The organism is Ornithinibacillus californiensis, assembly GCF_001038485.1.
GTDB classification, from domain to species: domain Bacteria; phylum Bacillota; class Bacilli; order Bacillales; family Amphibacillaceae; genus Ornithinibacillus; species Ornithinibacillus californiensis.
On the sequence record NZ_LDUE01000050.1, the window covers coordinates 115,343 to 171,053 of the forward strand.

The 55,711-nt window shown below is 36.1% G+C and carries 57 protein-coding genes, 1 rRNA gene and 1 other annotated feature (1 of these 59 only partly in view); of the genes, 17 read left to right on the forward strand and 41 right to left on the reverse strand.

What is annotated here, in order from left to right; genetic code table 11:
* Both TE34_RS12200 and TE34_RS12205 read right to left on the reverse strand, forming a co-directional pair.
* Window positions 1-104, reverse strand: the beginning of a protein-coding gene (locus TE34_RS12200; RefSeq protein ID WP_047985094.1) for a hypothetical protein. 334 nt of this gene lie to the left of the window's left edge; 104 of the gene's 438 nt are visible here — the first part of the coding sequence; its start codon is at window positions 102-104; its stop codon lies off the left edge, out of view.
* Complete coding sequence (locus tag TE34_RS12205) at window positions 101-514, reverse strand: type II secretion system protein (protein ID WP_047985095.1); 414 nt, start codon at window positions 512-514, stop codon at window positions 101-103. Before TE34_RS12205 ends, TE34_RS12200 begins: the two co-directional genes overlap by 4 nt.
* A 55-nt stretch (window positions 515-569) precedes the next feature.
* On the opposite strand from TE34_RS12205, the gene TE34_RS12210 reads away from it, so the two are divergent.
* Window positions 570-1,538: a prepilin-type N-terminal cleavage/methylation domain-containing protein gene (locus tag TE34_RS12210; RefSeq protein WP_269083174.1), complete on the forward strand. Its 969-nt coding sequence runs from the start codon at window positions 570-572 to the stop codon at window positions 1,536-1,538.
* A gap of 105 nt (window positions 1,539-1,643) precedes the next feature.
* On the opposite strand, the gene TE34_RS12215 is transcribed toward TE34_RS12210, so the two are convergent.
* Together TE34_RS12215 and TE34_RS12220 are read right to left on the reverse strand one after the other, a co-directional pair.
* Complete coding sequence (locus TE34_RS12215; RefSeq protein ID WP_047985097.1) at window positions 1,644-2,324, reverse strand: metal-dependent hydrolase; 681 nt, start codon at window positions 2,322-2,324, stop codon at window positions 1,644-1,646.
* Between the two features lie 109 nt (window positions 2,325-2,433).
* On the reverse strand, window positions 2,434-3,099 hold the full coding sequence (locus TE34_RS12220; protein WP_047985098.1) for a PspA/IM30 family protein: 666 nt from the start codon (window positions 3,097-3,099) through the stop codon (window positions 2,434-2,436).
* A gap of 141 nt (window positions 3,100-3,240) precedes the next feature.
* Here TE34_RS12220 and TE34_RS12225 point away from each other — a divergent pair, with 141 nt between their 5' ends.
* Window positions 3,241-4,338: a M24 family metallopeptidase gene (locus TE34_RS12225; RefSeq protein ID WP_047985099.1), complete on the forward strand. Its 1,098-nt coding sequence runs from the start codon at window positions 3,241-3,243 to the stop codon at window positions 4,336-4,338.
* 43 nt (window positions 4,339-4,381) lie between these two features.
* Here the strand turns inward: TE34_RS12225 and ald are convergent, their stop codons facing one another.
* Together ald and TE34_RS21245 are read right to left on the reverse strand one after the other, a co-directional pair.
* Complete coding sequence (ald, locus tag TE34_RS12230; protein WP_047985100.1) at window positions 4,382-5,497, reverse strand: alanine dehydrogenase; 1,116 nt, start codon at window positions 5,495-5,497, stop codon at window positions 4,382-4,384.
* 140 nt (window positions 5,498-5,637) lie between these two features.
* Window positions 5,638-5,799: a hypothetical protein gene (locus TE34_RS21245; protein ID WP_169749100.1), complete on the reverse strand. Its 162-nt coding sequence runs from the start codon at window positions 5,797-5,799 to the stop codon at window positions 5,638-5,640.
* A gap of 116 nt (window positions 5,800-5,915) precedes the next feature.
* Between TE34_RS21245 and TE34_RS12235 the strand changes: the two genes are divergently transcribed.
* A complete protein-coding gene (locus TE34_RS12235) occupies window positions 5,916-6,350 on the forward strand; it encodes a universal stress protein (protein ID WP_047985101.1) in 435 nt (144 codons plus the stop codon).
* A 52-nt stretch (window positions 6,351-6,402) separates the two neighbouring features.
* On the opposite strand, the gene TE34_RS12240 is transcribed toward TE34_RS12235, so the two are convergent.
* From TE34_RS12240 to refZ, 10 genes are all read right to left on the reverse strand, one after another.
* Complete coding sequence (locus tag TE34_RS12240) at window positions 6,403-7,590, reverse strand: acetate kinase (protein ID WP_047985102.1); 1,188 nt, start codon at window positions 7,588-7,590, stop codon at window positions 6,403-6,405.
* A gap of 32 nt (window positions 7,591-7,622) precedes the next feature.
* A complete protein-coding gene (locus TE34_RS12245; protein ID WP_047985103.1) occupies window positions 7,623-8,612 on the reverse strand; it encodes a class I SAM-dependent methyltransferase in 990 nt (329 codons plus the stop codon).
* A gap of 164 nt (window positions 8,613-8,776) precedes the next feature.
* Entirely contained in the window at window positions 8,777-9,277 is a 501-nt protein-coding gene (gene tpx, locus TE34_RS12250) for a thiol peroxidase (RefSeq protein WP_047985104.1), read from the reverse strand.
* Between the two features lie 81 nt (window positions 9,278-9,358).
* On the reverse strand, window positions 9,359-9,922 hold the full coding sequence (gene ytfJ, locus TE34_RS12255) for a GerW family sporulation protein (protein WP_047985105.1): 564 nt from the start codon (window positions 9,920-9,922) through the stop codon (window positions 9,359-9,361).
* 23 nt (window positions 9,923-9,945) lie between these two features.
* Complete coding sequence (locus tag TE34_RS12260; protein WP_162200024.1) at window positions 9,946-10,386, reverse strand: DUF2953 domain-containing protein; 441 nt, start codon at window positions 10,384-10,386, stop codon at window positions 9,946-9,948.
* A 291-nt stretch (window positions 10,387-10,677) separates the two neighbouring features.
* Window positions 10,678-10,881 carry an alpha/beta-type small acid-soluble spore protein gene (locus TE34_RS12265; protein WP_047985107.1) on the reverse strand — a complete coding sequence of 68 codons (204 nt, stop codon included), beginning with the start codon at window positions 10,879-10,881 and terminating at the stop codon, window positions 10,678-10,680.
* A gap of 96 nt (window positions 10,882-10,977) precedes the next feature.
* Window positions 10,978-12,180, reverse strand: coding sequence for a tRNA uracil 4-sulfurtransferase ThiI (gene thiI, locus TE34_RS12270; protein WP_047985108.1), 1,203 nt, complete (start codon window positions 12,178-12,180; stop codon window positions 10,978-10,980).
* Window positions 12,181-12,186: 6 nt separating this feature from the next.
* The gene (locus tag TE34_RS12275) at window positions 12,187-13,326 is read right to left on the reverse strand and encodes a cysteine desulfurase family protein (RefSeq protein WP_047985109.1); all 1,140 of its coding nucleotides are present in this window, start codon (window positions 13,324-13,326) and stop codon (window positions 12,187-12,189) included.
* Between the two features lie 92 nt (window positions 13,327-13,418).
* On the reverse strand, window positions 13,419-15,110 hold the full coding sequence (ezrA, locus tag TE34_RS12280; RefSeq protein ID WP_047985110.1) for a septation ring formation regulator EzrA: 1,692 nt from the start codon (window positions 15,108-15,110) through the stop codon (window positions 13,419-13,421).
* Window positions 15,111-15,348: 238 nt separating this feature from the next.
* Window positions 15,349-15,954, reverse strand: a complete 606-nt coding sequence (refZ, locus tag TE34_RS12285) for a forespore capture DNA-binding protein RefZ (RefSeq protein ID WP_047985111.1) — start codon at window positions 15,952-15,954, stop codon at window positions 15,349-15,351.
* Between the two features lie 117 nt (window positions 15,955-16,071).
* On the opposite strand from refZ, the gene TE34_RS12290 reads away from it, so the two are divergent.
* On the forward strand, window positions 16,072-16,551 hold the full coding sequence (locus tag TE34_RS12290; protein ID WP_047985112.1) for a GAF domain-containing protein: 480 nt from the start codon (window positions 16,072-16,074) through the stop codon (window positions 16,549-16,551).
* A gap of 37 nt (window positions 16,552-16,588) precedes the next feature.
* On the opposite strand, the gene TE34_RS12295 is transcribed toward TE34_RS12290, so the two are convergent.
* Window positions 16,589-18,472: a sensor domain-containing diguanylate cyclase gene (locus tag TE34_RS12295; protein WP_053075071.1), complete on the reverse strand. Its 1,884-nt coding sequence runs from the start codon at window positions 18,470-18,472 to the stop codon at window positions 16,589-16,591.
* A 336-nt stretch (window positions 18,473-18,808) separates the two neighbouring features.
* Here TE34_RS12295 and rpsD point away from each other — a divergent pair, with 336 nt between their 5' ends.
* From rpsD to TE34_RS12310, 3 genes are all read left to right on the forward strand, one after another.
* Window positions 18,809-19,411, forward strand: coding sequence for a 30S ribosomal protein S4 (gene rpsD / locus TE34_RS12300; protein WP_047985113.1), 603 nt, complete (start codon window positions 18,809-18,811; stop codon window positions 19,409-19,411).
* A gap of 214 nt (window positions 19,412-19,625) precedes the next feature.
* Window positions 19,626-20,162: a DUF6241 domain-containing protein gene (locus TE34_RS20295; RefSeq protein WP_053075072.1), complete on the forward strand. Its 537-nt coding sequence runs from the start codon at window positions 19,626-19,628 to the stop codon at window positions 20,160-20,162.
* A gap of 364 nt (window positions 20,163-20,526) precedes the next feature.
* Entirely contained in the window at window positions 20,527-21,282 is a 756-nt protein-coding gene (locus TE34_RS12310) for an SDR family oxidoreductase (RefSeq protein ID WP_047985114.1), read from the forward strand.
* Between the two features lie 54 nt (window positions 21,283-21,336).
* Here the strand turns inward: TE34_RS12310 and tyrS are convergent, their stop codons facing one another.
* Window positions 21,337-22,608: a tyrosine--tRNA ligase gene (gene tyrS, locus TE34_RS12315; RefSeq protein WP_047985115.1), complete on the reverse strand. Its 1,272-nt coding sequence runs from the start codon at window positions 22,606-22,608 to the stop codon at window positions 21,337-21,339.
* 57 nt (window positions 22,609-22,665) lie between these two features.
* Window positions 22,666-22,884, reverse strand: a binding site (T-box leader).
* A gap of 121 nt (window positions 22,885-23,005) precedes the next feature.
* On the opposite strand from tyrS, the gene TE34_RS12320 reads away from it, so the two are divergent.
* The 4 genes from TE34_RS12320 (at window position 23,006) to TE34_RS12335 (ending at window position 28,532) form a co-directional block, all read left to right on the forward strand.
* A complete protein-coding gene (locus TE34_RS12320; RefSeq protein WP_047985116.1) occupies window positions 23,006-25,972 on the forward strand; it encodes a transglycosylase domain-containing protein in 2,967 nt (988 codons plus the stop codon).
* A gap of 105 nt (window positions 25,973-26,077) precedes the next feature.
* Complete coding sequence (locus TE34_RS12325; RefSeq protein ID WP_047985117.1) at window positions 26,078-26,731, forward strand: GNAT family N-acetyltransferase; 654 nt, start codon at window positions 26,078-26,080, stop codon at window positions 26,729-26,731.
* On the forward strand, window positions 26,731-27,381 hold the full coding sequence (locus TE34_RS12330) for an acetoin utilization AcuB family protein (RefSeq protein WP_047985118.1): 651 nt from the start codon (window positions 26,731-26,733) through the stop codon (window positions 27,379-27,381). Before TE34_RS12325 ends, TE34_RS12330 begins: the two co-directional genes overlap by 1 nt.
* Entirely contained in the window at window positions 27,378-28,532 is a 1,155-nt protein-coding gene (locus TE34_RS12335; RefSeq protein WP_047985119.1) for an acetoin utilization protein AcuC, read from the forward strand. Before TE34_RS12330 ends, TE34_RS12335 begins: the two co-directional genes overlap by 4 nt.
* Before the next feature lie 15 nt (window positions 28,533-28,547).
* Here the strand turns inward: TE34_RS12335 and motS are convergent, their stop codons facing one another.
* The 4 genes from motS to TE34_RS12355 all read right to left on the reverse strand — a co-directional run bounded on the left by motS (window position 28,548) and on the right by TE34_RS12355 (window position 32,413).
* Entirely contained in the window at window positions 28,548-29,339 is a 792-nt protein-coding gene (gene motS / locus TE34_RS12340) for a flagellar motor protein MotS (RefSeq protein ID WP_047985120.1), read from the reverse strand.
* Window positions 29,329-30,153, reverse strand: coding sequence for a flagellar motor protein MotP (gene motP / locus TE34_RS12345; protein ID WP_047985121.1), 825 nt, complete (start codon window positions 30,151-30,153; stop codon window positions 29,329-29,331). Before motP ends, motS begins: the two co-directional genes overlap by 11 nt.
* Window positions 30,154-30,213: 60 nt before the next feature.
* Window positions 30,214-31,209: a catabolite control protein A gene (gene ccpA / locus TE34_RS12350; protein ID WP_047985122.1), complete on the reverse strand. Its 996-nt coding sequence runs from the start codon at window positions 31,207-31,209 to the stop codon at window positions 30,214-30,216.
* Between the two features lie 127 nt (window positions 31,210-31,336).
* Window positions 31,337-32,413 carry a bifunctional 3-deoxy-7-phosphoheptulonate synthase/chorismate mutase gene (locus tag TE34_RS12355; RefSeq protein WP_047985123.1) on the reverse strand — a complete coding sequence of 359 codons (1,077 nt, stop codon included), beginning with the start codon at window positions 32,411-32,413 and terminating at the stop codon, window positions 31,337-31,339.
* A 172-nt stretch (window positions 32,414-32,585) separates the two neighbouring features.
* On the opposite strand from TE34_RS12355, the gene TE34_RS12360 reads away from it, so the two are divergent.
* Entirely contained in the window at window positions 32,586-34,715 is a 2,130-nt protein-coding gene (locus TE34_RS12360) for a cell division protein FtsA (protein ID WP_047985124.1), read from the forward strand.
* A 54-nt stretch (window positions 34,716-34,769) separates the two neighbouring features.
* Here the strand turns inward: TE34_RS12360 and TE34_RS12365 are convergent, their stop codons facing one another.
* The 8 genes from TE34_RS12365 to TE34_RS12400 form a co-directional block, all read right to left on the reverse strand.
* Window positions 34,770-35,150 carry a YtxH domain-containing protein gene (locus TE34_RS12365; RefSeq protein WP_047985125.1) on the reverse strand — a complete coding sequence of 127 codons (381 nt, stop codon included), beginning with the start codon at window positions 35,148-35,150 and terminating at the stop codon, window positions 34,770-34,772.
* Between the two features lie 15 nt (window positions 35,151-35,165).
* The gene (locus tag TE34_RS12370; RefSeq protein ID WP_047985126.1) at window positions 35,166-35,567 is read right to left on the reverse strand and encodes a DUF948 domain-containing protein; all 402 of its coding nucleotides are present in this window, start codon (window positions 35,565-35,567) and stop codon (window positions 35,166-35,168) included.
* Window positions 35,568-35,868: 301 nt separating this feature from the next.
* Complete coding sequence (gene murC / locus TE34_RS12375) at window positions 35,869-37,185, reverse strand: UDP-N-acetylmuramate--L-alanine ligase (RefSeq protein ID WP_047985127.1); 1,317 nt, start codon at window positions 37,183-37,185, stop codon at window positions 35,869-35,871.
* 156 nt (window positions 37,186-37,341) lie between these two features.
* On the reverse strand, window positions 37,342-38,469 hold the full coding sequence (locus TE34_RS12380) for a nicotinate phosphoribosyltransferase (RefSeq protein ID WP_047985128.1): 1,128 nt from the start codon (window positions 38,467-38,469) through the stop codon (window positions 37,342-37,344).
* 81 nt (window positions 38,470-38,550) lie between these two features.
* Window positions 38,551-40,773, reverse strand: a complete 2,223-nt coding sequence (locus TE34_RS12385) for a DNA translocase FtsK (RefSeq protein ID WP_047985129.1) — start codon at window positions 40,771-40,773, stop codon at window positions 38,551-38,553.
* A gap of 180 nt (window positions 40,774-40,953) precedes the next feature.
* On the reverse strand, window positions 40,954-41,565 hold the full coding sequence (ytpR, locus tag TE34_RS12390) for a YtpR family tRNA-binding protein (RefSeq protein ID WP_047985130.1): 612 nt from the start codon (window positions 41,563-41,565) through the stop codon (window positions 40,954-40,956).
* 16 nt (window positions 41,566-41,581) lie between these two features.
* Window positions 41,582-42,394, reverse strand: coding sequence for a DUF1444 domain-containing protein (locus TE34_RS12395; RefSeq protein WP_047985131.1), 813 nt, complete (start codon window positions 42,392-42,394; stop codon window positions 41,582-41,584).
* A gap of 140 nt (window positions 42,395-42,534) precedes the next feature.
* Window positions 42,535-43,047 (reverse strand): hypothetical protein, encoded by a 513-nt coding sequence (locus TE34_RS12400; RefSeq protein WP_047985132.1) that lies wholly within the window; start codon window positions 43,045-43,047, stop codon window positions 42,535-42,537.
* Between the two features lie 155 nt (window positions 43,048-43,202).
* On the opposite strand from TE34_RS12400, the gene TE34_RS12405 reads away from it, so the two are divergent.
* Window positions 43,203-43,643, forward strand: coding sequence for a YtoQ family protein (locus tag TE34_RS12405; protein ID WP_047985133.1), 441 nt, complete (start codon window positions 43,203-43,205; stop codon window positions 43,641-43,643).
* Between the two features lie 19 nt (window positions 43,644-43,662).
* Here TE34_RS12405 and TE34_RS12410 read toward each other — a convergent pair whose 3' ends face one another.
* Together TE34_RS12410 and TE34_RS12415 are read right to left on the reverse strand one after the other, a co-directional pair.
* On the reverse strand, window positions 43,663-44,169 hold the full coding sequence (locus TE34_RS12410; RefSeq protein ID WP_047985134.1) for a DUF84 family protein: 507 nt from the start codon (window positions 44,167-44,169) through the stop codon (window positions 43,663-43,665).
* Between the two features lie 81 nt (window positions 44,170-44,250).
* The gene (locus tag TE34_RS12415; RefSeq protein WP_047985135.1) at window positions 44,251-45,315 is read right to left on the reverse strand and encodes a M42 family metallopeptidase; all 1,065 of its coding nucleotides are present in this window, start codon (window positions 45,313-45,315) and stop codon (window positions 44,251-44,253) included.
* Between the two features lie 167 nt (window positions 45,316-45,482).
* Here TE34_RS12415 and TE34_RS12420 point away from each other — a divergent pair, with 167 nt between their 5' ends.
* Entirely contained in the window at window positions 45,483-45,797 is a 315-nt protein-coding gene (locus TE34_RS12420; RefSeq protein WP_047985136.1) for a PepSY domain-containing protein, read from the forward strand.
* 101 nt (window positions 45,798-45,898) lie between these two features.
* Here TE34_RS12420 and TE34_RS12425 read toward each other — a convergent pair whose 3' ends face one another.
* Both TE34_RS12425 and trmB read right to left on the reverse strand, forming a co-directional pair.
* Window positions 45,899-46,741 (reverse strand): YtnP family quorum-quenching lactonase, encoded by an 843-nt coding sequence (locus TE34_RS12425; protein ID WP_047985137.1) that lies wholly within the window; start codon window positions 46,739-46,741, stop codon window positions 45,899-45,901.
* Window positions 46,742-46,849: 108 nt separating this feature from the next.
* The gene (gene trmB / locus TE34_RS12430; RefSeq protein ID WP_047985138.1) at window positions 46,850-47,494 is read right to left on the reverse strand and encodes a tRNA (guanosine(46)-N7)-methyltransferase TrmB; all 645 of its coding nucleotides are present in this window, start codon (window positions 47,492-47,494) and stop codon (window positions 46,850-46,852) included.
* 75 nt (window positions 47,495-47,569) lie between these two features.
* Between trmB and TE34_RS12435 the strand changes: the two genes are divergently transcribed.
* Entirely contained in the window at window positions 47,570-47,857 is a 288-nt protein-coding gene (locus TE34_RS12435) for a YtzH-like family protein (RefSeq protein ID WP_047985139.1), read from the forward strand.
* Here the strand turns inward: TE34_RS12435 and TE34_RS12440 are convergent.
* The 6 genes from TE34_RS12440 to TE34_RS12465 form a co-directional block, all read right to left on the reverse strand.
* Window positions 47,849-48,655 (reverse strand): phosphotransferase family protein, encoded by an 807-nt coding sequence (locus tag TE34_RS12440; RefSeq protein ID WP_084710701.1) that lies wholly within the window; start codon window positions 48,653-48,655, stop codon window positions 47,849-47,851. The genes TE34_RS12435 and TE34_RS12440 overlap by 9 nt on opposite strands.
* A 102-nt stretch (window positions 48,656-48,757) precedes the next feature.
* Window positions 48,758-49,675: a diacylglycerol/lipid kinase family protein gene (locus TE34_RS12445; protein WP_047985141.1), complete on the reverse strand. Its 918-nt coding sequence runs from the start codon at window positions 49,673-49,675 to the stop codon at window positions 48,758-48,760.
* Window positions 49,676-49,679: 4 nt separating this feature from the next.
* Complete coding sequence (locus tag TE34_RS12450) at window positions 49,680-50,594, reverse strand: hypothetical protein (RefSeq protein WP_047985142.1); 915 nt, start codon at window positions 50,592-50,594, stop codon at window positions 49,680-49,682.
* On the reverse strand, window positions 50,595-51,164 hold the full coding sequence (gene thpR, locus TE34_RS12455) for an RNA 2',3'-cyclic phosphodiesterase (protein WP_047985143.1): 570 nt from the start codon (window positions 51,162-51,164) through the stop codon (window positions 50,595-50,597).
* Window positions 51,165-51,173: 9 nt separating this feature from the next.
* Window positions 51,174-51,887: a pseudouridine synthase gene (locus tag TE34_RS12460; protein ID WP_047985144.1), complete on the reverse strand. Its 714-nt coding sequence runs from the start codon at window positions 51,885-51,887 to the stop codon at window positions 51,174-51,176.
* A 17-nt stretch (window positions 51,888-51,904) separates the two neighbouring features.
* Window positions 51,905-53,533, reverse strand: a complete 1,629-nt coding sequence (locus TE34_RS12465; RefSeq protein WP_047985145.1) for a putative polysaccharide biosynthesis protein — start codon at window positions 53,531-53,533, stop codon at window positions 51,905-51,907.
* Between the two features lie 180 nt (window positions 53,534-53,713).
* Between TE34_RS12465 and TE34_RS12470 the strand changes: the two genes are divergently transcribed.
* Window positions 53,714-54,982, forward strand: coding sequence for a BaiN/RdsA family NAD(P)/FAD-dependent oxidoreductase (locus TE34_RS12470; RefSeq protein WP_047985146.1), 1,269 nt, complete (start codon window positions 53,714-53,716; stop codon window positions 54,980-54,982).
* Between the two features lie 84 nt (window positions 54,983-55,066).
* Window positions 55,067-55,255 (forward strand): hypothetical protein, encoded by a 189-nt coding sequence (locus TE34_RS12475; protein WP_047985147.1) that lies wholly within the window; start codon window positions 55,067-55,069, stop codon window positions 55,253-55,255.
* Window positions 55,256-55,526: 271 nt separating this feature from the next.
* On the opposite strand, the gene rrf is transcribed toward TE34_RS12475, so the two are convergent.
* Window positions 55,527-55,642, reverse strand: a 5S ribosomal RNA gene (gene rrf / locus TE34_RS12480).
* Window positions 55,643-55,711 lie beyond the last annotated feature (69 nt).

Consider the following 55,711-nt stretch of genomic DNA (forward strand, 5'->3'; position numbering starts at 1 on the left):
TTTGTTACTTGTGTAAATAACATGAGGACAAATAATAAAATCAGGGTAATAATCATTACGGTCAATACAAGTGCTGCACCATGTTCATTCCCTATCTTTTTCAATTATCTTCACCTGCTATATATGTATAGGTATCACTATGTTTTTCCTTATAAGTAACATGGATGTTAGTTCGATAGAGCTCTACATCAGCCTCCTTACAAACTTTTAATTGAATTTGATAAGAAGTCTCAAGGAATCTGTCAGCCTCAATATCTACTGTTCCTTCTTCACACAGTGGAGCATCATAAAATTCATTCCAAAATTCTTGCTGATTAATATTCTGAACATCATAGATAGCTTGTCCTAGTAAATTACTAGTAACTAGCTCATCATCCACATTCTCATTCCATGTCAAAATTTGCGGGAAAATAGGTAGTAATATTACAATTACCATACCTAATATCGCAATTGATGCTATAATTTCAATAAGAGTAAACCCGTTGTTATTCATGTTTTTATTTTGATGAAACAAGAAAGTCCACTCCCTATCAGTACTTTTGTCCTATTATACCATTATTTTATTGGATGTGATTACTTTGATTTTTCGACATTTTAGAAACAATAAAGGTGTTACTTTGGTGGAGCTCCTAGCAGCCTTAAGTTTGTTTGCTATAGTAATGGTACTTGTATCTACTACTATCTTTCAATCATTTAAAGGAGAAGATCAAACTAGTAATCAGATTGAAGCAACTCAACTTGCAAATATTGCATTGCAGGATTTGAAAAGTCAATATCAAAACAAAAAAGAGACTATTTGTATTCAGCAGAGTGAATTAACTATCGAAATCAGCGATGTTTCAAATGGAGTAGTAAAAGATAATTGCATTGAAGAAATTACACCAGAAGAACCTATTCGAATTACTGTTACCACATTTCCACAAAACGGAGAACCGAATACTATTCAGACTGCTTGGGCGAATAAATCTAATCAAGATTTAACTGTTACTATTGTTGAAACACCAGATGAAGAAGACAATGTTATCATCGATGAAGAGTATATTAAAAAGAATGGTTGTTACTTAAATGACTCCCAAATGGACTTTGTATACACTCTAAGAGAAATTACGGAAGATTGTACATTTGTTAGTAAAAATGGGACTTTCTTATATGATATAAGCTTCTATAAATATAAGAATGAAAGGGGCATGGCAGATATAACAGTTACTGGAGATGTAACTTTTAGAGGTAGTATATCTTTTGATGAGAACAATCCTAATGATGCTGAACTTAAAATAGATGGGAATGCCCATTTCGGTGATATATTTATTAACAGTAATCATACAACTATAACAGTCAAGGAAAATGCCACATTCAAAAATGTGAACTTAAATAACAATCATTCTTCCATAACAGTAGATAAAAATGGTACATTCAATGGTAATATCAACATAACTTCAAAGGATTCTTATATCACTATTCATGGTACAGCTTCATGTAATGGAGATACTCAAAACGGTATAATCATTAATGAATCTAGAAGTTGCGGTTCCAACTAAGAACGTGAGCGTTGAGCTCACGTTCTTAGTTTATTTTATATAAATTTCCTTCAAAATATAAAAGAGACTAATTTGTTTATATTATCACCCCAATCCCATGAACCTTTAAAATTCTATCTTATTGCCCACCTGCAATACTTTTCCTTCACCAGTCCTAAGTCTTTTCACAAACTCCTCTGGGTTCTGCTCAATAACCGGAAACGTATTATAATGAATTGGCACAACAATTTTCGCATTAATCCAATCAGCAGCAACCACAGCATCATCCGGTCCCATTGTAAAATTATCCCCAATTGGAATAAATGCTAAATCAATATCGTTCATCTCTCCATACATTTTCAAGTCGGTAAACAACGCAGTATCACCTAAATGATAAATTGTTTTACCTTCAACCGTTAACAGAATTCCTCCAGGCATACCTGTATAAATAATCTTACCACCCTCTTCTTCAAATGAAGAACCATGGAATGCTTGTGTGAACTTCACTTTACCAAAGTCAAATTCACGAGAACCCCCAATATGCATATTATGCACTCGAACTCCTTTGTACCCTAAGTAGTCTGCAAGTTCATTTGGTGCAATAACTAACGCATCATTTCGCTTTGCAATTTCCACTGTATCTCCAACATGATCATTATGACCATGCGTTAACAATATGTAGTTAGCCTTAACTTCATCAGCATTTAAATCAGATAATGGATTACCTGTAATAAATGGGTCAATTAAAATAGTATGTTCACCCGATTCTACTTTCACTGCTGAGTGTCCGTGATATGATACTTTCATCGAATCATCCTTTCATAATTGTTTACCATATACATTCTACATTTATTCCCATAATCCTCTTTATAAACAATAAAAGACAGCATGTTCAAACATGCTGCCTCAAAGTTCCTTACTCTCTACCCATTGCTCTTTTTAGCTCTGCTAACTCATCATCCACATCAGAGTCTAACTTCTTAAATTCATCATCTAATGTTCGACTTTGAGTGGATAAGTCCTCACTAGTTTCAGCTTCTGCTTCAAAGCGAAGAACTTTCTCTTCCATACGTTCAAAACCTCGTCTTGATTCGTCACCACCGACTGATGACATACTGCGGTTAATTTTAGTACGCGTTTGTGCAGACTCTGCACGTGCTTTTAAGGAATCTTTTTTCAAACTCATTTCTTGGTACTCTTTTTTCATTTCATCTAGCTTACTTTTAAGTACTTGCGAATCATTTTCAGCTTGCTCATAGGATAGTTTTAGTAAGGTTGCTTGGTTTTCGTATTCTTTCTTTTCTTGTAATGCACGTTTTGCAAGTTCATCTTCCCCTGCTACGATAGCTTTTTCTGCTTGTGCTTGTCTTTTGTCCACCATAGCTTGTGCATCGTCAGCTTTACGCTTCAGAATTTTTTCATTAGCTATTTGCTTAGCAACAGCTGTTTCAGCCTCTTGAATCTCTTCTCCCATATCTCGCAGAAATTGGTCCAGCATTTTCACTGGATCTTCTGCTTTATCAAGCATCGAATTTAATTCTGAACTAACAATCGTCTTCATTCTTTTGAAAAATTTAAACATAGGTCTACCTCCAAATTATTTAAATTTTGTAATACGTCTATCTTTAGTACGAACAATTCTTTAAAAGGTTTCATAATTTTTCTTAGTTGAATTTACTTTTTCATAAAGCTTATAATGAATATAATAGATGAGGTGATATAAATGTCAGCAAAAATTAAGCTATTATTGACAGAACTGGAAACAAATCAACTAGATAGCATGCTAGTTACTTCTCCGGCAAATGTATATTATTTAAGTAATTACCTGACAGATCCACATGAAAGAGTTGTTGCAGTTTATGTGAGTGCTGCTCATGATCCGGTTTTAATCTTACCTGCAATGGAAGCAGAAGACGCAAAAAATGCAGGTTGGACTCATGCAATGATTGATTACCACGATCATGAAGACCCATGGGAATTATTTCTAGCATTTCTAACTAATTCTGGAAAGATACCTAAAAACCTTGGTGTGGAGGAGGATAATCTTACATTAAGCCGCTTCAATAAAGTTAAAGGTATCCTTCCAACCACGGAGATAAGCCAAGCCCAAGAAATTCTCTCCAAATTGAGGGTCATTAAAAATGAACAAGAGTATGAATTGCTAAAAAAGGCTGCTGAGTTAGCTGACTTCGGTGTTCAGACAGGCATCAATGCTTTAAAAGAAGGAATTAGTGAGCTTGAAGTCATTGCAACTATTGAATATGAGTTAAAGAAAAAAGGCGTACAAGCAATGTCCTTCTCTACCATGGTCTTGTTTGGACATAAAACTGCTTCCCCACACGGAACACCTGGAACTGCCAAACTGCAAAAAGGCGATATGGTCCTATTTGATTTGGGTGTTATATTTGAAGGCTATTGCTCCGATATTACTAGAACAGTGGCATTCCAAGCGATTAATGATGAACAAAAAAAGATTTATCATACCGTGTTGGAAGGACAATTAAAAGCAATTGAAGCTTCCAAACTAGGTAATGCTGTCGGTAATATTGATAAGGCGGCACGTGACCATATTGATGCAAACGGTTATGGTGAGTACTTTAATCACCGAATTGGACACGGCTTAGGTCTTGAAACACATGAATATCCGTCTCTTCATGGAAATAATACATTACCATTACAAAATGGTGTTTGCTTTACCATTGAGCCAGGAATTTATGTACCGAAAGTTGCAGGAGTACGAATTGAAGATATGATATTCATGACAGAGAATGGTGCAGAGATATTAACGAAATTCCCGAAAGAATTACAAATCATTAAATAAGTAGAAGGGTCTGACACCAAAACTGGGTCAGACCCTTGCTAATTCAAACCAATATATCCTCAATTCGTTTAAACTCTAATCCATGGGCTGCAGCAACCGCTTCATAAGTAACATAACCATCCATTGTATTTAGCCCTTTTAGCAATGCTGGATTGTTTAAGCATGCTTCACGATAGCCTTTATTAGCAATTTGAAGTGCATACGGTACTGTCACGTTAGTTAAGCCAATCGTAGCTGTTCTAGGGACTCCACCGGGCATATTTGCAACGGAATAGTGAAGTACACCATGTTTAGTGAAGGTTGGATTGTCATGGGTTGTGATACGATCACTCGTTTCAAAAATACCACCTTGGTCAATAGCTACATCTACAATCACTGAACCCTCAGACATTTGCTTTACCATATCCTCTGACACCAGTTTTGGTGCTTTTGCACCTGGAATTAATACAGCACCAATCACTAAATCAGATTGTGCAACACTATCTGCAATATTCATTGGGTTAGACATCATCGTATTGATGGATGAGCCAAACGTATCATCTAAATAACGTAACCTTTCCGGACTTAAATCCAAAATCGTTACGTTAGCTCCAAGTCCTACAGCAATTTTTGCTGCGTTTGCACCAACAACACCTCCACCAATTATGGTCACATTAGCCCGCTTAACGCCAGGAATAGCTGCTAGTAAGATACCTTTTCCGCCTTTAGACTTTTCCAAGAATTGTGCTCCAATTTGTGCCGCCATACGCCCAGCAACTTCACTCATCGGTGTTAACAATGGAAGTGAGCCATTAGCTGCTTGTACAGTTTCATAAGCCAGTCCAACCACTTTTTTATCGAGTAGAGCTTGCGTAAGTTCTGGTTCTGCAGCTAAATGCAGATATGTGAATAATATTAAACCTTCATAGAAGTAATCATACTCCTCTGGAAGAGGTTCTTTAACCTTCATTACCATTTCTTGTTTCCATGCTTCTTCGGCATTACCAACAATAACCGCGCCAGCTTGTATGTATTGGTCATCCGTAAAACCTGATCCTAATCCAGCAGATGTCTCTACAAATACCTCATGTCCAGCATTTCGTAAAGTAAGTACTCCAGCAGGCGTAATCGCTACTCTATTTTCATTATTTTTTATCTCTTTTGGAATCCCTATTCTCAATTGGAACACCTTCCTCTTAAATATTGTAAACACTTACATTGTACCAAACATATTAAAAATATACACTATAATCATAGCGAATATCCAAAAAACAATCTACCCGTAAATTACGAGTAGATTGTTTTGCTTGGAAGGTAGCTTTAAGCCTTTCTGTTATTAAAAGTCCATATGTCTTTATTGTTATGCAATTGATCTTCTACCACTCCACTTTGGTAGCTCTCAAAAAGCTGGTTTTTCACTGCAGACACACCACTTGGATCTTCAAATAACTCGTTTTTTTGTTTGTTTTTTTTCTTGGCCATGTACTCACCTCCACTATTAGTTTGTACTAAATTCGTCAATAAAAGCTTGTTTACTTTTACCAAATGAAAGCGTTTTTATTGTATAATAATGGTAAATAAAGAAAGGGGAGAGAAACATGAAATTTGAGTATAAGAATATTCTAGTAGCTATTGATGGATCTGATGCATCCGAAAAAGCATTTAAGAAGTCTGTCGAAATAGTCAAACGTAACAATGCACATCTTATCATTGCTCATGTAATTGACTTTCGTTCATTTGCGTACGCTGAATCGTATGATGGTACTCTATCTGAGCAAGCAGAAGAATACGCAAAAGATTTAATTGATAGTTACGTTGAGAACGCAAAAGAAGTTGGTATTACAGATATCTCCCGATGTATTGAATATGGATCCCCAAAAGTGAAAATTGCTAAGGATATCGCAGAAACTTTTCATGCAGACTTGATCATATGTGGAGCAACTGGTATGAATGCGGTTGAACGCTTTTTGATTGGTAGTGTATCCGAAAGTATCACAAGGCATGCTAGCTGTGATGTATTAGTTGTCCGATAAAGAAAAAAGGTTTTGATATGTTCACATCATATCAAAACCTTTTTTAGATGTTTTATTTACTAAGTCTTACCGTATCCTTAGCAATCATGACCTCTTCGTTCGTTGGGATAACGATCACCTTCACAGGTGAATGAGGGTAACTAATAAGTCCTTCTTTTCCTCGAGTCGATTGGTTTAACATTGGATCCCAGTAAATCCCCATAAATTCTAAACCATTTAACACTTTCGCTCGAATGATATCGCTATTTTCTCCCACACCTGCAGTAAAAATAACCGCATCTACACCAGACATTCTAGCAGCATAAGAACCAATGTACTTATGGATTCTTCCAGCAAACACGTTTAATGCTAGTTCTGCACGTTCGTTTTTATCTGCTTGTAATTCGATATCACGTAAGTCACTAGAGAAGCCGGATAATGCAAGCATCCCACTTTCTTTATTTAAAACATTAACTACTTCTTCAGCTGTCTTGCCAGTTTTCTCCATAATATAGGGTATTAATGCCGGATCAATATTCCCTGATCTTGTTCCCATTGTAACTCCAGCTAATGGAGTAAATCCCATGGAAGTATCTATTGACCTGCCCCCTTTAATGGCAGCAATACTCGCTCCATTTCCCAAGTGACAAGAAATTAATCGTAAGTCTTTCAATGGTTTGTCCATTATCTCCGCGGCACGTTTTGACACATACTTATGTGATGTTCCGTGAAAACCGTATTTACGAATACCATACTTTTCATAATACTCGTATGGCAGACTATATAAATAAGAACTCGGTTTCATCGTTTGGTGAAAAGCAGTATCAAAAACTGCTACCATAGGAATGTTAGGCAGCACTTCTTTAAAAGCCTGAATACCAGTTAAGTTAGCTGGATTGTGAAGTGGGGCTAATTCAGATACTTCTTCAATCTCTCTAATAACCTGTTCATTAATTAATACGGAATCATTAAATTTCTCTCCGCCATGAACAACGCGATGCCCTACCGCATCAATCTCATCTAATGATGCAATAACACCAGAGCTAGTTAATTTATCTAATAGAAGCTTTACCGCTACTTCATGATTTGGAATGTCTATAACGTTTTTGTCTTTCTTACCGTTAATTTCGATCGTAAATACAGCTTCAGGTAATCCGATTCGCTCCATGAGACCTTTAGCAACTACCGTTTCCTCTGGCATTTGAATCAATTGAAATTTTAATGATGAACTTCCTGCATTAATTGCTAATACATTATTCATTGGTGTCACTCCTGTTGTGATATTCATTTGTACTACACATTTTTGTTATAGTCCTTAAACCAATCATTCATTTTCGCTAAAACATCCCCCATTGCGTTCGTGTTCTTCAGCGAAGGTAATTGAACTAATAAAGGTTGTTTTGGTCCTTCTGTATTTTTCCCTTTCTTCTGCAGGATTAATATACATTTAGATGATTTCTTAGATTTAAACGCACTTTCAGGTAATTGAATTACACCTACGATATGTGCATTTTTTTGGATGTAAGGATAGAGTCTGTCTGCCCCTTCACTTTCAAAAATAAAGTTAGGAACCATTAACATCAGATAACCACCTGGGTTTGTATAGTTCATACTTTGCTCAATAAATAAGTAATGAGCAAAAGAATGTCCTTCATCAGCTTTTAATTCATAATTTGCTGCGCGAATGTCGTCTGGATAATAGCCAACTGGTAAGTCAGAAACAACTAAATCCACTGGGTCTAATAGAAATGGTCGTAAGCTATCCTGATGGAAAAACTCAATCGGGATCTTTTGTAAATTGGCACTTACCAAAGCAAGCTGAATCAATGTTGAATCGACTTCACTCGCAAACGCCTCATATGGTTGATTTAGTTGCGAAATGACTGTAGTAAGTAAGTTTCCAGTACCAGAAGCAGGATCAAATATACGTATCGGCTTCTCGTCTACTACTAGCTTCTGTACTAGATAACCAATAATTAGGGCAATTGATTCAGGAGTCATTAGATGTTGTTGTTGCGTAGTATCCTTCATTCCTTTTAGTACTGTAAATTGAATAGCTTTTCGAATATCATCCGCATTATAGTCCTCAAGATTAACTTGGTTTAATGCAGTGTGTAACTTATGAGTTAATATGTCATCCATCGATTCTTCTGCACCTTGAAAGAATAAAGTTTCAAGTGCGATTGATAGACTATCGAGATAAGGGTCTTTTAGGTGTTGTTCGATAATCTGAGTAGTATTATCCATCCACTCAAATAAATGTTCAACCTTTGTTTTTTCCATATAATAAATCCTCCGTTCCACTAGCTCGTTATATTGTAACAAATACAAGGGACAACTGTACAAAATAATGATTTAGACAGAAGATTGTAATTAGATAATTCAATTCAGAAACATATAAAAGAAGTCTCTCTAATTTCTTCGAGAGACTTCTTACACGTATATAATTATTTAGCTTGGTTAGCTGCTTCTAATGCTTTATCATAATCTGGATGATCAGATACTTCGCTTACATATTCGGCGTATGTAACTTTATCGTTGGAATCAACTACAAAAATGGAACGAGCTAGCAAACGAAGTTCTTTAATTAATACCCCATAACCTTCACCAAAGTTACCATCAAGATGGTCTGAAAGCATATCCAGACTTTCAACATTATTTACCTCACGCCACCGTTTCTGCGCAAATGGTAAATCCATACTTACGGTAAGGACATGAACATTATCTAGTTTCTTGGCTTCTTCATTAAAGCGGTTCGTCTGTATAGAACAAACTCCAGTATCAATAGATGGTACCACGCTTATTAATTTTATCTTCCCCTTGTAATCAGATAGTGATTTCTCTTCTAGGTCATTATCTAGAACCTTAAAATCAGGAGCTTGATCCCCAACTTTTAATTCGTTTCCTACAAGCGTTACAGCCTGTTGTTTAAATGTAACATTCACCATACTATTCCTCCTATTCCGATATCTTATATCTAGTATAGTAAAATAAAAGGGTGATTACAAAAAAAGAAACCACCGTTTATATTAAATATCATAGATAGAAGAGGATTCCTCATCTGATTTTTTCTTTTCATCAGACTTTTTATCATCTTCCTTTTTGTTATCCTTATCTTCTTTTTCTTTATCCTTCGACTTTGCTTTGTCGGAACCTTTTTCTTTATTTTCTTTTTCTTTTCCTTGACTACCTTCTTTTAATAACTGCTGAATTTTTTCTACAGCTTTAGGTGCAAAATCAATTAACTTCTCATAGATATGAGTATTCTCATCGAGATGCACCATTTTAATTCCTTTAGGGCTTACGATTAAGAAGGCTACAGGCGTTATGGATACTCCGCCACCACTTCCTCCACCAAATGGAAAAACCGCTTCGCTTCCACTGCTTTCACTATCTCCCCCTTGGGGACTGGATCCACCTGGTACGAATTCACTACCACCTGCTGCAAACCCAAACCCAACCTTTGAAACCGGAATAATCACGCTTCCATCTGGGGATTCGATGGGATCACCAATGATGGTATTTACTTCTATCATATCTTTTAAGCTTTCCATGGCTGTAGTCATTAGACCTTGAATTGGATGTTCTTCCATAATAATCCTCCTTCGAAAATCAGTTAAGAATAGGCTTCTCTATTTACATTTGAGTTTCGTATCAGACGCACAGCGGTCTGTATAGCTTTTCCTAAACGGATTGATACCATGCAATCAACCTCAGAATATAGTCCTTTCTGTTGAAAGTGAGGTGTAACCATAAGTGTGGGTTCACACTTAAAATTGGATAAATCATAAACAGCACCAAGTAATGTGCCCTTCATCATCCAAACTCCACCAATCACAATTCCCGTTGAACTAGCATCACCTGTACCAAAATGTGTCTTCCAACTAAAGTGGTGAAAAACGATACTACTCATCATAATTCGTAGCATTTTTTGGGCTTCTTTTATTTGTTCAATTGCATTGTTTAAAAGGTTTTTCAACCCAACAAACTCTTCATCTTTCATGTCTTGGAGTACATCAACCAATTTGGAATAATCCTTGGGAGTATGTTCACTCAAATTAACTTTCCTTTGGAACATTCGTAGTTTTGCAAGATAAACATCAATCAGGAGGTGATGATTATTTTTTTGATAACAGTAATAAATCCTTATTTTAAGTTTTAGAATAAGAACTATTACTATCAATATTAATAAAGTTAAACTCGCGATAACCCAAGTCATATTTCCAACTCCACAAATTAATATGGGTAGTTTGCCACAAGTTTCCAATTTTATACTTACATATGAAAAATTTAAAAGGGCTACTCTCTTATGAGAATAGCCCTAGCCATTTATCCTATTTAATTGTTATTAACCGTTATATCCACCAAACTGTTGTTCAGCCATTTGAACTAGACGCTTAGTGATTTCTCCACCAACAGATCCGTTAGCACGAGAAGTTGTGTCACCACCAAGTTGAACACCAAATTCTGTAGCAATTTCATACTTCATTTGGTCTAGTGCTTGTTGTGCACCAGGTACTACCAACTGATTTGAGTTGTTGTTGTTTGCCATGGTATTTCACCTCCTTGGTACGCTTATATTGTGCGAAAAGGAGGTGCTTCATTCATATTTTTTATTGGAAAGTGTTGCTAATTATAGATGAGCAAACTAGAATAATCCTTCAAATGCATCCTCGGCTTTATTCTGATCGGAAACTCGGATCACTTCAATACCTTCTAACGCTTCTTGAATTAGCGGTTCGTAATCAAATTTTGATTCGAAATAGTTAACTCGGTCTTTCTTAGGTTTTGTTTTTGGAGCTTTCGGAACAAAGATCGTACAGCAATCTTCATAGGGCCTAATAGATATATCAAAAGTATCAATCGCATGAGATATATTGATAATCTCATCTTTATCCATCGTAATTAGCGGTCTAATAATGGGGTAATTCGTTACCTCATTAATCGTATTCATACTTGTCATTGTTTGACTAGCTACTTGTCCTAAATTTTCACCTGTTGTCATGGAAAGAATATTTTCCTTTTGACAAACACGCTCACTTATTCGTAACATCATTCTTCTCATTACAGTCATTCCATAACCATCCGGAGTTTCTTGGAAGATTCGCTGCTGTAGCTTAGTAAATGGAACGATATGAATCTTAATACTTGGACCAAATTTGGTTAGTTTTTCAGCTAAATCAATTACCTTCTGTTTTGCTCGTTCACTTGTGAATGGTGGAGATTCAAAATGAATTGCTTCAATCTGTACGCCACGTTTCATCGCAAGATATCCTGCAACAGGACTGTCAATTCCACCTGACAGGAGTAATAATGTTTTATCGGATGTACCTACTGGAAGACCACCTGCACCTCTTACTACACTGGAAGTAATATAAGTTGCTTCTTGTCTTATTTCTACTTTAACTTCTATATCAGGTTGGTGTACATCCACTGTAAAAGTTTCTGTATTGCTGAGCAGGTGTCCACCTAGCATTTGGGTTAACTCCTGCGAGCGAACCGGAAAACCTTTATTAATTCGTTTTACTGTCACTTTAAACGTGTTAATTTTTTCAGCGTTAGTTAAAGCAAATAATGCTGCTTCTTTAATTGTTTCAAGTTCATTTTCAACTTTTATAGCTAGACTTAGGCTATGAATGCCAAATATATTTTTAACCTTATCCATAATTGGCTCAGGAGCTTGTCCGTTCAATAAAATAAACATTCTTCCCTGAGTTCTTTTCACCTTAACATCTGGAAAGTCAGTAAGTTTGTGTTGGATATTTTGCTGTAACTTATCTACGAATTTTTTTCTGTTTTTACCTTTAAGTGCTAATTCACCATAGCGTATTAATATATGATCATATTCCATCGTTATCTACTCCATTACTTCTTTTAATTGGGTTAATGCTTCTTTTAATTTACTTATAAATAGTTTAATTTCTTCTAGTGTATTATCATAACTTAGACTTACTCGTAGTGCTGATTTTGATCGATCAGCAGGGAAACCACATGCTCTAATTATTCTACTTTCATCTAAATCCTTTGAAGAGCATGCGGATTTTGTTGAAATAAATATCCCTTGTTTTCCTAAAGTATGAATCATTACCTCTGGTTTTAATCCTGGGATTGAAAAGTTCATAATATGAGGTGCGGATTGTTCAGGTGTATTAATCGATACACCATCAATTGCTAGCAATTCCTCGCGAAGATAATGATGCAGGTATGCTAACTCCTTAGATCCTTTAGCTTCTCGTTCTTTAATTAGCCTCAACGCTTTGACTAATGAAACTGCACCTGCAAGGTTCTCTGTTCCAGAACGAATTTTATGCTCCTGATCTCCACCATGAAATAAAGGAAAAAGCTTTACTCCATTTCGGCAGTACAGTAGTCCAGTTCCTTTCAAACCATGTATTTTATGTCCTGACATTGTACATAAATCAATACCACTATTTTCTAAAGTCAATGGTACTTTACCTAATCCTTGGACATAATCAACATGGAAGAATAGTTTAGGATGTTTTTTCGCTAATTCACCAATCTCCTCAATTGGTTGAATCGAACCTATTTCATTATTGACATACATAATACTGATTAGGATTGTATCCTGTTGGATAGCACGTTCTACTTCTTTAACAGAAACAACACCATGTTCATTTACTGGCAAATAGGTCACCTTAAAACCTAGGGTTTCTAAACTTTTACAAGCCTCATATACGGAAGGGTGCTCTATTTCAGTCGTAATAATATGCTTCCCTCTTCCTTGATGTTGTAATGCAATTCCTTTAATTGCGATATTATTACCTTCAGTCCCCCCTGAGGTGAAAATAATTTCATCGTTTCGCACTTGTAGTAATGCAGCAGCTTGTTCCTTTGATTTTAGTAATAACTTTTCTGTCTGTCCGCCAAGTTGATGGATGGAGGAGGGATTTGCAAAAAAGCTAGTAGAAACTGCCTGAAAGCTTTGTAAAACGTCTGGATGTGGTTTAGTTGTGGCACTATTATCTAGATATATCATAAGATCCTCCCCTTTAAGTAACGACCAATTTATGCAAAACGGAAGGCTGTCTTTAGGAGATTGGTTTCCTAAAGCAGCCTTATTGACTAATCTTATTTTAATATTAACTGGTTTTCTTCAATGCGTTTTAATGCACCTGGTTCAACTTCCTCTAAAGCTCTTGCAGCTTGCTCCAGAGCGACTTCGTAATCAAAGTGTCTAAATAAATTCTCAGCCTCTAAGAGTTTTGCAGCAAGTAGAGGGTATTTACTTCGATAACGGTTTGCATATTGAATGACTTGTTCAGTTAGGTGCGCTTGATCCAGCATAACTTCAGTTTGTTCAATTAATAAATCTACTGCAGCTTTTGCGGCTGCTAGTGAACGTTGTACTTCCGAAATATCCAGCGGGCTTTTTTCAAGTGATTTTAGTACGTGATTATTTTTTTCTAATGCTTCATCCATTGAATTCCAAATGAAGTTTGGCACACCTGGAATATTACTCTTTTTAATTTTTCTATTGATTTCATTAATTTGCTCGCGAATATCAGCTAATTTTTCCTTGGCTTCAATTTCATCTCTTCTAAGATTATATACACTTGCTTTAAAGTCACTATGTTTCTCAAAAAGTTCTTCTAACTGTGAAAAGCCTGACTCTAATTTCTCTCGTAATTCGGAATGAGGCTTTCCATCGTTTTCCAAACCTTCTATCACTTCATCATAAACTTTTTGAAGTTGAGTAATACTTTTCTCTAATGATAAGTACTTCTCCATATCCTGATCATCAAAGTAATATGTTTGCTTCAAGGTGTTAACCTCTTCTTTTGTTTCTTCAAAGGAAGCAGCAATTTCACCAATAGATTTTTGGTAGCTTGTAACTTGCGATTCCATATAATTTTTAGCAATAGCTTCTTTCTCTAGGAGTTGATACATTTCTTGAATACGGTCCTCTATCTCTTTCCGTAAAACCTTTGCATCGGTTGCTTGGCCTTTTTCAAGTGCATTAACACAATCTAACAGACGTTGTTGATAGCCTTGTAATTCCTTTTCGAATCCTAAATGATCAATCCGGAATCCTTCTTCCTTCATTTCTTTAATTCCAGCATAAAGATCATCTATTTGTGAAGGTATTTCTTGCTTACAAGCTCGATAAATTTCCGGAAATTCATCAATTTCTACTTCTAACAGATCAAGACGTTCTTTTAGGGTGTCTACCACTTCTTTTGCCTCTGTATAGTTTCCAGAATCAACTAAATCATGATAATTTCCTAACAGCTCATTTAATTCGTCAATTTCAACTTCAAACCGAACTTCTGCCTTTCCATATTGGAAACGATTTTGTGCGATTTTTTTCCGCAAGTTTTTTAAAGCAGGTTGGATATATTCTACTTCCTTGCGACTTGACTCTTCAGATTCAACAAGTTCATCCAGTTCAACAAGAATTTTCTCAATATCCTTTTCAATTGACTGTAGATTCTGTTCCGTCTTACGAAGAATCTTCTTTGCGGTTGTAAATCGGAATCGATCTGCTGCTTCTTCCGCATCAAATAAATACTCCTCAATATCAGGCAAATCCTTTGAGAGAATAAATTCCCAACGTTCCTTCCAAGATTCAAATCTGTCCTGTGTTTCTCCTGATAGATTCAAAGCTTTAATTCTTGTAAGCTGAGCAGAAACATTACGATTCATCACTTCTAGTTTCCAACCCTCAAGACGATCGACAAAATCATATACTCTCTTCCTCATAATAAGGCTTATAATGATTAGCGCAATAACAACAAGTATAATTCCAATAATAATTTCCATAGTAAAGCCCCCTAAAAATCCAAAGAAGAAATTCTATCTATATTATAAAAACGAATAAGATTTAATAATAACCTATTTACTATAATCTTAATAATACCATGTATATGCGATTTTTGGCTAAAAAAATCAAAGAAAAAAGCGATATTTTGTCAAATAATACCTGAATTTGTATTCTAGTATAGGTGAATATCAAATTCCCCATAAAAAAAGGTTGTAAACTACAACCTTTTCAGCTAGTTTATTTAGTTATATAATCCAACCATTGGTGGATTGTATGAACATATCTATTTACAAATAGCGTATGGGAATACTCACCTACCACTTGACTTCTCCATTCATTCTGTAATATATAAGGTGTAACTAACATCCCTTTAAGCTGCATTTGTAGAAAATGACGATCTACTTTATGTTTATCCTCTTTACCGTGAAATACCGCAGAGAATGTATTTCCGATGATAAAATTCTCTTTTGCAAGATAGGTCACTACCATCTCCCTTACAAAAACTGAATCCATCGATAATTCTCGGTGGATAAAACAAGATAATTGGAGATTGGTATGTTTATATTGTATAATATTATGTATTAATTTTTTCATTTTTTCAATCGGGGTATCATCTTCTAATTCGTCTAGAGTTGCTTCAATGATAGCCAGGTATTCCTCATAATAATTTGAAACAGCGTATTCCAATAAGCCTTGTTTTCCTTTAAAATAATAACTAATCGACGATACATTCACAGAGGCCTTATCAGCGATATCACGAACAGAAGTACCATGAAACCCTTTTTGATAAAATAAAGAAGAAGCAGCCTCAACCACTTTTCTTTTAGTAGGGGTATCTTTCATTAAAGTTCAACTCCTTTCACAAATCTAACCTGTTACTATTATAAATACGACAAAAAAGCAAAATATCCTGCATATTTGAATAGGATATTTTTGACAAATTTAGGAGGATGAATTCTTATGTTTCAAAATAGCCTATATTCCGGTGATAGAATAAAAGATTACGAGCTATTAATCAAACAGTTATCAGCATTAGTAGATGGTGAATCCGATGTTATCGCTAATCTATCGAATGCTTCTGCTTTACTAAACCAATTCCTAGATCAGACAAACTGGGTTGGATTCTACTTATGGAAAGATGATGAACTAGTTCTTGGACCATTCCAAGGGTTACCTGCTTGTATCCGTATAGCCTATGGAAAAGGCGTTTGCGGGACAGCTGTAAAAGAACAAAAAACGCAACGAGTAGAAGATGTCGATCAATTCCCTGGTCACATTGCTTGTGACAGTGCTAGTAAATCCGAAATCGTTATCCCTGTGCTTAAAGACAGTAAAGTTTTTGGTGTTCTTGATATCGATAGTCCAATACTTAACCGATTCGATGAAACTGATCAAACGTATCTTGAAAAGTTTGTAGAAGAATTAACGAAGCACATTTAATAGACGAGAGGATGTCAATATTGACATCCTCTCTTTTTCACAGTCGAAGTTTATCCTTTTCTTGATCTTTTAGGCTATATTTAACAACGCAATTCTTCCCATAGCTTTTAGCCTCGTACAATGCTTTATCTGCCCGTATAAAGAAGCTTCTAGCAGAATCTTCATTGGTAGAAGTCCAGGATGATACCCCCGCAGATAATGTTACCCTAGGTTCTGTGAAATTCTCTACCTGAGTATTAATATTTCTGGCAATTTGCACACCTTCATTTATCTCTGTACCCGGTAAATAAACGGCAAGTTCTTCTCCGCCCCAACGTGCAGCGATATCCTTCTTCTCAATAGTTGACTTAATAATTTCCGCTACTTGTTTGATTACTTCATCTCCCACGAAATGTCCAAACGAGTCATTAACTTGCTTGAAATTATCTATATCAAATAATATTAACGTTCCCGTTTCACCGCTGTTCATATGCTCAGAAATTTTTTCATCCAAGTAGTTTCTAGCATACAGTTTAGTCAAATAATCGGTTGAGACTAGCTTTTGTAATTGGTCTTTAAGAATGGTGTTAACAAAAGCTAATGTTGAATGCCGTATAATAGATTGTAACAATTTAAATTGGTCAAATGAAAACGCGTAGGGATTTTTATGAAGTATTATTGCTATCCCATTGATTAACCCTGCGTTTTCCATTGGTAACACCATCATAGCATGATAAGGAACGTTGCCATCTCCATGCTTATAATCTCCGTAGAAAATAGCTTCTTTTCGTTTCAGCATTTCAGCCACTAAATGACGAGTAAACCCTCGCCCTTCCACTGAATTAAAAAACGATGTGCTTCCATCGATTGTTTCAAAATCTTGTGTCGTCTCTTGCATTCGATATACAAATCCAATTTCCTCTGCCTGGCAAATTTTAAAAATTTGATCTCTTACTAACTTTGTTATCTCCTTCAACTCTAAGTTTGAATTTAATTGATGGGTCAAATCATTAACTAATATTAAATCCGACACTAGATGTGTTGAATTTTGATATAGAATCGTACTTTCTATCGCCTTACCAGCCGTATTGGCAAACTTCGATATAAAATCCAAGTCATCTTTTGAGAATACATTTTTAGATGGAGCAATTATTTGTACTACGCCATATACACCTTGAAAACCTTTTAACGGGGCATATACACACGTATGTTTGTGATCTATCTCCTCAATTTGTACTTCTCCTTTTAGGAAAGCTTGTGAACTTGCAAGATTAGTAGAATTATCTCCTAACTCCATTGCTTTTATAGGTAATCCAACTGACTCATCATGGTCTTGTGATAACAACAGATAATAGTCATAATCCGGATAAAATTTTCGAGCACTTGTTATTATTTCTGTTAAGATATCTGTCTTATTATTCAATACTAAAAACTTAGCCGTTAACTCAAATAATATTCTATTTCTCTCTTCATTAATTTTTGTTTGTAGAATATCATTTGCAACAAGTAATCCGTTTTCGATTTCTTCTCTTAATACCATTTTCATATTCTCTGTAATGGCGTCATTTAAGGCAACACCTAAAACAATGATAGCCATAGGTCCATTGGATAGAGTCAATGGCAAGATATCAATGTCAGTATAAGAAGATAATATAAAATTATTCTTATTAAATTTAATAGATGTTTCACCGTTTACTATACTTTTCCTACAAGTCAGTTGAGGATCATACACATACTCTGCTAATAAGTCCGACTCCGAAGCTAACTTAAAATGTTTGTTCCAATCATCATATAAATATATTCCAGTAAAATCTATACTCAAGATATCACTAATTTTTTTGGAAAGCTTTTCGTAAAAGTATTCCTTACTATTAGGTGATACTGATGTAAGCAAGTCATAATTCATTAATTTTAATTTTTCTCGTAGAATTTTCTCTTTCATTATAATCACCTATCAAAGGATTTTATATCTGTTCAATCTATTATATAATAAACAGAGTAGATTTTACCACTTTAGCATGCTAAATTATTGATAGCTATCTCCTGTTATAAAAAAGAATCATTGACTTAAGCTCTAAAAAATTATATACTATTCCTTGTGTAAAATAATAAGGCAGCCTAAGTGAATCACCACTCTGTCCATTTTGTTCCTCTTAAGAGGTGTATCGTGTAACTCTCAGCTGCTGGAGCGATGGTACATGAAAACATAATGGCTATTGGAACGGTCACGGTTGGATCTTTGTTTTATGCAAATAAAATATAAAGGAGGAAATGTCCTATGGCACGATATACAGGTCCTGTATGGAAAAAATCACGTCGTCTTGGCATTTCATTAACTGGCACTGGTAAAGAGCTAGACAAACGCCCTTACGCTCCTGGGCAACACGGAGCTAACCAACGCAGAAAGCTTTCTGAGTATGGTCTACAATTACAAGAAAAACAAAAACTACGCTTTATGTATGGTTTGAACGAGCGTCAATTCCGTACATTATTCAACAAAGCTGGTAAAATGAAAGGTGTTCATGGTGAAAACTTCATGATTCTTCTTGATTCTCGCCTTGATAACCTAGTTTACCGTCTAGGTCTTGCACGTACTCGTAGACAAGCTCGTCAGCTTGTAAACCACGGTCACGTAACAGTTGATGGTTCACGCGTAGATATTCCATCATACCTAGTAAAACCTGGTCAAGTAATCGGCCTTCGCGAAAAATCAAGAAACCTTGATATCGTGAAAGAAGCGATTGAAGTTAATAACTTCGTACCAGAATATTTAACATTTGATGCTGATAAATTAGAAGGTACTTTCAACCGTTTACCAGAACGTTCTGAGTTACCATCTGAAATTACAGAACAATTAATCGTAGAATTCTATTCTCGTTAATAAAATCAATAAAAACTCTGAATTCCAGATTGTCTGGAATTCAGAGTTTTTTCTTTTGCTCTTCTTTCAGATTTATCCCCAACCCCTCATAGACTTAGCTACTATTTGATCTAACTCAGCGGATAAATTTTAATGGCACTCATGTAATTAGTAATTAGGTCTTATTTGAAAGAGTATCATTATATATTAGACTACATATTAGGGGGTAGTTCGATTGAAATGGATTATAGTCGTATTATCAATTACCGCTATACTGGTGATAGGATTTTTCGGGTTTATAATTGTGTCTGATATAAAGGATAGCAATGCAAATAAGAATACTAGCACAAATAGTTTAGAAGATATTCGAGATGCTACAGGCGGCTCGGTTACTGATGAACAATTAGACTCATACGAAGAAAAAGGTCTAAATCCATTTGGACAAATAAAATCAATTGACCAGTTAACTGATATAGACTACCAGGAATATATACATGGTATGAGTCATCAAAAGGTAGCGGCAGAGGAAAAATGGGGTTATTATCAAATAACTCCAGATCGAGTATATTGGTTACTTGAGGGTCTAGACGTAGTAAATCTTCAACATAAGGAGACGTATAAAAGTATTCTAGAAAAATGGGCAAATGGTGATTTCTCATCTGCTGATAAGGACCACAATGCTATCTGGGCATTACAGGGTGGAACAATAGGTGAGGCTACTGGAATACTATCACCTGAAGAAGAAAAAGCTTTTATGGAGAGTCAAAGATAGTTCTACTTGCTGTCCTTTAACACTAATGCACCCCAAACGGTAGCGGTGATGGTAAATGTGATGTTGTATTTTACCACTTGAGAAAGTATGATGGAAATAGAGATGTATAAAAAGGAGAATTGAAATTCTATATGTGGCAAAACCTTTAGTGACTAATAATTAGTAATAAATAGATAATCTTACCCTTTCCTATGGGGAAGTCTGTCTATTTTTAGCCTTTATTATCATTTCAGGGATGCTAGGTGTGGAGTTATAAAATTCCAGAGACTAAGCAGACCTCTAAGGTTCTGCTTATTTTTATGCGAAGAACATACATCTCCATAACCCATATCGGTTTCCCTATAAATAAATTGGGGGTAAACATATGTCTTATAATGAAAACAAAATTGCAGTTATTACAGGAGCGAGTAATCCTAAAGATATCGGAACAGCTATCTGTAAAAAATTAGCTACACAAGGTTCTAATATTTTCTTTACTCATTGGAATTCCAATGAAGATTGGATAAAGAACTTCCAACAAGAAATTATAAGAATGGGTGTTCTTTGTGAACAAATAAATATTGATTTAACCGATGCAAGTGCAGCAGTTACTATACTTGATACTGTAACCAAAACATTAGGTACTCCTTCTATTTTAGTAAATAATGCTGCCCATTCTACTAGAGATGGTTATATGCTACTCGATGCTAAAACATTAGATGACCATTATGCGGTTAATATGAGATCAACTTTTCTTCTTTGTGTTGAATTTGCTCGCCTACTTAAGGGTGCTGACTTAAACTCTGGAAGAATAATTAATATGACTTCAGGACAAGATTTAGGTCCTATGGCTGAAGAGCTCTCCTATGCGGCAACTAAGGGTGCTATTTCTGCCTTTACAAGGTCATTGGCACAAGAACTTGCAACATTAGGAATAACAGTTAATGCAGTGAATCCAGGGCCAACCGATTCCACCTGGATGAATGATGATATTAGAGATCATCTATTACCCAAATTTCCAATGGGCCGTATTGGGACACCAGAGGATGTGGCACGAGTTATTGCTTTTTTAGCAAGTGAAGAAGCAGGTTGGATAACTGGACAAATTATCCATTCTGAAGGTGGATTTATGCGCGGATAATTAATTATATATACAAAAGCTGCTTATGGGAAAATCCCATATGCAGCTTTTATTTTATTTATATCTAATTAAGAAGTACTTCTTCTTCCCTCTTCGAATAATAGTAAACTTTCCTTCAATACGATCAGCTTCTGATACAACATAATTTAGATCTTGTTCTCTTTCTCCATTGATGTATACAGCACCATTTGTAATATCTTCCCTAGCTTGGCGTTTAGAGGAAGATATATTAGCATTCACTAATAAATCAACTAAACTTATATCTTCTTGGTCTGCTTGGAACGTTGGCACATCCTTAAAGCCTTGTTCAATCTCATCTGCTGATAATGATTTTAATTCCCCGCTAAACAATGACGCTGAAATCTTTTGTGCTTGTTCTACTGCTTCCTGGCTATGAACCATTCTAGTTACTTCTTCAGCAAGTCTTGTATGTGCAACACGCTTTTCAGGATGATTTTCTACTTCGTTTTCGAGTTCAGCAAGCTCACCCTCACTCAAGAAAGTAAAGTAACGTAAAAACTTCATCACATCTCGGTCATCTGTATTAATCCAGAATTGGTAAAATTCATATGGACTTGTTTTATCAGCATCTAACCAAACTGCGTTACCAGCCGATTTACCAAACTTTGTTCCATCTGCTTTTGTGATTAAAGGAACCGTAAGACCAAATACCTTTACTTCTTCTTCCTCATTTTCTCTTGCCCGACGAATTAATTCCATACCAGCTGTGATATTCCCCCACTGGTCACTACCACCAATTTGAAGGGTGCAATTCTCTTGTGTAAATAACTTTTGGAAATCAAGTGATTGCAGGATCATGTAGCTAAACTCTGTGAAAGAGATCCCTTGTTCAATTCGAGCAGATACAGATTCTTTTGCTAACATGTAGTTCACACCGAAATGTTTTCCAGCATCACGCAAGAAATCAATAATAGTCATACTGCCTAACCACTCATAGTTATTCCGAACAACAACTGGATTTTCATCCTGATCTACTTCAAGCACTTTTGAAATTTGTTTTCTCAGGGCGTCACTAAACCCTTTTACAACTTCCTCTGTATTTAACGAACGCTCTGAAGAACGACCACTTGGGTCCCCAATCATACCAGTTCCACCACCAACTAGAGCAATCGGCTTATGACCTGCTTTTTGGAATCGTTTTAACATCATTAATGGAACTAAGTGTCCAATGTGTAAACTATCCGCTGTTGGGTCAAATCCACAGTACAATGTCACTTCATTTTCAGATAAGTGTTTTTCTAGACCTTCTCTGTCGGTTACTTGATTAATTAAACCCCTTTTTTCTAAATCCTCTAAAATATGCATCTAAATCACACTCCAACTTTATTCTTGTAAAACAAAAAAACCCATTCCTTATAAATAATAAGGGACGAGTTTAAACACGCGGTACCACCCTTGTTGCAAGATAAACTTGCCACTTTGGTCTTGTTAACGATGGTTTCACCGTCCTAATTTCACCAGTAGGCTAATTAAGATTGCTCCAGAATTGTAATTCGTATGCAAATGTATACTGGTTTACACCAACCACCAGCTCTCTACAATAGGGATTTGCTATACTACTAGTTCCTTCAATGCGTTAATATATAGTATTACACATATCATATTAAATAAAATTAAAAAAAGCAATCTTTTACTAATTTACTGTACCTACTTTTCTAGTGACTATGCTATAATTATGCTTGGAATAATAGGAGGTTTTATCGTGGATTTTAAACAATTTATCCAAGAACTTGGAACCAAAGTAAAAACGGTCTGGAGCACTGGGAAAATTCAACGTGCATCCCGAATTACATATGATGTTGTTTGGAACGTAATATTATTTTTTATCGTAATAGGGATCGTTGGGATGTTTTTTGGTGTAGGTATAGGTTTCGGATACTTTGCTTCACTAGTGAAAGACGAACCAATCCGTCCATATGAAAGTATGGAAAAAGATATCTATAACTATGAAGAAACATCGAAATTATATTTTGCAGGTGATGTTTATATTGGTGACATCCAATCAGATCTGCATCGTGAAGAAACAAAGTTAGAAGATATTTCTGAAACATTAATTGATGCAGTAATCGCTACCGAAGATGAAACTTTTAATGAGCATAATGGTATTGTACCAAAAGCCATTATCCGTGCATTAGTTCAGGAGTTTACGAATTCTGAAATGAAGTCTGGTGGTAGTACATTAACACAGCAATTAATTAAGAATCAAATTCTAACTAACGAAGTTTCATTTGAACGTAAAGCTAAGGAAATATTACTAGCCATGCGTTTAGAACAATTTTTTGAAAAAGATCAAATTTTAGAGGCATACTTAAATATCATTCCGTACGGCCGTGGTGCTAATGGTAGAAATATTGCCGGAGTACAAACAGCTGCCCAAGAGATTTTTGGGATTGATGCAGATGAAGTTAATTTACCACAGGCTGCTTTTTTAGCAGGTCTACCGCAAAGTCCATCATACTACACACCATATAAAAGTGGTGGTGGATTGAAGAATTCGGAGGGACTAGAACCGGGTATTAACCGTATGAAAACGGTATTGAGCCGTATGTATGAATTAGAAAAAATTAACGAAGAAGACTATAATGCTGCATTGGAATATGATATTGTTGCAGACTTTATTACCGAATCAGAAACTCCATTGGAAAAATACCCTTACTTGACAGTTGAATTGGAAAAAAGAGCAAAGGAAATACTTATGTATTACCTTGCTGAGAAGGATGGGTATACGAAAGAAGATTTGCAAGCTGATGACGAGCTTCTAGGGAAATATCAAATATTAGCAAAACGAGATATACGTAGAAATGGTTATAACATCCATTCTACTATCGATAAGGAAATATATGATGCCTTTCAAGTAGTGGCACAAAATTTCCAAAATTATGGCCCTGATTGGACTGGAAGTATAACGGATCCAACAACGGGAGAGGTAATTGAAAGACAGCGGGTAGAAGCAAGTGCTGTTTTAATTGAAAATTCAACAGGTAGAATTATTAGTTTCCTAGGAGGCCGTGGATTTAGCCTTGATAATCAGTTGAATTTTGCTACCGATGCAAAACGTTCTAACGGTAGTACAATGAAGCCAATTTTAGTTTATGCCCCTGCAATGGAAAAAGGTATAGTCCAGCCAGGAACACCAGTTGCAGATGTTGAAACTTCTTGGCGGACAGGCGATGGTAAAAATTATACGCCTGGAAACTTTGATGAGAGATTTCATGGAATATTACCTGTTAGAGAACATTTAGTCCATTCGTATAATGTTCCTGCAATAAAAATATATACCCAGTTCAATCAAGATAATCCAGTTGACCAATATTTACGTAAGATGGGAATTACTTCACTTGGTGACGCCGAGTACGCCAATCCCGCACTTGCAATAGGTGGTACTTCAACTGGTATAACGATAGAAGAAAATACTAATGCATTCGTCACTCTGGCAAATGGCGGTAAGTTTGTAGATGCCTATATGATCGATAAAATTACCAACCAGGAAGGTGAGGTAATTTATGAACATAAGAGTGAATCTGTAGATGTCTTCTCACCTCAGACTAGTTATTTAACGCTTGATATTATGCGAGATGTAGTATCCCGAGGTTCAGCAGCTTACCTCCCTGGTCAGTTAAAATACAAAAACGTAGACTGGGCTGGAAAGACTGGTACTTCACAATTTACACATGATGTGCACTTTGTTGGAACAAATCCAAATGTAACAATGGGTGCATGGCTAGGATACAGAATAGGTCAATCATTAGTATGTAACAGCTGTATGCACCATACGAACCGGAATATAGACTTATGGGCAGAACTTATAAATGCTGCTTCAGATATTAGACCTGAATTAGTAGCACCATCAGAATCGTTCCAACGTCCTGAAGGAATTGTTTCTAGAAGTATTTGTGCTACTTCAGGAATGCTACCAAGTGACTTATGTACAGAGGCAGGGTTGGTATCTAGTGATATATTCAATATTAACTTTGTACCGACACAAGTTGATGATAGTTTAATTCAAGGATCTTATGTCTTAGTAGACGGAAAGGCTGTATTAGCTGGACCTAACACACCAAAAGAGTTTGTTCAAGATGATGGAATATCCTTTAATCCGGAATGGATAATTAGAAATGAATACGACAAGCTTAAAGATATAACACAGCTATACCCTTCCTTCCGTCGAGAGGCTTGGGAGAAAATTAGCTTCCCGAATATCGAAGGACAACAAGCAATAGTAGAAGATGATGGAGCTGCACCAAGCACTCCAACTGCACTTAATAATAACGGAAATAGACTTACATGGGTTGCTTCTACTAGTAAGGATGTAATTGGCTACAGAGTATATCGAGCTAGTGAGCCAGGAAGTGCATTTGAATTAATTGGCAATTCTACTGGAACTGAATTCTCATTACCTTCTAATAAAGGAGTATACCATGTTAAAGCCGTGGATTACTTTGGATTAGAATCCTCCGCTTCTCCTGAAATAATCATTGGTGATTTTTCAGAACCTGAAGAACCTGAAGAGCCTGAAGAAGATCCAGGTGATCAAGAGGAACCAGATACACCAGAAGAACCAGATCCTGACGAAGAAGATGAAGATGAGGATGAACCTGCATCTGGTGAGGACAATGATAATGGTAATGGTGGAGGAAATGGTAATGGTAACGGCAATGGTAATGACTAAGAAGAGGCAAAATGCCTCTTCTTTTTTTTATCAATAAAAAGACTAAAAATTACAACGATAATCCTGTATAATGATACTAACACTAAAATTGAGTGGTGAAACTAAATGGAACATATAAAAACATACAATAAAATAGAGCACCCTGTGATAGATGGCACTTTAATTATCGAAGGGCCAATTCCATCATCTGAGATGAATAAATATAATTTCCACTCTGAGCTAACCTCTTTTCGTCCTGCAGCAAAACAATTCCAAGCATTATTGGGTATTGCTGATTTACCTGAAGGACGAATAATTGTTGCTAGAAAAAATGATACGATTGTCGGATATGTGACCTATTTACACCCTGATCCACTTGAAAGATGGTCAACCTTTCAAATGAAGAATTTAATAGAGTTAGGCGCAATTGAAGTTATACCTGCTTATCGTGGTAATAAAGTAGCCTCTGCCCTATTAAAGGCTTCTATGATGGACCCTTTCATGGAAAACTATATCATTATTTCCACTGAATATTATTGGCACTGGGATTTAAAGGGGACAAATCTAAGTGTATGGGAATATCGTAAAGTAATGGAGAAAATGATGGCATCAGGAAATCTTTTACCCGCCCCAACAGATGACCCTGAAATAATCTCACATCCAGCAAACTGTTTAATGGTACGAATTGGGACAAATGTGGATGAAGATTCTATAAAACAATTTGACTCATTAAGATTTTTAAAACGTCAGCAATTTAGAGAGCTTAGGGAGGGACTATAATGCATGTTGAAGATATAATGAATCGTAATGTCATTACATTAGGATCCACAGATACAATAGCAAAAGCACATCAATTATTAGTAGATCATAAAATTAGACATATACCGATAGTAGATGAAGATTATTATATAGTTGGGATTGTTTCCGATCGAGATATTCGTGATGCTAGTCCATCAATTTTCACAACTGATACGGATAAAAGTGTTTTAGATAAACAAATTTCTACTATTATGAGTAGCCCTGTCTTGACAGCACACCCATTAGATTTTGTGGAGGAAGTTGCACGAATATTTTATGACCGTGAAATTGCTTGTTTACCCGTGGTGAGTAATGAGAAACTAGTTGGTGTTATAACAGAGAAAGACTTACTATATACTCTCATTCAACTAACTGGAACCCATGTCCAAGGTTCCCACATTGAGGTGAAAGTTCCTCATAAACCAGGAATCTTACCTGAGGTTGCGTCAGTATTTGGGAATCATGGAGTAAATATTTCTTCCGTCTTAATTTATCCTTATAAGAACAATCCTGAATATAAAATATTAGTTTTCCGAGTTCAGACGATGAATCCACAACCAATCATACGAGATTTGAGAAGTAGTGGTTATGAACTTATGTGGCCCAATAATATACCGGAGCCTAGACTATGAGTCAACACATGAAATTTGTTTTTGATCAATCATTACTAAACTATCACTTTCATGACAATCACCCTTTTAACCAGATACGCTTGATTTTAACAAAGGAGTTATTAGAGGCATCTAACCAACTATTACCAGAGCAAATTATTACACCACGGTCTGCAACAGATGAGGAAATTGCACTCATTCACGATCCTATGTACATTCATGCTGTCAAATCCGCAGAACAATCACCTATTGAGAGATTAACCAGGTTCGGATTGGGGACAGAGGATACTCCACTTTTCCCCAATATGCATGAAGCATCCTCGCAGATTGTTGGTGCAACACTAACAGCAGTAGATGCTGTTCTAAAAAATGGAGCTACACAGGCTGTTAATTTTGCAGGGGGGCTTCATCACGGCTTTAAAAATAGGGCTTCAGGGTTTTGTATCTATAATGACGCCGCTATAGCTATTAAGTATATACGTGAATTCTTCGGACTAAAAGTACTATATGTTGATACAGATGCCCATCACGGTGATGGTGTGCAAGAAGCTTTCTATGATGATCCAAACGTATGCACCTTTTCCATTCATGAAACAGGTAGATATCTTTTTCCTGGAACGGGAAATGTAAATGAAAGAGGAATTAAAGAAGGCCATGGTTACAGCTTTAACTTACCGATTGACGCTTTTACACAAGACGAATCGTTTATATCCATTTATGAAACCGCTTTACGAGAAATTGCTGAGTTTTTTCAGCCGGATATTATTGTCACACAAAATGGTGCAGATTCTCACTTTTTTGACCCGTTAACCCATTTATGTGGTTCTATGGCAATCTATGAAAAAATCCCAGAAACAGCTTTGGAGATTAGTAAGCGATATTGTCATGGAAGATGGATTGCGCTTGGGGGTGGCGGCTATGATATATGGCGAGTAGTACCACGAGCATGGGCTCAAGTCTGGAATATAATGAAAGATGAAAAGCCCCAAAACGGTGTACTACCTAATGAATGGATTAATAAGTGGCAAAAAGATGCACCCACTACTTTACCACTTACTTGGCATGATTCTGAAGAGATCATACCAGCCATCCCAAGAAAAATAGAAATCGAAGAAAAAAATCAGTATACACTAAAGAGTCTACTTAAATATACCCAAGTTAAAAGGAGTTGAATAATTTCAACTCCTTTAGTCTACTTTATAATCTTCATCTAGAATGACTATCTCCACTCTTCTATTTTTACTTCGATTACTAGAATTTTCGTTTGGCACAATTGGTTTCGTATCACTATAGCCTGTAATCGAGAATCTCTCTTCTTTCAGATTATTCTCTGCTACTAGAAACCTAACGACACTACTAGCTCTAGCACCAGATAACTCCCAGTTTGAAGGATATCGGTAACTAGACATTGGAACATTATCTGTGTGTCCCTCAACTTTGATATCATTAGATATTCGTGAAAGTAAATTTCCAACCTTCATTAGGAATGGCAAAGCTGACGGCAAAATATCCGCTTCACCTGGATCAAACAGAATACTATCCTGCAGAACTAACTCGACTCCTCGTTCGGTCCGAGTAGCTGAAACCACATGGTTTAGTTCATGTTCATCTAAGTAGCTCTCAACTTCATCCATCAAATTATCTAACGAGTCATCTGTTTGAACGGAAGTAGTATCCGTTTCAGTCTCCCTTTCTTCCTCAGTCTCTACTGGTAACTCGAATTCATTCGTACTCTGTCCCCGTTCTTCTGTACTAGTATTTTCAGTAGGATTATCCATTGGAACTGGAGATGGAAAGAAGTCAAATATCATCCTATTTCGAAACGATTCAGAAATTGCTTGAAATTTTGTCGCATCAATTTGGGACATAGAGAATAATAGAATGAAAAAAACAAGAATCAATGTGACCATATCGGAGTACGTAACCATCCATTTTGGTGCACCTTTTTTGATTTTATTTCTCCCTTCTCTACGCTTCATTTAGGCCCTCCCCCACGAATGATGAACCCTCTTCTACTGTCTCTTTAGATTTTGTATCTTCTGATAGAAACGCACCTAGTTTTTCTTCTAAGATTCGTGGATTTTGACCAGATTGTACGCCAATGACACCTTCAATGATAATTTGTTTGATAAATACTTCTTCTTCTGTCTTATTCTCTAACTTACTCGTCATAGGAATAAATACTAAATTAGCAAGAACAGTACCGTACAAGGTAGTTAAAAGTGCCACCGCCATACTTGGTCCTAATGTTGCTGGATCGGTTAAGTTATTCAGCATTAGCACAAGACCAATCAATGTACCAATCATCCCCCAAGCTGGAGCGTACTCACCACATTTCTCAACAATCATTCTTCCACGGAAGTGACGTTCTTCCATAGCCGTGATTTCGGCATTCATTATATCTTGAATTACTTCTGGTTCAATACCGTCAACAGCTAAGAGAATACCCTTTTTAATAAATGGCTCATTTACTTCATCTAGCTCATTTTCTAGAGCTAGTATTCCTTCTCTTCTAGCACGTTCGGAAAGTCGAATAAATAGATTAATTAACTCTGGCAGTTGACGTTCGTTTTGATGAAAGGATTCTTTAATGACTCTACCGGTTAATTTAATTTGATTAACATTAAAGTTTATAAGTAAGGAACCAACTACTCCACCAATGACGATAAGAATAGATGCAAGATCAAGAAAGGAAACAAAGCCTTCTGTTCCGGCATTTGAAAGTATTGCCCCCATTATCATGATAAAACCTATGGTAATGCCGATAGGAGTTAATAAATCTCGTTTTCTCATATTCCCTCTCCCCAACTTCTGCTACATAAAATCGCTTTATTGTTTATATCGACATTATTTTTATTTTGTTGAGTTTCTTTCAACAAGACGGTGTGGTAATACAACTTTTTTCTCATCCACGTCTTCTTTGTTCATATACTTCGTTAATAGGCGCATAGCAACAGCCCCTATATCGTACATTGGTTGAACAACAGTTGATAGCGTAGGTCGAACCATTGTAGCCAATCTCGTATTATCAAAACCAAATACTTCGATATCATTTGGAACATGAAGTCCTAGATCCTGAGCACCGTGAATTGCACCTAATGCAATAGCATCGGAAGCACCAAATACTGCTGTTGGCTTATCAGGAAGGCTCATAAACTTCTCTATTGCCTTCATCCCTGAGTTATATGTATAGTCACCATGAATAATATAGTCCTCTACTACTGGAATAGAAGCCTCTTTTAAAGCACGTAAATACCCCTGATATTTCAATTGGTTAATGGTATATACTTCTTTTCCTGAAATAAAAGCAACCTTCTTATTTCCTTTTTCTATTAAAAATTTCGTTGCCTCATATCCAGCAGCTTCATAGTCAATATTAACAGACGGATTAGAATCTGATTCATCCGATGTTGCTGCCAAAACGACAGGTACGGAAGCTGTAGAGAACTGTTGGATATGTTCTTCAGTAATATTCCCGCCCATGAAAATAATACCATCAACCTGCTTTTCAAGCATTGTATTAATTAATTGCAGTTCTTTATCCTTATTTTGATCCGAGTTACTTAGGATGATATTATATTTATACATCGTAGCAATATCTTCAATCCCCCGAGCTAGCTCTGCAAAAAATATACTAGAAATATCGGGAATAATTGCACCTACGGTTGTAGTTTTCTTGCTTGCTAGTCCTCTTGCTACTGCATTAGGACGATATCCTAGCCGTTCAATTGTAGCTAATACCTTTTTTCTAGTTGTTGGTTTAACATTTGGATTACCATTAACAACACGGGACACGGTTGCCATCGATACATTTGCTTCTCTTGCTACATCATATATTGTTACTGTCATTTCCTTTACCTCCTAGTTCCGTCCAATCGACACAAATCTTCTTTTCATTATCATACTCTACCATGAAAAAAAACACAAAAAATTTATCAAAAAAGCAAGGGCTTGACCCTACCTGAATCAAACCCTTTTAGCTAATCGTCTTAACATATTTAGAAAGCTCTTGTAAAAAGTTTTCAAACATTGGGATATCCATTTGTTGGGCTGAATCAGATAATGCAACAGCTGGATCTGGATGTACCTCAGCCATAATGCCGTCCGCACCGATTGCAAGTGCTGCTTTTGCAGTAGGAATGAGTAAATCCCTTCTACCTGTTGAATGTGTTACATCAACCATGACAGGTAAATGAGTTTCCTGTTTTAATATTGGTACAGCGGATATATCTAACGTATTTCTTGTCGCCGTCTCATATGTGCGTATACCACGCTCACAAAGGATAATGTTACCATTACCACGAGAGATAATATATTCAGCAGCATTAATAAATTCTGATATTGTTGCCGATAACCCTCGTTTCAGCAATACAGGCTTATCTACCTCCCCTGCTGCTTTTAATAATTCAAAGTTCTGCATATTTCTTGCTCCAATTTGAATGACATCCACAAATTCAAGCGCTGTTTCAATATGAGCAGGGTTAACAATTTCACTTATTACTGCTAAATCGAATTCATCTGCTACTTTTCGAAGGATTTGTAACCCCTCAATACCTAAGCCTTGAAAATCATAAGGGGAAGTCCTCGGTTTGAATGCTCCACCACGGAACAGTTTGATTCCATTTGCTTGTACGGCTTTAGCCACTTCTCTTACTTGCTCGTAACTTTCAACAGCACATGGTCCCATGACAAAGTGAGTATTTCCATTCCCTATTTTTTCACCTTTAATATCAATAATGGTGTTATCCGGTTTACGCTTGCGGGAAACCAATAGCTCTTTCCGATGGTCAACTTCGATTAATTCTAATCCTGCCTTAAAAATTTCTTTAAAGATATGTTCAATCGTAGAATTATCAAATGGACCATTATTATGCTGGATAAGTTGATCTAGCATTTCTCTTTCTCTTACTGGATCAAATCGCTTAATTCCTTGTTTGTTTTTAATTTGACCAATCTGTTTTACGATAGCTGCTCGCAAATTCACAAGTTCAAGTATTTGTAAATTCACATCGTCTAGGCGATTCCTTAATTGGTCCAACTCATTGTAAGTCATCTATAAAGCCTCCTGAAAGGAATACTACTATTTCTACATAATGTGACACAATTATAGCTAATAATTTTCTCTTTGTCATCTTTAAGTTTATAATAATAAAGAGATAAACTGACATTACTTACCTAAAATTTAGTAGTTGCCTAAGCTTTTCACTTATAGGGGGAAATACATAATGAAGGACGATCACATATTTGCTTTAGATATTGGAACTCGTTCAGTAACTGGAATCATATTAGAAAAAGCGGGTAAAATGTACCGACTAATTGATTACTGTGTGAAGGAACATCAAGTAAGATCTATGCTCGATGGTCAAATTCACCATGTAGAAGAAGTAACAAGAGTGATACGGGATGTTAAAGAAACACTTGAGAAAGAGCATGGGCCTCTGAATCGTGTTTGTGTTGCTGCTGCTGGAAGATCGCTAAAGACAATAACTTCCACCGCTAGACTAGAATTAAATCAAAAACCTATTACTGATAGAGAAACCATCAAGCATTTAGAATTAAGTGCCGTACATGCAGCACAGAACAAACTTGCCGCAGAAGAAAATCATAACTACGCAAATTACTATTGTGTGGGTTATTCCGTGCTTTACTATCAAATTGACCAAAACAAAATAGGGTCCCTCATTGACCAAAGTGGACTAGAAGCATCTGTTGAAATCATCGCAACTTTTTTACCGAAAGTAGTAGTAGAATCACTCATCTCTGCTCTAACTAGAGCAAATTTAGAAATGGATGCTTTAACGCTTGAGCCAATTGCTGCAATTCAAGTGTTAATTCCTGAATCGATGAGGAGGCTAAATGTTGCTCTTGTCGACATTGGTGCTGGAACTAGTGATATTGCAATAACAAACGCTGGGACAGTAGTTGCGTACGGGATGGTTCCAATTGCGGGTGATGAGATTACAGAATCCGTGAGTGACAAATATTTATTAGATTTTCCTTTAGCAGAGGAAACGAAAAGAAAAATCGTTATTGAAGGACAAGCTACCGTAGCAGATATCTTAGGATTTGAATCAACTATTAGCTATGAAGAATTAATAAAAGACATAGACGAAAGTATAGACAAACTTGCATCGTCCATTGCCGAGGAAATACTTGTATTAAACGGTACACAACCAAAGGCTGTTATGTTAGTTGGAGGCGGAAGCCAAACACCTGACTTCACGAATCGATTAGCTAGTAAATTACAACTACCAACAAACCGAGTTGCTATACGTGATATTGATGCAATTCATGTACTTGAGAAAACGGAAAACCTACCAAAAGGACCTGATTATGTAACTCCTATTGGTATTGCAATTGCTGCAAAACAAAATCCAATTCATTATATTTCCATCAAAGTGAACGAAAGAACCATTCGAATGTTTGAAATGAAGGAATTATCCATTGGTGATTGCTTAGTTCACGCTGGGATAGAAATTAATAAACTATATGGAAAGCCAGGAATAGCTTCCATTATTACTCTAAATGGAAAACAAATCACATTACCAGGTGAGTTTGGAAAAGCTCCTACTATCCTTTTAAATAATCAGGAAGCTACAGTTGATACAGCTGTTCAAAACGGTGATTTCATTGAAATAAAAAAAGGCATGGATGGTAAACACCCTGAAATAAGGATAGAAGAACTAATCGGTTACATTCCACCTGTGAAAATCCTATATAATAATAATCCTTTTGAATTAAAGTCGGCTTATTTTGTGAATAATATGAAACAACATATCGACTATTTGGTTCAGGATCGAGATGTAATCGAAGTACGTACACCAAGAACGTTACAAGACTTTTTCACGATAGTTAGCACCGAAAAAATACCTGACGATGCACAATATGAAGTATTTGTTAATAACCAAAAAATCAGCTTTACACTAGCAGAAACACAAATCTTAGTAAACGAGAAGCCAGTTACTTTACACTACAAGCTAAAAGAAAATGACCGGTTAACTGTTTCACCTAAAAATACCCCAACGGTGGCCATGTTATTAAAACAAATGAATAAAAAGTATTATCATCAATTAAAGGTAACATTTAATTCTGAATCAGTAATCATGAAACAACCTCAACTAACTATAAAACGTAAGGATAAGGTTTTAGAGTTAGATGAGATCATTTATCATAACGACCAAATTACGATTGAGGATAAAATTATAGAACCATTCATTTTTCAAGATGCATTTCGATATGTAGATATAGATTTAACGAATGCTAATGGAAGGTTTATGTTGATGAAAAACAATGAGCCTACTACTTTTTATGAACCAATAATGGATGGAGATCGTTTATCTATAGTCTGGGATTAAGAAAAAGGATGTCTTGCAAAGTATTTAACCTTTTGCAAGACATCCTTTATTATATTAATTCTGTTCTTCTGTATTCTCTTCATTTACTTCATCTGTGTTTTCTTCTTTAGCACTCTTATCACGGATGTCTTGAATTTTAGACTGCACATTTGAAGTGATTTCTTTCGTTTTCCCCTTCAATTCGGACCCTTTTTCGGAAGCAACTTCCTTCCATTCTTGCCCTTTTGCTTGTGCAATATCTTTCCATTCTAGACCTTTTGCTTGTGCAACATCTTTCCACTCTGAAGCACGGTCACGAACTTGCACTGTACCTTGATTGATATCCCCCCGTAGTTCTTTACCTGACTTAGGGGCGAATAACAACGCTAATCCTGCACCAACTGCTGCTCCGATAACTGCACCTACAACAAAATCTTTGCCACTATTTTCTGCCATGATAATTCCTCCCTATTATTTTCTCTTTTTTATTAAATCCATTAAAGCTGCTCCCCATGTTACTGCTTGTGACGCCTTATCTTGATTATCAGCTGCAGCTCTAGAAACACTGGAAGAAAATTGTCTTAAAGTTTGATTAAAATCATGAACAGTTTCCCCAATTCCTTTTACACCATCAAATAAGCCATCTAATTTAGCTGTTTTTTTAGTAACATCTTCTGCGAGAGCATTAGTTTTGTGTAATAATTCCGTTGTTTCCGATGTAATTCCTTGCATTTGTTTTTCAAGGCCTTCTAATGTATTTGCTACATTATTAAGTGTACGCGTTGATGCTTTTAGTGTCATTGCCAAATATATTACTAGCACCGCAAAAGCAACTGCAGCAATTAATGCAGCAATATATAACAATATCTCCATTCAATGATCATCCTTTCATGATAAGATATACGCCAAATGCATGTGCTTGTACTTATTAGAGATTCCCCTATTATTCGACATCTAAACATTGGCACTAGATTTACTCTCTATTTTAGTATATCTCCATTATAGGCTTTTCTATCATAAAATTCGAATGATTTGTAGTAGAAATTTCAAATAGATGCATATTTTTCCTATAACTAATCGAAAACACTACAAATACCACCAAGAGAATTAGTATGTATAGATGTAAAAGGGGTCTGTTACAACAGTAACAGACCCCTAAGTTAGTTGAAATATTTTATGCATTTTCGGCTTTTTTAGGAGTTAATGACTCCTCATAAGCTTTTTGAAACTTTTGAATATCTCCAGCGCCCATAAAAATTAGCACACTAGTTTCATGTTTCGCTAACTTTTCAACTTCTTCTAACTCTAAGATCGAGCTAGATGGTATTAGTTTTTCCAAATCCTGAATGGTTAATTGACCACTTTCTTCCCTTGCAGAAGCAAAGATCTCACATAGATAAACTTCATCAGCATCATTTAAACTATCTGCGAATTCTTGTAAGAATGTTTTTGTTCTAGTAAAGGTATGCGGCTGAAAGATAGCGACTATCTCTCTATCAGGATATTTCTTACGTGCAGATTCAATTGTAGCTGTAATCTCTCTTGGATGATGTGCGTAATCATCAATAATAATTTGGTCATGAACTCTCTTTTCTGTAAATCGACGTTTAACACCTTTAAATGAGTGAAGGTGCTTCATTGATTCCGCTTCCATGCCTTCATAATGGCAAATTGCGATCACAGCTAATGAATTTAATACATGATGATTACCATACATCGGAATGGTAAACGTATCATAGTAAGTATTGCGCACAAATACATCAAATTCTGTTCCTTGCTCCGTTTCTTTTACATTTTGGGCTTGGAAATCATTTGATGCTGAGAATCCATAATACACTACTGGAACTTTGGCTTGAATCTGCTGTAATTTTTCATCATCACCACAAGCAATAATTCCCTTTTTTACTTTATCAGCCATAGATTGAAATGCATCAAACACATCATTGATACTAGAGAAGTAATCTGGGTGATCAAAGTCAATGTTAGTCATTATGGCATAATCAGGCTCGTAGCTAAGGAAATGTCTTCGATACTCACAGGCTTCAAACACGAAGTAATTACTATCTACATGACCTCTCCCGGTTCCATCTCCTATTAAATAAGAAATTGGATACTCCATATCTAACACATGTGCAAGCAAGCCTGTTGTCGAGGTTTTACCGTGAGCTCCAGTAACAGCGATACTTGTATACTGTTTTAGCCATTCTCCAAGGAATTCATGGTAACGGTAATATACTAGTCCTTTACGCTTTGCCTCTTGAATCTCAACATGGTCATCAGAGAATGCATTTCCAGCAATAATTGTTAAATCATCTGTTATATTTTCTTTTGAAAAAGGATAGATCGTTATGTTTTTCGCTTCAAGAGCATCCTGGGTAAAAAATCTTTTTTCTACATCTGAGCCTTGCACTTTTTCTCCAGAGTCATGGAGAATTTGAGCTAATGCACTCATTCCAGTACCCTTAATACCAATAAAATGGTAAGTTGTCATAAAAAAGAACCTCCAACTATATGTGTGAGAAAAACACGGAATGTGCTTGCCTTTCCGACCAATAGCACAAAGCGGCTTACTCTTAATTTAATTCTAATAACATTAAGTTATTATAACAAATCTCAATAGGTATTAAAATAGTAATTTGGTTGTGTCCTACTCAGCAGTAACTAATTCAGCTTTTCGATACTCCACTTTTTCTAATCTTGGATTTGGACGGTACCTGCGTCCGTCCTTTGCTTCTGGAGCTCCATTCAGAAGCACATTATCGCCAGTAAAACCAATATCAAGCTGTAACAGACTCCTACCTATTCCATAGGTATTTACTGGGACACCTAAAGATTCGAAATATCTTATTTTTTCTTCGGTGAAACCACCTGTAACTACAATTTCAACATGGTCAAATCCATTTTCATCTAGTGCTTTACGTAATGCAAACACTAACTCGGGATTGACACCTCTAGGGTCAAAAGTTCCCATTACATGATGATTTCTAAGAAAATATTTATCCACTAATGTTTTAGATGTATCTAAACGAACACCTTTTAGTTTTTCACCAAATGTACGCGCAACCTTCAATGAATCCGTAATTACATCATTATTGTAATCGACTAAGGCTACTAGATCATCCTCTGGATATACTTCATGGTAAGCTTTAGTTGCTGCGACAACATCACCTTTAAACATTTGAATCATTGCATGTGGCATCGTACCCATGCCCTCTTTTCCCCACCATTCATTCATGGCATGAGTAGCTTGAGCAGTTGATCCCCCAATAAAGGCCGCATAACCATCGCCAGCTTGAGTTGTATAATGGTCATCACGGTCTCCCATAAAAATAACCGGTTTTTGCTTACCAGACGTCCTTGCCGCTTTTACAACATTATATACATTTGTTGCTATGGATGTTCTTCTAGCTAAAATCCCATCAATAATACCTTCTAAATATCCAAATTCTTGGTATGGACCAGAGATGGTCAACACTGTTTCAAACGGGCTAATTTTATCCCCATCTTTAAGTGAATGTATTTCCAGAAGTTCTGGGTGATCAGCAAAAGTATGCACAAGTGCGATCGCTTCGTCAGTTCCACAAAGGACTGCATCATTCTTTTGAAAAAACTGCATGGTTACATGATTGTTTGGTAGCTTTTTCTCAACAATTTCTTTCGTCTTTAGAAAATATACAGCCGAGAACCAGCCCTCTTTAATACGCTTATCAAACTTAAATGTTTTATTAGTTAACCGTTCAATTTGTCCATTTAGTTTTTGTTCTATCTCTTTCATTTTATTCTCCTTATTATATATATTCCCTATTTCATCTTATATCTAGCCATTTTTTAAAACAAGTAGTTGGTACTTTGATATTTAGGATAATAGTTCTTCTAATTCAGCTTTTGTAATTAAAACATCTCTAGGCTTACTACCATTTTGACCAGATATAATACCTTTATTTTCTAATGTATCAATTAATCTAGCTGCTCGATTGTATCCAATCTTAAAGTGGCGCTGTAATAGAGATGTACTTGCACTACTTTGATTAAAAACGAACTGAAGTGCTTCGGTTAAGAGCTCGTCTTCCTCTTCGTCCGCTTCAAACTGCCTTAGCAATGTTTCCTGTTCAAATAGATAATTAGGTTTTGCAATGGAACTTACGTAGTTAGTTACACGATGAATTTCCTCATCAGATACAAAAGGTCCTTGAAGTCGAACACTTTTCCCTGCACCGTTCTCAACAAACAGCATATCACCTTTACCTAAAAGCTTTTCAGCCCCACCCGTATCTATGATAGTTCTAGAATCTATCTGTGAAGAAACACTAAAAGCAATTCTAGTAGGAATATTTGCTTTAATAAGTCCTGTTAAGACATCAACAGATGGGCGTTGTGTTGCAAGTAGTAAATGTATACCACAAGCTCGTGCTTTTTGTGCAATTCTACTAATGGCATCCTCTACATCTTGAGGTGATACCATCATGAGGTCAGCTAATTCGTCAATGACAACGATAATAAAAGGCATTTTTTCATGGGTACGATTTTGATTTAAGATTTTTTGGTTGTATCGTTCAATATCGCGTACACCTTCTTGAACAAATTTCTCATATCGTTCTTCCATCTCATTAACAGCCCATTTCAAGGCAGCTGTAGCTGCTTTGACATCAGTAATTACTGGAGAAACAAGATGCGGTATACCATTATAAGGTGCCAATTCTACCATCTTTGGATCAATCAGTAAGAATTTCACATCCTCGTGATGAGCTTTATATATTAAACTTAGTAGAATTGTATTGATACATACACTCTTTCCAGACCCCGTTGCACCAGCTATTAAGCCGTGTGGCATTTTTTGAATGTTTGTCACGACAGGCACACCTTCAATATTCAAACCTAAAGCAATAGTAAGTGGTGAACTACTATTCGAAAATGAATCTGAGCCAATTATCTCTTGAAGTCCTACTATTTGAGAAGAAGGATTCGGAACTTCAATTCCAATCGTGTTCTTCCCAGGAATTGGTGCTTCGATTCGAATATCTTTAGCAGACATATTCAGCTTTAAGTCATCACTAAGATTTTTCACCTTGCTAACTTTAACACCTAGTTCAGGTTGTACTTCAAATCTAGTAACTGCAGGGCCTTGTGTTGCATTCACAACACGCGCACGAACATGGAAGTGTTTTAACGTTTGTTCTAATAATTGTTGTTGATCTAAGATCCATTGGTCATTTAGATTACTCTTTGGTACAGGATCATTTAAGAGATGCCTTGGAACTGTTGTATCCTTTGTACCAGCATCAGAGGATATCTTCTCTATCCTTGCTGGTTCTTTTTGCTCAGAACTCTTATGTAGAATTTTTTGTTTATCCGCTGGTGTCATCATGACATTATAGGGGATATTATTTTGTTTTTTGTAATCTGCTCTTGTCTTCGGAGTAGTGGTTGACTGTTTTGTGTTAAGCTGTACGATATCTTCCTCAGATGGTTTCTGTTCAGAGGGATGTACCTGTGTTACTTCATTAGTTGTTTCCACATTATTTAACACTTTCGTATTCTCAACCACTGCTGATTCAACAGGATCGATCTCAGAAGGAGTAGATTCTAGATTACTAGATTTCAATAATTCATTTTCCTCACTCAAATTTGCCTTTGTTATTGTGTGAGTCGATTCAACCTTTTCTATCCTTTGCTGTTTACGTAAATAAGCTGGTACAGAACCTACGCCCTTTTCAGGTGTCCTGTTACGAAAACCATAAATTGGTGAAGGGACATCTGTCCTTTCAAATGGTCTTTTTCTTTCCGTAGAAGTCTGACTTGGCTCCACTTGCTCCATGGTTGGTTGTTTAGGAAGTGATTGCCTATTCCCTTTACGAAGATATGCTGGCGTGTCAATATCAAGACTCGGCCTTCCAATCTCTTTCTTCTGTTCCGTTACCTGTGGAATATGGTACGAATTATTATATGGATACTGATAAACTATCCTTGTTTTAATATCCTTGTGAGATTCTTGACTTTGTTGTTGAAATTCTTGATAGTCTTCTTCATCTACTTCTTTCCAAATGAAATTTTCTAACTTTTTCTTCCACTTATCCCACATAGTATTCACTCATTTCTTTCTGTTCCTTTATTGATTTTATAATTTTCATGTCTATCTTGCTGTTCCTATATACTCACACAGTAGTGACTTTTGGTAAGCCCTCTACAAAGCATTACGTAACAAAGGATTAACAAATATTGAAAAAGCAACCCAGTTTAAAAAAACACAGGTTGCTTTCTATTATACAGGAAAAGCTTCGCCAACTGTATAAGAATCATCTAATACATAGATTCCTTTTTCTTGTGGAGCATTTGGTAAGCCTAGTTCTTTCTGCGAACAAATCATTCCTATGGATGGTACTCCCCTAAGCTCAGTTGGTTTTATTCGTAAACCACTAGGCATCGTTGCACCGACCTTAGCTACTACAACCTTCTGCCCTTGATCAACATTCGGTGCACCACAAACAATTTGTAGCACCTTTCCTTCTCCTACATCTACTTTACAAACACTTAACTTATCAGCATTCTCATGCTGCTCTTTTTCCATAACATATCCGACCACAAATTTAGGACTAAGATCAAAATCAAGTGAATCCTCCAATTGATTTTCTTTAAAAAGTTTCTTAATAACGTCGAGTAATTCCTTGTTAAGTTCTATTTTTCCAGTCTTTGTTAAGTCTAAGTGTTTTGATGCATCAAAAATATTGTATCCTAATACTTTTTGATCACTACTATTCATAATCTTTGTTATTGGTCCGTATGTTTCACGGTTAACCTCATAACGATCAGTTGCATCTTCTAACGGGATGATTAAAACATCACCAATTCCAGTAGGATTATAAAAAACGTCCATTAAACTCACTCTTTCCTTATTTATTTTCTTTTTCAGGTCTATTTTTAGCTAGAACAAATATCGGTGTCAACTTATTATCTTCATATATAAATGGCAATGAGGTAATAGGAATCCTACCTTCCGCAAAGAACTTCATCGTCATTTGGGCAAGAATATCATAACCCGTTTTATTTCGAATATCCGCCATGATAAGTACGTCTTGATGTGGGACAGCTGCAGTCAGCTCCCCTTTGCTTTTAGATTTAATACTTTCTAACAATGAATCATTTAATAGACGACTAGCATCGTAACCGTCTTGTTTCGCAAAAAAGTAAAAATCATTATCAGCAACTGTATCTACTTTATAATTATTTTCCAATGATCTTAGATTAAACGTAGCTATCTCATCCACTTGTTTCAGTGTCCAACCATCTTTATCTAACATCACCTGGTCAATTAAGCGATAGGACTTTCCTAAGTCCAAAGCATAAAAGATTCTTGTCTCGGCTGTATGATCCTTATAAATAAGTTCATTACCTGACTTCGCCTTGGTTGGGAATGAAGTGGCACGAATGACTGGGAAAATATTTTTCTCCATTCCTGCCAACTGATACGCCTGATTCATAATTCGTAGTGATTCCGTTATATGTTCAACTATTTCATCTATCGCTTGGTCACCACGTTGATTGTATTTACCAATGATATTTGGAAGTTTAATCGTAACACCTTGTTTTGAGTCTTTCCACTCCACACGTAGAGAATCCTTCTCTCTACTATATGTTGTACTAAAATTAGAATCTGACAGCCTTTCTTCTAAAATCTTTTTCATTTTAAGACTTGTCATTTTCATAAAAAAGCCCCCTACTATTCTTTGGCAACTTGGCTTCTCATTGCCTTTATCCTCTAATGATAGCTATGATTGGTTTTAGGTTCAACTATTTCACTCTTTAATATCATGACAAAAGCTAGCAACTAAGTGCTAGCTTGATTCTACTTTACTATAGATAAAGCCATCTTCATGAGGTTTTCTGAGTCAGTAATAACTTCACCTTTTGTCGTATAGGTGGTTACCTTAACCCCTCCAACACCAACTTGAATTTCATATTCTTCGTCCTTACCTTCAGGAAGTAAGCGAATATATCCAAACTTCTCATCATCTGTAAACGTCTCAAGTAGTACTGCATCATCCGTTTTCGCAGCATTAAAATTCAACTGGCTAAGGTCATCTTCTAATGTATTATAAAAGACAATTAGCGTCTGATCACCATACTCTATTATTGCATTAAAGTTATCAACTTCTTCAACTTCCATAGGATTTGGTAGATAGAAGGTGAAGTGTTCGCCCTGATAATTATCTTCTGGTATATCCTCACTGAAAAAAGTTTTTTCCGCAGTTACACCAGCTTGGATCATTACCGATTCTTCAGATCTATAACTAAATATACTAATAATAATGATAAAAAGTATTAACAAGGCGCTAACTATATATGATGTTCTAGACATATTCTGTTTTTCCCCCTACTTTAGACCTATATATTCTTCTTTAATCTTACTACTAAATCAAGATATTTCAAGTAGAAAACAGTTGTTCTCTTTTCATTTGCTCTCTAATTCGATACTATTAAATTACCATATCCATTCTTAGGAGGTAAATTTAAATGGAACTTATCGTATATTTAGCCGGTCAAATTCACGATAATTGGCGTGAAGAAATTGTTAATAAAGCTAGGGATAAAAAGCTGCTATTAAAATTTGTTGGACCACAAACAAACCATGATCGTTCAGACGATATCGGTGAAGCTGTATTAGGTAAACAGCCGAGTAATTATTATAAAGATGATGCTGCATCAAGTATTAATAATTTCCGGACTCAAGTTTTAATGCAAAAATCCGATGTTGTTATTGCATTGTTCGGAGAGAAATATAAGCAGTGGAATACAGCAATGGATGCTAGTACTGCAATTGCATTGAATAAACCAACAATAATCATTCGTCCTGAAAATTTAATTCACCCACTAAAGGAATTATCTAATAAGGCGAACGTAACTGTTGAAACAGTAGATCAGGCGATTGAAGTACTATCCTATATTTATGAATAAATGGAGGGGGAGTCCCCTCCTATTTTCTACCCCAATATTCCCACTGGCCTTTTAATAGTGTAACCACCTGAGCAAACATTTCTTGTCGAGATAGGCGATCATTTGTAAATATCCCGATTGCTCCCTCTTTCTTTGATACCTCATTTCTCTTTGCATATTGATCCATAATATTCCCAAGTTCTATTCCTTTTTTTAATTCTTCCTCAATTTCCTTTGGTAATAGAACCCTGGCTCCACTTGCAGCAAAGACTTCCTTCTCAGGCGTAACTAAAGCACCCCAGTTACATAAGTAGAGCTTATCAGCAACATACATTACGCCACCTTCCAAGCCGATTCCTACAGTATCTCTATCAATCTCTGCACATTGCTTTGCCCGATTAATTGCACCTTGCATTGTTTCCTCATCAGAAAACGGTTGTGCGGATACTTGAGAAGGTACATCTACTCCTGATACATCCAGACCAGAGAAGACATCCTGAACCGCATAAACTTTTGTTTGATTCTTAGACCCTACAATAATTTTCATATGTTAACTCCTTCACAGAGGGACAGTCCCTCCTATATGATAAAAAAACAGCCGCTCAAGAAAAGAGCAGCTGTTTATCGATTACTGTTTACGAATCATATCTACTGCATTTTGATCCGTTGATTTTACTAATTTAACTAATAGCTCTTTTGCTGCCGCATAATCATCTACATGAATAATGGATGCTGATGTATGAATGTATCTGGAACATATACCAACTACTGCAGATGGTACACCATTACCTGATAGATGAACACTACCTGCATCCGTTCCACCTTGAGAAATGAAGTATTGATATGGAATATTATTTGATTCTGCTGTGTCTAATACAAATTCTCTCATGCCACGATGGGTAATCATCGAACGATCAAAGATACGTAGCAATGCTCCTTTACCTAGCTGTCCGAATTCACTATCGCTACCAGTAATATCATTTGCTGGTGAGGCATCTAATGCATAAAAGATATCTGGGTTAATCATATTAGCAGCAACTTTTGCTCCTCTTAATCCTACCTCTTCTTGGACAGTAGCCCCAGAGAATAATTGATTCGGTAACGTTTCATTTTGTAATTCCTTTAATAGTTCAATAGATAGACCACAACCATAACGATTATCCCATGCTTTTGCTAAGATTTTCTTTTCATTTGCCATTGGTGTGAATGGGCTAACTGGAACAATGGTTTGACCCGGCTTAATACCGATTTTTTCTGCATCTTCTTTGTCATCTGCACCGATATCAATCAGCATATTTTTCATATCCATTGGTTTTTTTCGTTGTTCTTCCGTTAAGTTATGTGGAGGAATAGAGCTAATAACCCCTATAACCGGACCATTATCGGTCATGATTTGCACACGCTGCGCTAGTAATACTTGACTCCACCAGCCACCTAATGTCTGGAAGCGAATAAGTCCTTTTTTGGTTATCTGTGTAACCATAAATCCAACTTCATCCATATGTCCTGCTACCATAACACGAGGGCCTGTTCCTTTTTTAACACCAAACACGCCACCCAGATTATCCTGAATGATCTCGTCTGAATACTTTTCAAGTTCACTTTTCATAAATGCACGTACTGGGTGTTCATTTCCAGGTGCACCTTGTAATTCGGTTAAGGTTCTAAATAGTTCCAATGTTTCCTTATTCATATGTAACCCTCCATCTTCTAAGCTTACTCTTAAGTATAACGAAAGGTCTCGATTGTTTCCACAATTCTTGCATCTCACATTTATATTTTCTATTTTCCTTTTTTTACGGTATACTAAAAATTAGATTAATGATAAAAAGAAAATGTTAATGCATGAGGTGAAACGTTATGAGTTGGAAAAAAGCAGCACTAGCTGCAGGTGTTGGGTTTGCAGCAGGATACTTAGCAAAGCAACAGATAGAACAATATCAAAATATAACACCTGAAAAGGCATTAAAGAACGCAAAAGAGACATTTAAAAAACATGGTCCAATCAGTGGCTCTTGGATTTATATGAAACCAGAAACAATTGAAAAAAATGGTTTGCAATACAATGCTTATCGTGGTGGTGTTACCCGGAGTATTGATGGTCAGAATAAACAATATGAATTCTATGCAGATGCTGAGACTGGCGCAGTAATTGACGTCGTGGAATCTGTTTAATGTTAGGTAGTGCACAGAGGGTCTGACCCCTAAAAAACAACAATCACAACATGTTGTTTTTTAGGGGTCAGACCCTCCTTACTAATATCATCTTCGAGAACTTATCTCTTTCTCTCCACCACTTTTAATCGATCGCCCGCCTCATTATATTTAATCGCACGATAATAGGCATCATGATAAAAGGTATACCATGCATTTTTCTCATACCCATAGTTCATCCACCTTTCCTTCTGATGGACAGAAGTAACTGGATAATCATCATAAGCCATTGCCCACAGTTTATTTTGATGAGCATTTGTAGGCATAATATCTGCCATATGTATAAAGCAGTCTTCATCTTCCTCAAAAACGATGATTGCGTGTCCATCACTATGGCCACCTGTATGTATCATTCTCAAACCAGATAAGACCTCAATTTCACCTGAAAACGGTTGTACTTGATCTTTAATTGCTTTCCAGTTCTCTTCCCAATATGTATTTACAGAACGGATATTAGGATTCTGCATTTCATTCCATTCCACATCAGAAGCATAAATTACGGCATTCTTAAAAACAGAACGATAGCCTTGATTAGTTTCAATAGTTAACCCACAGGCATGATCGAAATGTAAATGTGTCATTAGGACCAAATCAATGTCATCTGTCGTCAAATTTAGTTCTGCTAAAGAAGCATCAATCGATGATTCCTCGAACACGCCAAAGTTTCTCTTCTGTTTATCGGTCAACTTACCATTTCCAATACCTGAATCAATTACAATATTCTTGTTGTCTAATTGTAGTAAGATAGGATCTGTTCTTAATTCTATTTGATTCTTATCATTAGAAGGGTAATTCCTGCTCCACAATGCTTTTGGAACTACTCCAAACATTGCCCCTCCGTCTAAATGATTGACTCCTCCATTCAGCCAACTTAACTTTGCACGACCTACCTGTAATCGTTCCATCTGAAACTCCCCCTTATTCCCATGCATAATTATAGTTTAACGAACGCCCAATATTCTTGCAAACGCTACCATTTAGAAAGAAAAAAAGAGGGTCTCCCCCCTTCATCGTTATTCTCCTTGGAAAACAGCCTTACAGCGATAGATTGGTTGACCCTTCGCAGAAAATTTTTCTTCATACTCAGTCATTACATTTTCTGGATCATGATCCTTATGCAAGTCAAGACTAACTTCTTGTAAAAACATACGATATCCAGAAAAACTAACTAATGAATATTCGAAAAGTCCACGATTATCCGTTTTAAATATTAGTTCACCATTTGGCTTTAATACCGTCTCATACAACGTTAAAAATTTTCGGAAGGTTAATCTTCTCTTTTCATGTTTATTTTTCGGCCATGGATCTGAGAAGTTTAAATATAAGGTTGATACTTCATTCTCCGCAAATAGTTCCAGTAAATTCTCTGCATTTTCTTGAATTAGTCGGATATTTTCTTGTCCTGACTCTTGAACCTTTTCTGCAGCAGTTACGATTACGCTTTTAGAAAGCTCAATACCAATAAAGTTTATATGAGGATACTGCTTAGCCATCCCTACAATGAATTGGCCTTTTCCAGTACCGACCTCAACATGGATCGGGTTGTCATTCCCAAAAACTTCTGACCATCTTTTATTATGTTCACTTGGGTTAGGAATTACGAGATGCGTATTTACTCGCAAGAAATCGTCCGCCCAAGGTTTATTTCGCTGACGCAAAATCAGACACCTCTTTCTGCTACTCTTACATATTTTAATTTAAATATCGAATACTATTCTGTGAGGTGAATTCACATGTCATTAACAGTAAATCATCAACTAGAATTACTATTAGATATTTTAGATGAACAACAATCGGAGTGCTGTGCACAAGTTTCCGAGTACCAACAAATTAAACGATTAGTAAAATCAATGATGGCAAATAACAAAATTACGAATGAACAACTGCTGCAGCTCTTACCAGAAATTTATAATTATGGTCGGCAAGGTGAAAGTGTTCAGAATCAAGAAGAACATATCGTTACAAATAAAAATAATATTGATAGCTGGATTAGTGCAATCGAACAAACAAATTTACAATAGTCTCATTTGAAAATTTAGCTCTTTTAAAGATATAAGCAATTCATTATACTTATCAAGTTCCTGTCTTTCAAAATGGAATGCTAAAAACGATAGCGAATCAATTATTAAATACCAGTACATTCGGATTAGAAACGGTTTATCAAGCTCGATTCCATATTGTTTTAACCATTCCTTCCAGTTTTCTTTTGGTATATAGGAATTAAGTACCTTTCCATAATCGGCTATTGGATCAGCAATCATTGCATTGTCCCAATCTATTAAAAATAATTGCTCCGCTTCTGTTAATAGTAAGTTATGGTGGTTCATATCTCCGTGACAAACTGTTTGACGTTCCTGCCTAGCAATAGGCAAGTAATTTTCTAAATAAATCAGAGCATCCTTTATTTCAATCGATGAATTCTGGATTCGATTTTCTTGTAATCGACTTTGGATGGATAGAAAATAATCATCAGCAGTTATAGGCTTTTTTCCTAAACGGAGGAGCATATGCAATAGCTCAGTGGAATGGTGAATTTTGTGAAGCAGATCAGCTACACATTGATTTTGCATTTCAGCTGGTCTTAATTCCCTTCCCTTTAACCACTTTTGAGCCGTAATAACATCACCGTTATTTAATCGTTTCGTCCAAACCAATTTTGGCACGATTCCCTCAGCTGATAATACAGCAAGAAAAGGTGATGAATTACGCTTTAAAAATAGTTGCTTTGATTCCTTCTTTGCAAAATAAGCCTCCCCAGTTAAGCCACCAGCAGGCGTTATTTCCCATTCGTCACCTAAAACTCGTTGAAACCATTCCATCATTCATTCCCCAAATCACCAATAAATTCATGTAAAAATACAGACATGTTAATAGATTATCGAATATAAGGATTAATTTCAAGGTGTCTTTATCATTTATTGCTAAAAATTGGAGCCCATTATTTGGATGTGTTTCTTATTTTTAACAATAGTGCAGGTTTCACAGGAACCTGTTTGACCGTCCACCTGATAATAGATTCTCTTATTAGCGTTTACAGACAAATTTTCTACCTGTAATAGATCTACTTCTTTGAAAGTAATATGTTTCCCTATAAATACGGTTAAAAACAAACCTAATACTTTCCACTTTGAAATACCATGTATGATCAGTATGGGCATATTGTTAGGTTCAATTTTAGCAGTAGGAATTATTTTCATTCCACCACCATAGTATGGATGATTAGCAATTGTTACCATCCAACAGTCCGTAATTATTTCCTTTTTTCCATCAAGTTTGAGTTCTGCTATAAATGGTTTAAACCTTAATAATACATGAATAAGTGCAATACAATAACTCAATGTTCCTAGATGGAATTTATTAAAGAAATTTTTATAAACGGATTGATTTGCATGTTTTGCAACTTCAGCATCAAAACCGAATCCCATACTATTTATAAACTGCCGCTTCGTTATATTGTCGATATGGTAGTTGCCTTTCCAATAGTTTAGTAGATTTTCACCCTTGATTACTCGATTTAAAATTTCTACGGAAGAGCCTTTTATGCCACTTCCACGTCGAAAGTCATTCCCAGAACCTCCTGGGATAAAGCTAATTGGAATTGGAGAGTCTCCCATACCATTTATAACCTCGTGAACGGTGCCGTCTCCCCCGATAATTACTATTGCTTTTACATTCTCTTCTTGAACTACTAGTTTAGCTATTTTCTCTGCATGCCCTGGAAATTCCGTAAGATAATACTTGGCGTCCATCTGCTGATAGACTTTACTTTTCATTAACTTACGGAAAACCTTCAAACCTCGCCCATTACCTGATACTGGATTAACAATAAAGATATACATAGCATTAATCCTCGTCTTCCATCATAAAGCTAGTAGAATCTTCCTCTTCCCACTCAGGTCGTTTCACATAAGAGGATTGACAGTGCTTGAGTAAAGCCTCCGCAGATTTCAGTTGACCATTTTTTAGCGGAGAAATAAGTGACCGTTTCTCTTGAAACCAACTATCATATTCGTGTTTGCCTACAATTCTAGTTTTATATGGTGCAGAAAGACAGTTTATCAGATTCGTACGAGAAAGGACCACCTTATGAATAGGAAATGAAATGTGATGCTTTTCCATTATTCCTTTAATGATTTTTTCCGTCCGCTTCAAGGCAAAGATTGGACTTAATTTTTTCGTCGTCTGATCACCATTATCAAACACCCAACTTCTTTCATCAGAAGCTGAGATAATAGTATTTGGGGACTCTTCAAGTACATAAATTATCTCAATTCCTATTGGGCTTATGAGCATGATTTCTCCCTCAACAGGCGCATTTCTAATCTCAAATATAGGATAATACATGAGTAAATACGTATCTGGAAAACGTTTTAAAAAATAGTGAAGAAGTTCATCAGTATGGTATTTTCGTTCTACAAAGGAAACATTAGAAAGTGTCGAGGTCGCCCATTTAAATTGGAATTGTACAATATAATCTAAGAAATAATGCTTTAATCCCTCTTCTGTATTTGGTAACGTTTCTTCCCTTTCTGACTCATCAAAAAACGTCTCCTTCTCCCTTTTTCTTAAAAAGTTCCATTTGTTCTTTTTGGGTGATTCTTCTTCCATTGTTATATTGGATATTGGCTCTTGGTTACTCCATAAATAATGAAGCTTTTTCCAATTATCTTGTTTTAACCGTATGAATTGACTAGGATATCGATACATATCCCATTCATATCTCGTAATGTAATTTTGAAGCTTAATTAACTGGGCCAACTAATTACCCCCTTTTAACCGATAAGTTTCCACTCTTTCATACTTAGGTGATTTGGAAGGGAAAATTTGATACAAAACAAATTCTTCTACATTCATTTGGTATTCTCTCATAGTATAGTTTTCTTTGATTTCCGGTAGAACCGCAGTATGGGGAGATGAACCAGTCCACTTCTTTGCTAGTGTGATATGAGGTTTATATGGTCGGTTCTCTTTAGGGAAACGGACACTAGTCGCTGCTATCTCTACCTTTTTGTATAAATCCTCTAACTGATCCGTTTTAGTTACTCCAGCCCATAATACACGAGGACTATCATGCTTACCAAACGTACCGATTGTTCCAACAGTTAAAGTTAAAGCTGGGTGTGAAATCGACTTTAAAGCCTCCCGCAAGTCTGTTAATTGGTTTTCTTCGACTGCCCCCAAAAATTTTAATGTAATATGGAGATCCTTTCGGTGTGGCCAAACCTTGTAAGAGAGTTTTTGTTTTAGATTATCCTGCCAGTTCGCAAATTCTTCACTAAGGTTTTCTTCCACAGGTATCGCAATAAAGAAATGTGGCGTTTTTCCCATATAGATCCCTCACTTAATCGATTGACAATAGTTAAGTTCTTCCGGATTTAATTCACGGTACTCCCCAAGTCCAAGTAACTCGTCCAATGTTAGCTCTCCCATATTTAATCGCTTTAAATAAACAACCTTTTTTCCTACAGCCTCAAACATCCGTTTTACTTGATGAAACTTACCTTCCGTAATTACTACTTCAATCTCTGACTGTTCACCTGATGAAATGATTCGTAACTTGGCTGGTTTTGCTTCATAGCCATCGTCTAACGTTAATCCACTTGCAAATGCTTCTACATCTTTATCCGTTACAATGCCCGATATTCGAGCATAATATGTTTTTTCAACATCTTTCTTCGGTGAAAGTAATTGATGAGCCAGTCGCCCATCATTGGTTAATAATAGGAGACCTTCCGTATCTTTATCCAATCTTCCAACAGGGAATGGTTTATAGTGTTGATGATCAGGTGATAAGATATCCACTACCGTCTTATCATGACGATCTTCTGTTGCAGAGATATAACCAGGTGGTTTATTCATCATGAGATAAATAAACGGCTTATATTCGACGAGCGTTCCGTCTACCTTAACCATGTCTTTCTCTGGAACGATTTTCATACCACTATCCTTCACTAAGCTATCGTTCACTGTAACACGTTTCTTTTTAACAAGTGTCTTTACATCTTTACGAGAACCATGTCCCATGTTAGCTAGTAATTTATCTAATCTCATTTCATCACCTCTAGGACCTACCGAAATATCTTACCTAGTTTACGTGCACGTTCTCCAAATACACGTTCCAATAATGTTGACTTATAAGCAAACCAAAGGTATACATATCCTCCGAACATCACACCAAGTGTTAACATAATGGCTAAACCTAATCTAGTATCTTCATAAGAGAATATGGCGCCTACGATTATTTTCATGATAAAGATTACTGTTCCCATTATTACTACAAAGATAAGTATTAATATCGTTCGCTTTATCAACTGCTTAAATGGATACTCTATGGTTACTTTGATACGAATGAAATTTAATATCACGGCAATACTTAACCCTATTGCGGTTGCAAAAATGGAGCCTTTTGCACCAAACATATGAATCAGTTGGATATTAAATAAAATTTTAAATAAAATTCCTGCACATAGATTGATAACCGCATGATTTTGTTGGTTGATTCCTTGTAGAATAGCAGCTGTAACACTAAGTAATGCAAACAAGATTCCAACAGGAGCATACCAACCTAGTAATGAACCAGCTTCTAGCACGAAATCATTTTTAAGTCCTCCATACAACGTTCCATATGCCTCAGTAGAAAGAATGGAGAGACCAAAAGATGCTGGTATAACAAGCACTAAGATGATTTGTAACGCTTGAGTAATTTGGTTTACAAGCTGCGGCCGGTTACCCTGTGTAAATGAAGAAGTTAATACTGGCATTACAGCAAGAGAAAGACCTGTTGCAATAGTAACAGGGATGATCACTAACTTATGTCCAAGAGAATAAATTGCAGCAAATAATGCTTCACTTACCTCTCCTAATTCAATAGCAGTCATCGCTCTATTAAATGTAAATGTATCCACTAGCTGAAAAACAGGAATTGCAATAGATACAATCACAAATGGTCCAGCATATCGGAACAATTCACTAAACAATTCTTTCTTTGGAATATCATGCACTGTTTCCTGATGTGCAATATGCTTATCGATATGTGGTTTACGCTTTTTCCAATAAATAAATAGTACTATTAGAGAAGCAATAGCACCTATAAAAGCTGCAAAAGTGGCAAAACCTACCGCTGTATTTGTATTACCATCAAAAATATAAATAATGAGAAATGCCGCTACTAACAAGAATATAATACGTGCTACTTGTTCGATTACCTGGGATACTGCGGTTGGTCCCATTGACTGGTTCCCTTGAAAAAAACCTCTAAAAATACTCATGGAAGGGGTTATTATTAAAGCAAAACTAACCATTCGAATAACCATTGTAACGTCTTTTACACTATTATGTGAATCATCATCCGCAATTATTTGATTGGCGATTAATTCTGCACTGAAAAACAATGCTAAGAAAGCAATCACACCAGTTAATCCCATAATTGATATACCTGTTTTAAACATTCGCATTCCAGTATAATAGTCCCCTAAAGAATTATACTTAGAAACAAATTTTGAAACTGCAAGTGGTATTCCCACTGTGGCGACTGTTATTAATATACTATACGGTATATAGGCATACGAATATAAAGCTATTCCTGCCTCTCCTACCATCGCATTAAAAGGAATGATATATATCATCCCTAGAAATTTGGATAAAAACGAGGCTGCTGTTAACAGAAAAGCTCCTCTTACTATTGTTGACTTCGACATTTTTTCACCTGCATCTTTGATTAAAATACTACATTAAGCCTATTTTATCACACTACCAGTTCCATGGATAACCCCAGCTAACAATTATATACATTTCGAAATATATTATAGTTTTATGGCTAAAAATTGAGCACAGCTACTAGGAAGTGATAAAATATACATTTGAAAGGAATGAATAAGTTGAACTATGACGTAGTAGTAATCGGAGGCGGTCCCTCTGGTTTAATGGCCTCTATCGCAGCAGCGGAACACGGGGCAAAGACATTACTAATTGAAAAAGGGAATAAATTAGGCAAAAAACTAGCCATTTCAGGTGGTGGACGATGTAATGTAACCAATCGTTTACCACAGGATGAAGTGATCAAGCACATCCCAGGGAATGGTCGATTCTTATATAGTGCATTTTCTGTCTTTAATAATTATGATATTATCGACTTTTTTGAGGGCTTGGGAGTTGCTCTGAAAGAAGAGGATCATGGTCGAATGTTCCCAGTATCCAATTCTGCTAAAGATGTTGTAAATGCTCTACTTAATAAAATGGATGAGCTAAATGTAACAGTTGAGATAAATACACCTGTTAAAGCAGTACATTATGGGGAAAATCAACACACCATAATCTTAGAAAATGGCGAAAAAATGATTACTAAATCCTTAGTTATTGCAGCTGGAGGTAAAGCTGTTCCACATACTGGATCAACTGGTGATGGATATGCCTGGGCAAAAAAAGCAGGACATACGATAACTGAATTATATCCAACAGAAGTAGCCTTAACATCAAATGAGGAATTTATTAAACAAAAAAAACTCCAAGGTCTTTCATTAAGAAGTATCGAGCTTTCTGTTTGGAACGACAAAAACAAACCAATCATTACTCATAAAATGGATATGATTTTCACTCATTTTGGTGTCTCCGGGCCAGCAGTTTTACGTTGCTCTCAATTTGTTGTGAAGGAATTTATGAAAGGTAAAAAGCTAGTAACCATGCACCTGGATGCATTACCAGAAAAACATGAAGAACAACTTTACCAAGATATCCTTACATCTATTGAAGAAAACCCGAAAAGGGCTATAAAAAACTTATTAAAAGGCATCGTTCCTGAGCGTTTTTTAAGTTTTGTTCTCGATAAAAATCATGTATCAGAAGATCAAAAAGGGGCAAATGTTGGAAAAGATACAATCCGCTCAATTGTAAAGGACTTTAAAAACTTCACATTTACTGTCAGTGGATCATTACCACTAGAAAAGGCCTTTGTTACAGGTGGTGGAGTGTCTACTAAAGAAATTGTTCCAAATACGATGCAATCGAAAGTTATGGAAAGGTTATATTTCTGTGGGGAGATTTTAGATATACATGGCTATACAGGAGGATATAACATCACTTCAGCATTAGTAACAGGCAGACTTGCAGGTATGAATGCTGCTTTTGAGGCATCTTCTACTGGTATTTGATTCCTCTTATTTTTTTTAGATCTCCGGGGATTCTAATACTGTATTGGGGACAAAATTATGGCATGAAGAAAGGGTTGATTTCGAGTGCAAACAAAAGGAAAATGGTTGCCAATTCTCGCTTCTGTTGGAATAGGTGCAGCAACCTACTATACGATGCAAAGAAACAACCAAAACCTTGGCCAAACCATTTCTAAGATGGTTCCTTTTATGGCAGGAATGGGTGGCAAAGGCGGAGGAAACACTCAAAAGCTAGGACCATTTGGAATGTCATAAATTTTAGTAAAGCGCACCCAAGGGTGCGCTTTTTTATGATCTGTTATAGATGATTGAAATGTTTGGTTTTCAAATTTCTAATTCAAAGCCCTTGATCACATGAAAAAAATCTCTATCCCTATTGTTAAGTTAAAGACTTTATATAGTAACTAACTATGAACTCCACAAATATGTTATGAGGGTAATTATTTAAACTAAATACTCTTACAGTTTTATTATAAGGAAAACAAAAAAACCAAGAAATGATATAATCATCTCTTGGTTTACTATTGCCTGGCAACGTCCTACTCTCACAGGGGCAATGCCCCAACTACCATCGGCGCTGAGAAGCTTAACTGCTGTGTTCGGTATGGGAACAGGTGTGACCTTCTCGCCATCATCACCAGATAATGGGTTTAGATATAAAGTTTAATTTATACCCTAAAAACTAAATAAGAGTAAACAACGATTATCAAA

Bases quoted from the DNA above. Each gene is read 5' to 3' on its own strand.
- TE34_RS12215 (WP_047985097.1), bottom strand. From the start codon at position 2,324: ATGAAAGTATCATATCACGGACACTCAGCAGTGAAAGTAGAATCGGGT.
- TE34_RS12220 (WP_047985098.1), bottom strand. From the start codon at position 3,099: ATGTTTAAATTTTTCAAAAGAATGAAGACGATTGTTAGTTCAGAATTA.
- TE34_RS12225 (WP_047985099.1), top strand. From the start codon at position 3,241: ATGTCAGCAAAAATTAAGCTATTATTGACAGAACTGGAAACAAATCAA.
- TE34_RS21245 (WP_169749100.1), bottom strand. From the start codon at position 5,799: ATGGCCAAGAAAAAAAACAAACAAAAAAACGAGTTATTTGAAGATCCA.
- TE34_RS12235 (WP_047985101.1), top strand. From the start codon at position 5,916: ATGAAATTTGAGTATAAGAATATTCTAGTAGCTATTGATGGATCTGAT.
- TE34_RS12240 (WP_047985102.1), bottom strand. From the start codon at position 7,590: ATGAATAATGTATTAGCAATTAATGCAGGAAGTTCATCATTAAAATTT.
- TE34_RS12245 (WP_047985103.1), bottom strand. From the start codon at position 8,612: ATGGAAAAAACAAAGGTTGAACATTTATTTGAGTGGATGGATAATACT.
- tpx (WP_047985104.1), bottom strand. From the start codon at position 9,277: ATGGTGAATGTTACATTTAAACAACAGGCTGTAACGCTTGTAGGAAAC.
- ytfJ (WP_047985105.1), bottom strand. From the start codon at position 9,922: ATGGAAGAACATCCAATTCAAGGTCTAATGACTACAGCCATGGAAAGC.
- TE34_RS12265 (WP_047985107.1), bottom strand. From the start codon at position 10,881: ATGGCAAACAACAACAACTCAAATCAGTTGGTAGTACCTGGTGCACAA.
- thiI (WP_047985108.1), bottom strand. From the start codon at position 12,180: ATGGAATATGATCATATATTAATACGCTATGGTGAATTAGCACTTAAA.
- TE34_RS12275 (WP_047985109.1), bottom strand. From the start codon at position 13,326: ATGATATATCTAGATAATAGTGCCACAACTAAACCACATCCAGACGTT.
- ezrA (WP_047985110.1), bottom strand. From the start codon at position 15,110: ATGGAAATTATTATTGGAATTATACTTGTTGTTATTGCGCTAATCATT.
- refZ (WP_047985111.1), bottom strand. From the start codon at position 15,954: ATGAAAGATACCCCTACTAAAAGAAAAGTGGTTGAGGCTGCTTCTTCT.
- TE34_RS12290 (WP_047985112.1), top strand. From the start codon at position 16,072: ATGTTTCAAAATAGCCTATATTCCGGTGATAGAATAAAAGATTACGAG.
- TE34_RS12295 (WP_053075071.1), bottom strand. From the start codon at position 18,472: ATGAAAGAGAAAATTCTACGAGAAAAATTAAAATTAATGAATTATGAC.
- rpsD (WP_047985113.1), top strand. From the start codon at position 18,809: ATGGCACGATATACAGGTCCTGTATGGAAAAAATCACGTCGTCTTGGC.
- TE34_RS12310 (WP_047985114.1), top strand. From the start codon at position 20,527: ATGTCTTATAATGAAAACAAAATTGCAGTTATTACAGGAGCGAGTAAT.
- tyrS (WP_047985115.1), bottom strand. From the start codon at position 22,608: ATGCATATTTTAGAGGATTTAGAAAAAAGGGGTTTAATTAATCAAGTA.
- TE34_RS12325 (WP_047985117.1), top strand. From the start codon at position 26,078: ATGGAACATATAAAAACATACAATAAAATAGAGCACCCTGTGATAGAT.
- TE34_RS12330 (WP_047985118.1), top strand. From the start codon at position 26,731: ATGCATGTTGAAGATATAATGAATCGTAATGTCATTACATTAGGATCC.
- TE34_RS12335 (WP_047985119.1), top strand. From the start codon at position 27,378: ATGAGTCAACACATGAAATTTGTTTTTGATCAATCATTACTAAACTAT.
- motS (WP_047985120.1), bottom strand. From the start codon at position 29,339: ATGAAGCGTAGAGAAGGGAGAAATAAAATCAAAAAAGGTGCACCAAAA.
- motP (WP_047985121.1), bottom strand. From the start codon at position 30,153: ATGAGAAAACGAGATTTATTAACTCCTATCGGCATTACCATAGGTTTT.
- ccpA (WP_047985122.1), bottom strand. From the start codon at position 31,209: ATGACAGTAACAATATATGATGTAGCAAGAGAAGCAAATGTATCGATG.
- TE34_RS12355 (WP_047985123.1), bottom strand. From the start codon at position 32,413: ATGACTTACAATGAGTTGGACCAATTAAGGAATCGCCTAGACGATGTG.
- TE34_RS12360 (WP_047985124.1), top strand. From the start codon at position 32,586: ATGAAGGACGATCACATATTTGCTTTAGATATTGGAACTCGTTCAGTA.
- TE34_RS12365 (WP_047985125.1), bottom strand. From the start codon at position 35,150: ATGGCAGAAAATAGTGGCAAAGATTTTGTTGTAGGTGCAGTTATCGGA.
- TE34_RS12370 (WP_047985126.1), bottom strand. From the start codon at position 35,567: ATGGAGATATTGTTATATATTGCTGCATTAATTGCTGCAGTTGCTTTT.
- murC (WP_047985127.1), bottom strand. From the start codon at position 37,185: ATGACAACTTACCATTTTATTGGTATTAAGGGTACTGGAATGAGTGCA.
- TE34_RS12380 (WP_047985128.1), bottom strand. From the start codon at position 38,469: ATGAAAGAGATAGAACAAAAACTAAATGGACAAATTGAACGGTTAACT.
- TE34_RS12385 (WP_047985129.1), bottom strand. From the start codon at position 40,773: ATGTGGGATAAGTGGAAGAAAAAGTTAGAAAATTTCATTTGGAAAGAA.
- ytpR (WP_047985130.1), bottom strand. From the start codon at position 41,565: ATGGACGTTTTTTATAATCCTACTGGAATTGGTGATGTTTTAATCATC.
- TE34_RS12395 (WP_047985131.1), bottom strand. From the start codon at position 42,394: ATGAAAATGACAAGTCTTAAAATGAAAAAGATTTTAGAAGAAAGGCTG.
- TE34_RS12400 (WP_047985132.1), bottom strand. From the start codon at position 43,047: ATGTCTAGAACATCATATATAGTTAGCGCCTTGTTAATACTTTTTATC.
- TE34_RS12405 (WP_047985133.1), top strand. From the start codon at position 43,203: ATGGAACTTATCGTATATTTAGCCGGTCAAATTCACGATAATTGGCGT.
- TE34_RS12410 (WP_047985134.1), bottom strand. From the start codon at position 44,169: ATGAAAATTATTGTAGGGTCTAAGAATCAAACAAAAGTTTATGCGGTT.
- TE34_RS12415 (WP_047985135.1), bottom strand. From the start codon at position 45,315: ATGAATAAGGAAACATTGGAACTATTTAGAACCTTAACCGAATTACAA.
- TE34_RS12420 (WP_047985136.1), top strand. From the start codon at position 45,483: ATGAGTTGGAAAAAAGCAGCACTAGCTGCAGGTGTTGGGTTTGCAGCA.
- TE34_RS12425 (WP_047985137.1), bottom strand. From the start codon at position 46,741: ATGGAACGATTACAGGTAGGTCGTGCAAAGTTAAGTTGGCTGAATGGA.
- TE34_RS12435 (WP_047985139.1), top strand. From the start codon at position 47,570: ATGTCATTAACAGTAAATCATCAACTAGAATTACTATTAGATATTTTA.
- TE34_RS12440 (WP_084710701.1), bottom strand. From the start codon at position 48,655: ATGGAATGGTTTCAACGAGTTTTAGGTGACGAATGGGAAATAACGCCT.
- TE34_RS12445 (WP_047985141.1), bottom strand. From the start codon at position 49,675: ATGTATATCTTTATTGTTAATCCAGTATCAGGTAATGGGCGAGGTTTG.
- thpR (WP_047985143.1), bottom strand. From the start codon at position 51,164: ATGGGAAAAACGCCACATTTCTTTATTGCGATACCTGTGGAAGAAAAC.
- TE34_RS12460 (WP_047985144.1), bottom strand. From the start codon at position 51,887: ATGAGATTAGATAAATTACTAGCTAACATGGGACATGGTTCTCGTAAA.
- TE34_RS12465 (WP_047985145.1), bottom strand. From the start codon at position 53,533: ATGTCGAAGTCAACAATAGTAAGAGGAGCTTTTCTGTTAACAGCAGCC.